General features: G+C 71.1%; 50 protein-coding genes and 1 pseudogene (2 of these 51 only partly in view). 39 read left to right on the forward strand and 12 right to left on the reverse strand.

The window, feature by feature from the left end; translation table 11 throughout:
* The 12 genes from egtB to argG form a co-directional block, all read left to right on the forward strand.
* Positions 1-177, forward strand: the end of a protein-coding gene (gene egtB, locus ACFO0C_RS08600) for an ergothioneine biosynthesis protein EgtB (protein ID WP_378066012.1). 1,116 nt of this gene lie to the left of the window's left edge; 177 of the gene's 1,293 nt are visible here — the last part of the coding sequence; its start codon lies off the left edge, out of view; the stop codon is at positions 175-177.
* Positions 178-918, forward strand: a complete 741-nt coding sequence (gene egtC / locus ACFO0C_RS08605; protein WP_378066013.1) for an ergothioneine biosynthesis protein EgtC — start codon at positions 178-180, stop codon at positions 916-918.
* 15 nt (positions 919-933) lie between these two features.
* Positions 934-1,896, forward strand: a complete 963-nt coding sequence (egtD, locus tag ACFO0C_RS08610; RefSeq protein WP_378066014.1) for an L-histidine N(alpha)-methyltransferase — start codon at positions 934-936, stop codon at positions 1,894-1,896.
* A gap of 456 nt (positions 1,897-2,352) precedes the next feature.
* Positions 2,353-2,763, forward strand: a complete 411-nt coding sequence (locus ACFO0C_RS08615) for a hypothetical protein (protein ID WP_378066015.1) — start codon at positions 2,353-2,355, stop codon at positions 2,761-2,763.
* Between the two features lie 368 nt (positions 2,764-3,131).
* On the forward strand, positions 3,132-4,133 hold the full coding sequence (argC, locus tag ACFO0C_RS08620) for an N-acetyl-gamma-glutamyl-phosphate reductase (protein WP_378066016.1): 1,002 nt from the start codon (positions 3,132-3,134) through the stop codon (positions 4,131-4,133).
* A complete protein-coding gene (argJ, locus tag ACFO0C_RS08625) occupies positions 4,130-5,302 on the forward strand; it encodes a bifunctional glutamate N-acetyltransferase/amino-acid acetyltransferase ArgJ (RefSeq protein ID WP_378066017.1) in 1,173 nt (390 codons plus the stop codon). Before argC ends, argJ begins: the two co-directional genes overlap by 4 nt.
* Positions 5,299-6,165: an acetylglutamate kinase gene (gene argB / locus ACFO0C_RS08630; RefSeq protein ID WP_378066018.1), complete on the forward strand. Its 867-nt coding sequence runs from the start codon at positions 5,299-5,301 to the stop codon at positions 6,163-6,165. The genes argJ and argB overlap by 4 nt, the downstream gene beginning before the upstream one ends.
* Complete coding sequence (locus ACFO0C_RS08635; RefSeq protein ID WP_378066019.1) at positions 6,162-7,313, forward strand: acetylornithine transaminase; 1,152 nt, start codon at positions 6,162-6,164, stop codon at positions 7,311-7,313. The genes argB and ACFO0C_RS08635 overlap by 4 nt, the downstream gene beginning before the upstream one ends.
* Complete coding sequence (argF, locus tag ACFO0C_RS08640; RefSeq protein WP_378066020.1) at positions 7,310-8,242, forward strand: ornithine carbamoyltransferase; 933 nt, start codon at positions 7,310-7,312, stop codon at positions 8,240-8,242. Before ACFO0C_RS08635 ends, argF begins: the two co-directional genes overlap by 4 nt.
* Entirely contained in the window at positions 8,239-8,745 is a 507-nt protein-coding gene (locus ACFO0C_RS08645) for an arginine repressor (protein ID WP_378066021.1), read from the forward strand. Before argF ends, ACFO0C_RS08645 begins: the two co-directional genes overlap by 4 nt.
* Positions 8,742-9,635 (forward strand): hypothetical protein, encoded by an 894-nt coding sequence (locus ACFO0C_RS08650; RefSeq protein WP_378066022.1) that lies wholly within the window; start codon positions 8,742-8,744, stop codon positions 9,633-9,635. The genes ACFO0C_RS08645 and ACFO0C_RS08650 overlap by 4 nt, the downstream gene beginning before the upstream one ends.
* On the forward strand, positions 9,632-10,864 hold the full coding sequence (gene argG, locus ACFO0C_RS08655) for an argininosuccinate synthase (RefSeq protein ID WP_378066023.1): 1,233 nt from the start codon (positions 9,632-9,634) through the stop codon (positions 10,862-10,864). The genes ACFO0C_RS08650 and argG overlap by 4 nt, the downstream gene beginning before the upstream one ends.
* Before the next feature lie 57 nt (positions 10,865-10,921).
* On the opposite strand, the gene dapE is transcribed toward argG, so the two are convergent.
* Positions 10,922-11,983, reverse strand: coding sequence for a succinyl-diaminopimelate desuccinylase (gene dapE, locus ACFO0C_RS08660; RefSeq protein ID WP_378066024.1), 1,062 nt, complete (start codon positions 11,981-11,983; stop codon positions 10,922-10,924).
* A 162-nt stretch (positions 11,984-12,145) separates the two neighbouring features.
* Between dapE and argH the strand changes: the two genes are divergently transcribed.
* From argH to ACFO0C_RS08685, 5 genes are all read left to right on the forward strand, one after another.
* Complete coding sequence (gene argH, locus ACFO0C_RS08665) at positions 12,146-13,597, forward strand: argininosuccinate lyase (protein ID WP_378066025.1); 1,452 nt, start codon at positions 12,146-12,148, stop codon at positions 13,595-13,597.
* A gap of 73 nt (positions 13,598-13,670) precedes the next feature.
* Positions 13,671-18,158, forward strand: a complete 4,488-nt coding sequence (locus ACFO0C_RS08670) for a DUF4132 domain-containing protein (protein WP_378066026.1) — start codon at positions 13,671-13,673, stop codon at positions 18,156-18,158.
* A gap of 620 nt (positions 18,159-18,778) precedes the next feature.
* Entirely contained in the window at positions 18,779-20,083 is a 1,305-nt protein-coding gene (locus ACFO0C_RS08675) for an extracellular solute-binding protein (RefSeq protein ID WP_378066027.1), read from the forward strand.
* Positions 20,084-20,153: 70 nt separating this feature from the next.
* Positions 20,154-21,143: a carbohydrate ABC transporter permease gene (locus tag ACFO0C_RS08680; RefSeq protein ID WP_378066028.1), complete on the forward strand. Its 990-nt coding sequence runs from the start codon at positions 20,154-20,156 to the stop codon at positions 21,141-21,143.
* A gap of 1 nt (position 21,144) precedes the next feature.
* Positions 21,145-22,050: a sugar ABC transporter permease gene (locus ACFO0C_RS08685; RefSeq protein WP_378066029.1), complete on the forward strand. Its 906-nt coding sequence runs from the start codon at positions 21,145-21,147 to the stop codon at positions 22,048-22,050.
* 156 nt (positions 22,051-22,206) lie between these two features.
* Here ACFO0C_RS08685 and ACFO0C_RS08690 read toward each other — a convergent pair whose 3' ends face one another.
* A complete protein-coding gene (locus ACFO0C_RS08690) occupies positions 22,207-23,256 on the reverse strand; it encodes a LacI family DNA-binding transcriptional regulator (RefSeq protein ID WP_378066030.1) in 1,050 nt (349 codons plus the stop codon).
* Positions 23,257-23,532: 276 nt separating this feature from the next.
* Between ACFO0C_RS08690 and pulA the strand changes: the two genes are divergently transcribed.
* Positions 23,533-28,989, forward strand: coding sequence for a pullulanase-type alpha-1,6-glucosidase (gene pulA / locus ACFO0C_RS08695; RefSeq protein WP_378066031.1), 5,457 nt, complete (start codon positions 23,533-23,535; stop codon positions 28,987-28,989).
* Between the two features lie 76 nt (positions 28,990-29,065).
* On the opposite strand, the gene ACFO0C_RS08700 is transcribed toward pulA, so the two are convergent.
* Entirely contained in the window at positions 29,066-29,809 is a 744-nt protein-coding gene (locus ACFO0C_RS08700) for a GntR family transcriptional regulator (protein ID WP_378066032.1), read from the reverse strand.
* Between the two features lie 141 nt (positions 29,810-29,950).
* Here ACFO0C_RS08700 and ACFO0C_RS08705 point away from each other — a divergent pair, with 141 nt between their 5' ends.
* Genes ACFO0C_RS08705 through ACFO0C_RS08730 form a run of 6 tightly spaced genes read left to right on the forward strand, consistent with a single transcriptional unit; the run spans position 29,951 to position 35,953 of the window.
* A complete protein-coding gene (locus ACFO0C_RS08705; RefSeq protein ID WP_378066033.1) occupies positions 29,951-30,958 on the forward strand; it encodes a BMP family protein in 1,008 nt (335 codons plus the stop codon).
* Complete coding sequence (locus ACFO0C_RS08710) at positions 30,955-32,478, forward strand: ABC transporter ATP-binding protein (RefSeq protein ID WP_378066034.1); 1,524 nt, start codon at positions 30,955-30,957, stop codon at positions 32,476-32,478. The genes ACFO0C_RS08705 and ACFO0C_RS08710 overlap by 4 nt, the downstream gene beginning before the upstream one ends.
* A complete protein-coding gene (locus ACFO0C_RS08715; protein ID WP_378066035.1) occupies positions 32,475-33,506 on the forward strand; it encodes an ABC transporter permease in 1,032 nt (343 codons plus the stop codon). Before ACFO0C_RS08710 ends, ACFO0C_RS08715 begins: the two co-directional genes overlap by 4 nt.
* A complete protein-coding gene (locus tag ACFO0C_RS08720; RefSeq protein ID WP_378066036.1) occupies positions 33,503-34,423 on the forward strand; it encodes an ABC transporter permease in 921 nt (306 codons plus the stop codon). Before ACFO0C_RS08715 ends, ACFO0C_RS08720 begins: the two co-directional genes overlap by 4 nt.
* Positions 34,423-35,388: an ornithine cyclodeaminase family protein gene (locus tag ACFO0C_RS08725; RefSeq protein WP_378066037.1), complete on the forward strand. Its 966-nt coding sequence runs from the start codon at positions 34,423-34,425 to the stop codon at positions 35,386-35,388. Before ACFO0C_RS08720 ends, ACFO0C_RS08725 begins: the two co-directional genes overlap by 1 nt.
* Before the next feature lie 4 nt (positions 35,389-35,392).
* Entirely contained in the window at positions 35,393-35,953 is a 561-nt protein-coding gene (locus ACFO0C_RS08730; RefSeq protein ID WP_378066038.1) for a DinB family protein, read from the forward strand.
* 71 nt (positions 35,954-36,024) lie between these two features.
* Here the strand turns inward: ACFO0C_RS08730 and ACFO0C_RS08735 are convergent, their stop codons facing one another.
* Together ACFO0C_RS08735 and ACFO0C_RS08740 are read right to left on the reverse strand one after the other, a co-directional pair.
* Positions 36,025-38,439 (reverse strand): EAL domain-containing protein, encoded by a 2,415-nt coding sequence (locus ACFO0C_RS08735; protein ID WP_378066039.1) that lies wholly within the window; start codon positions 38,437-38,439, stop codon positions 36,025-36,027.
* An 18-nt stretch (positions 38,440-38,457) separates the two neighbouring features.
* On the reverse strand, positions 38,458-40,755 hold the full coding sequence (locus tag ACFO0C_RS08740; RefSeq protein WP_378066040.1) for a putative bifunctional diguanylate cyclase/phosphodiesterase: 2,298 nt from the start codon (positions 40,753-40,755) through the stop codon (positions 38,458-38,460).
* 134 nt (positions 40,756-40,889) lie between these two features.
* Between ACFO0C_RS08740 and ACFO0C_RS08745 the strand changes: the two genes are divergently transcribed.
* Genes ACFO0C_RS08745 through ACFO0C_RS08755 form a run of 3 tightly spaced genes read left to right on the forward strand, consistent with a single transcriptional unit; the run spans position 40,890 to position 42,710 of the window.
* Positions 40,890-41,114, forward strand: a complete 225-nt coding sequence (locus ACFO0C_RS08745) for a hypothetical protein (RefSeq protein ID WP_378066041.1) — start codon at positions 40,890-40,892, stop codon at positions 41,112-41,114.
* Between the two features lie 50 nt (positions 41,115-41,164).
* On the forward strand, positions 41,165-41,881 hold the full coding sequence (locus ACFO0C_RS08750) for a histidine phosphatase family protein (RefSeq protein ID WP_378066042.1): 717 nt from the start codon (positions 41,165-41,167) through the stop codon (positions 41,879-41,881).
* Positions 41,865-42,710, forward strand: a complete 846-nt coding sequence (locus ACFO0C_RS08755) for an NAD(P)H-hydrate dehydratase (RefSeq protein ID WP_378066043.1) — start codon at positions 41,865-41,867, stop codon at positions 42,708-42,710. Before ACFO0C_RS08750 ends, ACFO0C_RS08755 begins: the two co-directional genes overlap by 17 nt.
* A gap of 16 nt (positions 42,711-42,726) precedes the next feature.
* Here the strand turns inward: ACFO0C_RS08755 and ACFO0C_RS08760 are convergent, their stop codons facing one another.
* On the reverse strand, positions 42,727-44,115 hold the full coding sequence (locus tag ACFO0C_RS08760) for a diguanylate cyclase domain-containing protein (RefSeq protein WP_378066044.1): 1,389 nt from the start codon (positions 44,113-44,115) through the stop codon (positions 42,727-42,729).
* 39 nt (positions 44,116-44,154) lie between these two features.
* Positions 44,155-45,180, reverse strand: a complete 1,026-nt coding sequence (locus ACFO0C_RS08765) for a hypothetical protein (RefSeq protein ID WP_378066045.1) — start codon at positions 45,178-45,180, stop codon at positions 44,155-44,157.
* Between the two features lie 204 nt (positions 45,181-45,384).
* On the opposite strand from ACFO0C_RS08765, the gene ACFO0C_RS08770 reads away from it, so the two are divergent.
* Positions 45,385-46,293 (forward strand): extracellular catalytic domain type 1 short-chain-length polyhydroxyalkanoate depolymerase, encoded by a 909-nt coding sequence (locus ACFO0C_RS08770; RefSeq protein WP_378066046.1) that lies wholly within the window; start codon positions 45,385-45,387, stop codon positions 46,291-46,293.
* Between the two features lie 11 nt (positions 46,294-46,304).
* Here the strand turns inward: ACFO0C_RS08770 and ACFO0C_RS08775 are convergent, their stop codons facing one another.
* Positions 46,305-46,826 (reverse strand): hypothetical protein, encoded by a 522-nt coding sequence (locus tag ACFO0C_RS08775; RefSeq protein WP_378066047.1) that lies wholly within the window; start codon positions 46,824-46,826, stop codon positions 46,305-46,307.
* 101 nt (positions 46,827-46,927) lie between these two features.
* Here ACFO0C_RS08775 and ACFO0C_RS08780 point away from each other — a divergent pair, with 101 nt between their 5' ends.
* The 3 genes and pseudogenes from ACFO0C_RS08780 to ACFO0C_RS08790 all read left to right on the forward strand — a co-directional run bounded on the left by ACFO0C_RS08780 (position 46,928) and on the right by ACFO0C_RS08790 (position 50,236).
* Positions 46,928-47,392 carry a ricin-type beta-trefoil lectin domain protein gene (locus ACFO0C_RS08780; RefSeq protein ID WP_378066048.1) on the forward strand — a complete coding sequence of 155 codons (465 nt, stop codon included), beginning with the start codon at positions 46,928-46,930 and terminating at the stop codon, positions 47,390-47,392.
* A 55-nt stretch (positions 47,393-47,447) separates the two neighbouring features.
* The gene (locus ACFO0C_RS08785; protein WP_378066049.1) at positions 47,448-47,885 is read left to right on the forward strand and encodes an HIT family protein; all 438 of its coding nucleotides are present in this window, start codon (positions 47,448-47,450) and stop codon (positions 47,883-47,885) included.
* A 166-nt stretch (positions 47,886-48,051) separates the two neighbouring features.
* A pseudogene (locus ACFO0C_RS08790) lies at positions 48,052-50,236 on the forward strand (HelD family protein).
* A gap of 20 nt (positions 50,237-50,256) precedes the next feature.
* On the opposite strand, the gene ACFO0C_RS08795 reads toward ACFO0C_RS08790, so the two are convergent.
* Genes ACFO0C_RS08795 through ACFO0C_RS08805 form a run of 3 tightly spaced genes read right to left on the reverse strand, consistent with a single transcriptional unit; the run spans position 50,257 to position 51,727 of the window.
* The gene (locus tag ACFO0C_RS08795; RefSeq protein ID WP_378066050.1) at positions 50,257-50,853 is read right to left on the reverse strand and encodes a DNA-3-methyladenine glycosylase; all 597 of its coding nucleotides are present in this window, start codon (positions 50,851-50,853) and stop codon (positions 50,257-50,259) included.
* 2 nt (positions 50,854-50,855) lie between these two features.
* Positions 50,856-51,203 (reverse strand): hypothetical protein, encoded by a 348-nt coding sequence (locus ACFO0C_RS08800; RefSeq protein WP_378066051.1) that lies wholly within the window; start codon positions 51,201-51,203, stop codon positions 50,856-50,858.
* 41 nt (positions 51,204-51,244) lie between these two features.
* Positions 51,245-51,727: a MarR family winged helix-turn-helix transcriptional regulator gene (locus ACFO0C_RS08805; protein ID WP_378066052.1), complete on the reverse strand. Its 483-nt coding sequence runs from the start codon at positions 51,725-51,727 to the stop codon at positions 51,245-51,247.
* Between the two features lie 94 nt (positions 51,728-51,821).
* On the opposite strand from ACFO0C_RS08805, the gene ACFO0C_RS08810 reads away from it, so the two are divergent.
* Positions 51,822-52,196, forward strand: a complete 375-nt coding sequence (locus ACFO0C_RS08810) for a DoxX family protein (protein WP_378066053.1) — start codon at positions 51,822-51,824, stop codon at positions 52,194-52,196.
* Between the two features lie 81 nt (positions 52,197-52,277).
* Positions 52,278-53,117: a hypothetical protein gene (locus ACFO0C_RS08815; RefSeq protein WP_378066054.1), complete on the forward strand. Its 840-nt coding sequence runs from the start codon at positions 52,278-52,280 to the stop codon at positions 53,115-53,117.
* A gap of 4 nt (positions 53,118-53,121) precedes the next feature.
* Here ACFO0C_RS08815 and ACFO0C_RS08820 read toward each other — a convergent pair whose 3' ends face one another.
* Positions 53,122-53,370, reverse strand: coding sequence for a hypothetical protein (locus tag ACFO0C_RS08820; RefSeq protein WP_378066055.1), 249 nt, complete (start codon positions 53,368-53,370; stop codon positions 53,122-53,124).
* A 182-nt stretch (positions 53,371-53,552) separates the two neighbouring features.
* Between ACFO0C_RS08820 and ACFO0C_RS08825 the strand changes: the two genes are divergently transcribed.
* From ACFO0C_RS08825 to ACFO0C_RS08850, 6 genes are all read left to right on the forward strand, one after another.
* Positions 53,553-54,425 carry a helix-turn-helix domain-containing protein gene (locus ACFO0C_RS08825; RefSeq protein WP_378066056.1) on the forward strand — a complete coding sequence of 291 codons (873 nt, stop codon included), beginning with the start codon at positions 53,553-53,555 and terminating at the stop codon, positions 54,423-54,425.
* Positions 54,418-54,621: a DUF397 domain-containing protein gene (locus ACFO0C_RS08830; protein WP_378066057.1), complete on the forward strand. Its 204-nt coding sequence runs from the start codon at positions 54,418-54,420 to the stop codon at positions 54,619-54,621. Before ACFO0C_RS08825 ends, ACFO0C_RS08830 begins: the two co-directional genes overlap by 8 nt.
* A gap of 109 nt (positions 54,622-54,730) precedes the next feature.
* A complete protein-coding gene (locus ACFO0C_RS08835) occupies positions 54,731-55,510 on the forward strand; it encodes a CAP domain-containing protein (RefSeq protein ID WP_378066058.1) in 780 nt (259 codons plus the stop codon).
* A gap of 67 nt (positions 55,511-55,577) precedes the next feature.
* The gene (locus ACFO0C_RS08840; protein WP_378066085.1) at positions 55,578-56,123 is read left to right on the forward strand and encodes a type II toxin-antitoxin system PemK/MazF family toxin; all 546 of its coding nucleotides are present in this window, start codon (positions 55,578-55,580) and stop codon (positions 56,121-56,123) included.
* Between the two features lie 20 nt (positions 56,124-56,143).
* A complete protein-coding gene (locus ACFO0C_RS08845; RefSeq protein ID WP_378066059.1) occupies positions 56,144-56,710 on the forward strand; it encodes a hypothetical protein in 567 nt (188 codons plus the stop codon).
* Between the two features lie 10 nt (positions 56,711-56,720).
* Positions 56,721-57,102, forward strand: partial view of an adenylate kinase family protein gene (locus tag ACFO0C_RS08850; RefSeq protein ID WP_378066060.1) — the 5' portion only. It continues 266 nt past the right edge of the window; the window shows 382 of its 648 coding nt (coding positions 1-382); the start codon lies at positions 56,721-56,723; the stop codon falls past the right edge of the window.

A 57,102-nucleotide genomic window follows, 5' to 3' on the forward strand; every position in this document is an offset into this window, starting at 1 on the left:
TTCGCGGCCTTCCCCTACCGGGAGTATTCGGAAGTCTTCTTCGGCGGTGACTACCGGGTGCTGCGCGGCGGTTCCTTCGGCACCGACGCGGCGGCCTGCCGGGGCACCTTCCGTAACTGGGACCATCCGATCCGGCGGCAGATCTTCAGCGGTTTCCGCTGCGCGCGGGACGCCTGAATGTGTCGTCACCTGGGATATCTCGGGCCACCCGTACCCTTGGCGGGTCTGCTTTTTGATCCACCGCACGCCCTCGCCGTCCAGGCCTGGGCGCCCCGTGACATGCGCGGCGGAGGCACCATCAACGCTGACGGCTTCGGCGTCGGATGGTGGCCGCCCGGCGCCGCGACTCCGGTGCGTCACCGTAGCGCGATGCCCATCTGGACGGACGCGTCACTACCGGCGCTCGCCGCCGCGACGTCGTCCGGCGCGGTCCTCGCCGCGGTCCGCTCGGCCACCGTCGGCCTCCCGGTCGTCGAGACGGCGGCCGCGCCGTTCACTGACGGCGGCCGCCTCTTCAGCCACAACGGCGTCATCCGCGGCTGGCCTTCGGCCATCGCCGCACAAGCGCGTGACCTCCCGGTCGAGGACCTGCTCACCCTCGACGCGCCCACCGACTCGGCAACCCTCTGGGCTCTGGTACGCGCGAAGCTGCGCGCCGGGGAGCCACCGGCCAAGGCGGTCGCCGCCGTGGCCACCGAGGTCGCCGCCGTGGCCCCCGGATCCCGGCTGAACCTGCTGCTCAACGACGGTGAGCAGATGATCGCGACGACGCTGGGTCACGCCCTGTCGGTGCGGGCGCTGCGCGACTCGACGGTGATCAGCTCGGAACCGCTCGACCCGGGGCCGGCCTGGCAACCCGTCCCCGACGGCCGGCTGGTCGTCGCCACCGCCACCCACGTGGAGATCACTCCCCTGTAGAAAGGCGTTCGGCAAATGCTCCTGGACAGGCACATCGACGACGACGATCTGGCTCGTGAGCTGCGTGCCGACGTGCGCGCCGGCCTCACCGCCGACCCTCGGTGGATGCCGCCGAAATGGTTCTACGACGCCCGGGGCAGTGAGCTCTTCGAGGAGATCACCCGGCTTCCGGAGTACTACCCGACCCGTACCGAGCGGGCCCTCCTCGACGAGCATGCCGCCGCGATCGCCCGGATCACCGACGCGAAGACCCTGGTGGAGATCGGTTCCGGATCGTCCGAGAAGACCCGGCTGCTGCTCGACGCCCTGGTCGCCCGGGGCACGCTCGGCGCGTTCGTCCCGCTCGACGTGTCCGGGTCGGCGCTGGCCGCGGCCGTCGAGTCGCTGACCGTCGCCTACCCCGGCCTCAGCATCCGCGGCGTCGTCGGCGACATGACCCGCCACCTGCGGCACCTGCCCGACGGTGACAACCGTCTCGTCGCGTTCCTCGGCGGCACCATCGGCAACCTGGTCCCCGCCGAACGGGCCGCCTTCCTGTCGTCGCTGCGCTCGGTGCTGCACGACGGCGAGTGGCTGCTGCTCGGCGCCGACCTGGTCAAGGACCCGGCCGTGCTGGTGCCCGCCTACGACGACGCGGCCGGCGTGACCGCCGAGTTCAACCGCAACGTCCTGCACGTGATCAACCGTGAGCTGGCCGCCGACTTCGTGCCGTCCGCCTTCGAGCACGTCGCCGTCTGGGACCGTGAGCACGAGTGGATCGAGATGCGCCTGCGGTCCACCCGGGAGCAGACGGTGCACATCGGCGGGCTGGGCCTCGACGTCCCGTTCGCCGCGGGTGAGGAGATGCGTACCGAGATCTCCGCCAAGTTCCGCCGCGACGGTCTCGCCGCCGAACTCGCCGCCGCCGGCTTCACCCCGCGCCACTGGTGGACCGATCCGGACGACTGGTTCGGAATCACGCTCGCCCAGGCGGGGTAAAGGTTGACGCTTCGTGTTTTCCTAGCGGTGTCGTCTCACCGCCAGGAGTCGTCCCGCGAGTCCGCGCGGGACGACAGCACGAGGCGTCGACCTAGGGGGTCCCGCATGGAGTCCGACCACGCGGACGCTGTTCCACCGCCCGGCGAGCAGCCACGCGCCGAGCCGCCACCGGACGGTTCGACGCCGTCCGGTGATGACCTGTCCCCGTCCGACGATGCCGCACCGGAGGTCCCTCCGCCCGCCGATCCCACACCTGCCGGCCCCCGGTCCGCCGATTCTTCGCCGCCTGGGTCCTCGCCGCCTGGGTCCTCGTCCTCCGGGTCCTCGTCCTCCGGGTCCTCGTCCTCCGGGTCCTCGTCCTCCGGGTCCTCGTCCTCCGGGTCGCCGGCCGTCGCTGCCTCCGCCGATGCATCGCCGGCGGTCGCGCGGGAGCCGCATGTCCTGCTGGTCCATGCGGTGATCCGGGCTTCCCGGGAGCATGACGCCTGGTCGGCCCAGGGCGGTCCACGACCTCAGCTTCCGCGGGCCTGGGCCGAGCTCTGGCGCAACGCTGTCCGCCGCCAGACCGACCTCACCGGAGAACCGGAGGAGGAGGCCCGCCGTTCGGTCCAGACGATGCTGGACCAGCTGACCCGGCTCGACCGGGAGGCCGGGTGGTTCCGCGCCGACGCGGGACTGCGCAGCCGGGCGATCTCCGAGACCCTGCTCTACGGGACCAGGCTGGGTACCGAAGTGCCCAGCCGGCCCGCGCAACTGGCCTGGGAGCGCCAGCGACGTCTCCGGCCGGTCGACTACGCCAAGATCACGGCGATCGCCGCCGCCCAGGACGACTGGCTGGCCGCCTGGAACGAGTGGGCCACCCGCTGATCGTCCGTCCCCCTCGCTGTCGTCGGTGCCGTCCCGAGTCGTTCGGGGCGGCACTTTTCTGTGGTGAGGGTCGCCATCGCCCGTGAGGCGCCCGGCGGCCGGGACGGGACGCCGGCGTCGCGTCGTCAGGGTGAGGGTCGCCATCGCCCGTGAGGCGCCTTGGCGGCCGGGACGCGACGCCTTCGTCGCGTCGTAGATCGGGACGGGCTGCATTTTCGCGGGGCGGGCTGGCCGTACCGAATCACGCTTTGAAGGGAAAACCGACCGTGACCGGCCCGCATCGCTCAGCATGCGGGATGGGTGGGTTCTCGGTTGCTGCGGCGGGTGGGAGTTGATACGTTCTTCTGCATAGTCATACGGAGGTAGGCATGGGAATCAGGGTCGCGGTTGCGGGAGCCAGTGGCTACGCGGGCGGTGAGTTGCTGCGCCTGATCGCCGGGCACCCCGAGTTCGAGCTCGTCGCGGCGACCGCGCACAGCCAGGCCGGCTCGCCGGTCAGCGCCGTGCACCCGCAGCTGACCGGGCTCGACCTGACGCTGGGTTCCACCGACGCCGCCACGCTCAGTGGCGCTGACCTGGTGTTCCTCGCCCTTCCCCACGGGCAGTCGGCGGCCGTCGCCGGGCAGCTCGCCGAGGGTGTCAAGGTGGTCGACCTCGGTGCCGACTTCCGGCTGGAGAGCGCCGACCAGTGGACGCGTTATTACGGCGGTGGGCACGCCGGCACCTGGACCTACGGCCTGCCGGAGTTGCCGGGCGCGCGGGCCGCGATCGCCGCCTCCGACCGGGTCGCCAACACGGGGTGTTATGCGGCGACGATCACGCTGGCGCTGGCGCCGCTGATCGCCTCCGGCGTGGCCGACCCGGAGGATGTCGTGGTGGTGGCCAGCTCGGGCACCTCCGGCGCCGGCCGCAACGCCAAGGTGCATCTGCTGGCCAGCGAGATCATGGGTGACCTGTCGCCTTACAAGGTCGGCGCCCACCAGCACGTCGCCGAGATCAAGCAGGCCACCGGGGCGTCCTCGCTGTCGATGACGCCGATCCTGGCCCCGATGCCCCGCGGCATCCTCGCGACGGTGACGGCGCGCCGGCTCAACGGCGGCGACCCGCGGGAGGCGCTGGAGGCGGCCTACGCCGATGCGGCGTTCGTGCACGTCCTGCCCGAGGGGTCCTGGCCGCACACGGCGGCCACCGCGGGTTCCAACGCCTGCCACCTGCAGGCCACTGTCGACATCGACTCGGGCCGGATCATCGTCGTGAGCGCGCTCGACAACCTCGGCAAGGGTGCCGCCGGCCAGGCGGTGCAAAACGCCAACATCATGTTCGGCCTGCCCGAGACCACGGGCTTGAGTGTCTTCGGAGTGGCACCGTGACCGTCACCCATCCCAAGGGCTTCCGCGCCTCCGGCATCGCCGCCGGGCTCAAGGCCAGCGGCAACGCCGACGTCGCCCTGGTCGTCAACGACGGCCCCGACTACACCGCGGCCGCCGTCTTCACCGGCAACCGGGTCAAGGCCGCGCCGGTCCTGTGGAGCCAGCAGGTGCTCAAGGGCGGCATCGTGCGTGCCGTCGTCCTCAACTCCGGCGGCGCCAACGCGTGCACCGGCTCGCAGGGTTTCCGTGACACGCACGCCACCGCCGAGCACACCGCGACGGTGCTGCGCGGCGGAGCCAACCGCATGATGATCGGCCCCGGCGACGTGGCGGTCTGCTCGACCGGCCTGATCGGCGAGCTGCTGCCGATGGACAAGCTGCTTCCCGGCGTCAGCGCCGCGGCCAAGGCGCTCGCTGCCGACGGTGGCTCCCGGGCCGCCGAGGCGATCATGACGACCGACACGGTGGCTAAGAACGCGGTGGCCCAGCGCGACGGCTGGTCCGTCGGCGGGATGGCCAAGGGCGCCGGCATGCTGGCCCCAGCGCTCGCCACCATGCTCGTGGTGATCACCACGGACGCGTCCGCAGACAACGAGGTGCTCGATGCCGCGCTCCGGGCCGCCACCCGGGTCACCTTCGACCGGATCGACGCCGACGGCTGCATGTCGACGAACGACACGGTGATCCTGCTGGCCAGCGGCGCCTCCAACCGGCAGCCGACCCTGGAGGAGCTGACCGCGGCGGTCACCGAGGTCTGCCACGACCTGGCCCAGCAGCTGATCGCCGACGCGGAGGGCGCGACCAAGCACATCGCCATCGAGGTTCAGGGCGCGGCCAGCGAGACCGACGCGGTGCAGGTCGGGCGGACGGTGGCCGGCAACAACCTGGTGAAGACGGCGTTCTTCGGCAACGACCCCAACTGGGGCCGGATCCTCGCGGCGATCGGCACGACGAGTGCGGCGTTCGAGCCGGACCGGATCGATGTGGCGATCAACGGGGTGTGGATCTGCAAGGGCGGGGCCGCCGCGGAGGACCGCAGCAAGGTCGACCTGTCCGGGCGGGACGTGAGCGTGACGATCAACCTGCGCGAGGGCGAGATGAGCGCGACGATCTGGACCACGGATCTGTCCCACGCCTACGTCCACGAGAACTCGGCTTATTCGTCATGAAGGCGCAGAAGAAGGCCGAGATCCTCATCGAGGCGCTGCCGTGGCTGGAGCGGTTCCACGGCACGACGGTCGTGATCAAGTATGGCGGGAACGCCATGATCGACCCGGAGCTGCAGGCCGCGTTCGCCGCCGACATGGTGTTCCTGCGCCTGGTCGGCATCAAGCCGGTCGTCGTGCACGGCGGCGGGCCGCAGATCAACCGGATGCTCAAGCGGGTCGGGATCGAGTCGGAGTTCCGCGGCGGCCTGCGGGTCACCACGCCGGAGACGATGGAGATCGTCCGGATGGTGCTGACCGGCCAGGTCGGCCGCGAGCTGGTCGGCCTGATCAACCAGCACGGGCCGTTCGCGGTGGGCCTGTCCGGTGAGGACGCCGGGCTGTTCACGGCGGTGCGCCGGGGCGCGACGATCGACGGCGAGGAGGTCGACATCGGCCAGGTCGGCGACGTCGATCAGGTCGACACGTCGGCGNTCGACGACCTGATCGCGGCCGGCCGGATCCCGGTGATCGCCACCGTTGCGCCGGACGCCGCCGGCGTGCTGCACAACGTCAACGCCGACACCGCGGCCTCGGCCCTGGCGGTCGCGTTGGGCGCCCGCAAGCTGGTGGTGCTGACCGACGTGCCCGGCCTCTACACCGACTGGCCCGACAGGTCGTCGCTGACCAGCGAGATCGACGCGGACGCCCTGGAGAAACTGCTGCCCGGGCTGGAGTCCGGGATGGTTCCCAAGATGGAGGCCTGCCTGCGCGCGGTCCGCGGCGGAGTTCCGGCCGCGCACGTCGTCGACGGCCGGGTCGCCCACTCGACTCTGCTCGAAGTCTTCACGGAAGAAGGATTCGGAACGATGGTGGTCCCCTCATGACTCTGGTCGAGCGCTGGCAGCAGTCGATGATGAACAACTACGGCACCCCGGCGATCGGCCTGGTCAAGGGCGAGGGCGCGGTGCTGACGGGCGAGGACGGCAAGGAGTATGTCGATTTCCTCGGCGGCATCGCAGTCAACGCCCTCGGTCATGCCCACCCGGCCGTGGTCGCCGCCGTCACCCAGCAGATCCAGCAGCTGGGCCACGTCTCCAACCTGTTCATCTCCGAGCCGCCGGTGGCGCTGGCCGACCTGCTGCTGGCACTCGCCGGCCGGGCCGGGCGGGTGCTGTTCTGCAACTCGGGTGCGGAGGCCAACGAGGCCGCCTTCAAGATCTCCCGGCTGACCGGCCGCACCCATGTCGTCGCCACGAACGGCGCCTTCCACGGGCGGACCATGGGCGCGCTGGCACTGACCGGCCAGCCCGCGAAACAGGACCCGTTCCGGCCTCTCCCGGGTGACGTGACCCACGTCGACTACGGCGACGTCGCGGCGCTCGACGCCGCGGTGACCACCGGGACCGCCATGGTCATCCTGGAGCCCGTCCAGGGGGAGAACGGCGTGGTGGTCCCCCCGGCCGGCTACCTGTCGGCGGCCCGGGAGATCTGCACCCGCAACAACGCCCTGCTCGTGCTCGACGAGGTGCAGACCGGTATCGGCCGCACCGGGCACTGGTTCCACCACCAGAGCGAGGGTGTCGAGCCGGACATCGTCACCCTGGCCAAGGGCCTCGGCGGTGGCCTGCCGCTGGGCGCCTGCCTGGCCTTCGGCCGAACTGCCGACCTGCTGACCCCCGGCTCGCACGGCACCACGTTCGGCGGTAACCCGGTCTCCTGCGCGGCCGGTCTCGCGGTGATCCGCACGATCGCCAACGAGGGCCTGCTCGACCATGTCAAGCGGGTCGGCGAGCAGATCCGGCGTGGCATCGAGGGGCTGAACCATCCGCTGGTGGAGCAGGTGCGCGGCGCCGGCCTGCTGCTCGGCATCGTCTTCAACGAGCCGGTCGCCGTCGACGTGGCCGGCCGCCTCCGGGACGCCGGTTTCCTGGTCAACCCGGCGAAGCCCGATGTGATCCGGCTCGCCCCGCCCCTGATCATCTCCTCCGATCAGGCCGATGCCCTGATCGCTGCCCTGGACGGTATCCGGTGACCACCCGCCACTTCCTCCGTGACGACGACCTGACCCCGCAGGAGCAGGCCGAGGTTCTGGACCTGGCAGCCGAGATGAAGGCGAACAGGTTCGGTTACACCCCGCTGAGCGGCCCGCGCAGCGTCGCGGTCTTCTTCGACAAGGCGAGTCTGCGGACCCGGCTGTCGTTCGAGGCCGGCATCGCCGAGCTGGGCGGCCAGCCGATCATCGTGGACACCCAGAACACCCACTTCGGCCGCGGTGAGACGCTCGCCGACGCGGGCCGGGTGGTGGCCCGCTACGTCGCGGCGATGGTCTACCGCACCCACGGTGACGAGCGGCTCGCCGAGCTGGCGTCCGGCGTCCACGTCCCGGTGATCAACGCGCTGAGCGACGGCTATCACCCGTGCCAGCTGCTCGCCGACCTGCTGACGATCCGGGAGCGGTTCGGCTCGACGGCTGGTCGGACGCTGGCGTATGTGGGGGATGCCGCCAACAACATGGCCCACTCCTACCTGATCGCCGGCGCGATGGCGGGGATGAACGTGCGGGTGGCCGGCCCGTCCGGCTTCGACCCGGCGGCGTCGGTGGTCAGCCGGGCCGCCGAGATCGCGGCGTGGACCGGCGGCTCGGCCGAGGTGCTGCGGGACCCGCGCGAGGCGGCCGACGGCGCGCACGTGATCGCCACCGACACGTGGACGTCGATGGGCCAGGAGGGTGACGGCAAGGACCGGCTCACCCCGTTCTGGCCCTATCAGGTGAACAAGGAACTGCTCGCCGCCGCCGACCCGGAGGCGATCGTGCTGCACTGCCTGCCGGCGCACCGCAACGAGGAGATCACCGACGAGGTGATCGACGGGCCGCAGAGCGCCGTCTTCGACCAGGCCGAGAACCGCCTGCACGCCCAGAAGGCGCTGTTGGCGTGGCTGCTGGCGGTAAACCAGCGATGAGCAGCGGAAACCCAGGGACCCGGGCCGGGCGGCACGCCCGGCTCGTCGACCTGATCAGGTCCCGCCGCGTGAAGTCGCAGACCGAGCTGACCGTGATCCTCGCGCGCGAGGGCGTCCACGTCACCCAGGCCACTCTCTCCCGTGACCTGGAGGAGCTCAACGCCGTCAAGGTCAGCGGCGTCTACTACATTCCGGAGGACGGGCACAAACCGCTGCGGGAGAGCACCGAGCACGGCCCGGCCCGGCTGATCCGTCTGCTGCGCGAGCTGCTCACCGGTGTCGACTCCAGCGGCAACATCGCGGTGCTGCGTACCCCTCCGGGGGCGGCGCAGTTCCTGGCCAGCGCTCTGGACCGGTCCGGGCTGGCCGACGTGGTCGGCACGATCGCCGGTGACGACACCATCTTCGTCGTGGCCCGCGACAGCGGCCCCACGTCGGGCGCGGCGCTGGCCGAGAAACTCAGCAGCTGGAGCAGGGCGGACTTCGAGGAGAGCCGGTCATGACGTTCACACCCGCGGTGGAGGCCCGCTTCCCCGACTTCGCGGACCATACCGACACGCTCGTCGGGCACGGCGTGGAGTTCTTCCTGGCGTCCAACGAGACCTTGCGGCCGCATCTCAACGAGACGCCGTACGGTCACAAGCTGACCTGGCTCGACTTCACCGACACGGCGGAGAAGGACTGGTCGATCCGCGACTTCCTGAACTTCTTCAACATCATCAACGGCATCGCGTTCGGTGACCGGGGCATCCCGATGCCGCAGTGGGTGATGGTCGACCTGATCCTGATGCCGGCTGCCGCCCTGATCGCGGGTCTGCCGCAGGCCGAGTTCGCGGACATGGTGGAGCGTTCCACGTTCCGCTTCGACACCGATGTGAAGCAACTGCTGCGCAAGGTCCAGCAGGACATGCGTGACAGCGGCTACCGCGGCCCGGTCCCCGTCGGTGGTTACTGCGCCGCCCCGTCCGCCGAGCCGGGCCGCTGGGTGGGCTGGTCACTGTGGTCGCTGATGCCGGCGGTCGGCCTGGGTAAGGCGGCCAAGGCGCTGGCACTGTCGGCGTACCGGGCACAGAAGCTGGACGGCGTCACGCAGTACGACAACAGCGCGCTCAAGGTGCACACCGAGTTCGGCGCCCTGAAGGTCCTGGTCGCGACCGTCCCGTTCCACACCTCGCCGGGCTCGTTCGTCTACCAGAGCGACCTGACGCTCCCGGCCGGGGGAGAGCTGCCCGAGCCGACCTTCCTGCTCGATCCGTTCGACTACAGCCGCCAGCGGGCGATGCAGAAGGACATCGAAGCGGGCCGCTGTGAGTTCTACGTCCTGCCGCCGGGTCACGTCCGCCGGGACGGTAAGACGTATGTGCCGATTCTTGAGAAGGAACTGTCCCGATGACCAAGCGCAAGATCGTCCTCGCATTCTCCGGTGGACTCGACACCTCGTACGCCCTCGTGGACTTCCGCGAGAAGGGCTGGGACGTGGTGACCGCCAACGTCGACACCGGCGGCCTGCACAGCGGCGAGGCCGATGTCGTCCGGGCGCGCGCCGAGGAACTGGGCGCCGTCGAGCACCACGTCGTCGACGCCCGTGCCGAGCTCTACGACCGCGTCATCACCTACGCGATCAAGGCCAACTACCTGCGCAACGGCGCCTACCCGTCGTGCGTCGGCGCGGAGCGGCTGATCCAGGCGGAGAAGGTCGTCCAGGTGGCGCTCGCGGTCGGGGCGGACGCGGTGGCGCACGGCTCGACCGGCGCCGGCGCCGACCACGTGCGGTACGACGCGGTGATCCGGGCGCTGGCCCCACACCTGGAGATCGTCACCCCGATCCGCGACGAGCGGCTCACCCGGGAGGGTGAGACCGATTTCCTCCGGTCGCGTGGTTACGAGGTCAGCGAGAAGGTCAAGCTCTACTCGATCAACGAGGGCCTGATCGGCACGTCGATCGGTGGCGAGGAGACCTACGGCTCCTGGGAGTACCTCCCGGAGTCGGCCTGGACGTACACGAAGTCGATCGACGCGGCCCCGGAGAAGGGCGTCGAGCTGCTGATCAGCTTCGAGAAGGGCGAGGTCGTCTCGGCGGCGACCGCCGCCGGCGACGCGCTGCCCAGCGAGAACAATTTCGACATCCTGTCGGCGCTCAACGTGCTCGGCGGCGAGCACGGCGTCGGCCGGGGCATCCACATGGGCTCCACCATGGTCGGCAACCTGGCCCGTGTCGGTTTCGAGGCGCCGGGCATGCTGATCCTCATCGCCGCCCACCGCGAGCTGGAGAAACTGGTGCTGTCGAACAGGCAGCAGGCCACCAAGGCGACGCTGGGCAACACCTACGGCGACCTGCTGCACGAGGCCGTCTACTTCGACCCGATCATGGATGACTTCCGCGCCTTCCTCGACTCCAGCCAGACGCGGGTCACCGGCACCGTGCGGGTCCTGCTGCACAAGGGCAACATCGTGCTGCTCGGCAGCAGGAGCCCGCACAGTCTGCTCGACGCGGCGACCCGCTCGGGTGTCGTCTACGGCCACGGGTCGTCGCTGTGGACCGGTGAGCAGGCCCGAGCCTTCGCCCACATGTACTCGGTGCCGGGCGCCATCCAGCGCGCCGCGGCCCACCCCGCCGAATGACGAGCGTGGTGACCCACGGCGCGTTTCGCGCCCCAGGTCACCACGCTCGCCCCGGTGCTATGCGGTCAGCCAGGTGGTGAGCACGTGCAGGGCCTGCCGGATCTCCGGCACCAGCACGTGCTCACCGTCGGTGTGGGCTTGGAGCGGGTCGCCGGGACCGAAGTTGACCGCAGGCACGCCCAGCGCGGCGAAGCGCGACACGTCGGTCCAGCCCAGCTTTGCCTGCGGGGTGCGGCCGACGAGCTCGACGAACTCCTTGGCGGCCGGCCGGTCCAGCCCCGGCCGCGAACCCGGCGCCGCATCGGTCACCTCCAGCTCGAACCCGGCGAACACCTCACGCAGATGCGCCTCGGCCTCGGCCACGTCACGGTCCGGAGCGAACCGGTGGTTGATGTGGACCGTGCACAGGTCGGGGATCACGTTGCCGGCGATGCCACCCTCGATCTTCACCGCGTTGAGCCCCTCGTGATACCGCAATCCGTCGACGATCGGCTGCCGCGGCACGTAGGCGCGCAGCACGTCGAGCACCGCGCCCGCGCTGTGGATGGCGTTGCTGCCCGTCCACGAGCGCGCCGAGTGTGCCGCCACGCCCGGCACGGTGATCTTCACCCGCATGGTGCCCTGACAGCCGCCCTCGACGGTGCCGTCGGACGGCTCGCCGAGGATCGCGAAGTCGCCGGCCAGCCAATCCGGGTGGTTGCGGACCAGTCGGCCGAGCCCGTTGAGCCGGGCCGCGACCTCCTCGTGGTCGTAGAAGACGTAGGTCACGTCATATCGCGGCGCCGTCAGCGTCGCGGCCAGGTGCAGGGCCATCGCGACACCGGCCTTCATGTCGACGGTGCCGCGCCCGCGCAGCACGTCGCCGTCGACGACGACCGGCAGGTTGTCGGCGATCGGCACCGTGTCGAGATGCCCGGCGATCACCACGCGCGTCGGCCGGCCCAGCGACGTCCGCGCGACCACCGCGTCACCGTCACGCAGCACCTCGAGATGCCCGAACGCGCGCAGCGCGCTCTCCACGGCATCGGCCAGGGCCTTCTCGTCGCCACTGACGGACGGAATGTCACAGATGGTCCGAGTGAGATCGACAACATCACCGGTCAGATCGAGGCTGGTCATGTTGCAAACTTATCAGATCAACGACATTTTTATGCGTACGGCCAAAGGGCGCACGGTGAGCGGGGTGCGAGTGAGGCGGCCACGTGTCCCACTCAGCGCGATGGCGCCGGGCCGGGGCCGGTCACGCACGGCTCAGCGATAGGGTCAGGAAGGTAACGAAACGTGAGCGGACGAGGAGTGGGTGTGTCGGAGAGCGACGAGCCGACGAGGCTGTGGGGTGGCCGTTTCGCCGGTGGTCCGGCGGAGGCGCTCGCCCGGCTGAGCGTCAGCGTCCAGTTCGACTGGCGGCTCGCGCCGTACGATCTGCTGGCCTCCCGCGCGCACGCCCGGGTGCTGGCCAACGCGGGCCTGCTCGACGCCGACGAGCTGGGCCGGATCCTCGCGGCGCTGGACGATCTGGCGTCGGCCTGTGCGGCCGGCGAGTTCCGTCCCACGATCGAGGACGAGGACGTGCACACCGCCCTGGAGCGAGGCCTGCTGGAGCGTCTCGGAGCGCTCGGCGGCAAGCTGCGGGCCGGCCGTTCCCGCAACGACCAGGTCGCCACCGACCTGCGGCTCTACCTGCGCGACCACGCCCGCGGTGTGGCTGTGGCACTGATCGAGCTGGCCGACGCGCTGACCGAGCAGGCGGCCCGCAACGTGAGCACCCCGGCACCCGGCATGACCCACGTGCAGCATGCGCAGCCGGTCAGCTTCGGCCACTGGCTGCTCGCGCACGTGCAGCCGCTGCTGCGTGACCTGGAGCGCCTGAGGGACTGGGATTCGCGCACCGCGATCAGCCCGCTCGGTTCCGGCGCCCTGGCCGGTTCGTCGCTCCCGCTGGACCCGGCGGCGGTCGCCAAGGAGCTGGGCTTCACCGCTCCCGCGGCGAACTCGATGGACGCCGTCGCCGACCGTGACTTCGTGGCCGAGTTCCTGTTCGTGACCGCGCTGGTCGGCGTGCACCTGTCCCGCCTCGGCGAGGAGGTCGTCCTCTGGACGTCCACGGAGTTCGGCTGGGTCGAGCTGGACGACGCGTTCGCCACCGGTTCGTCGATCATGCCGCAGAAGAAGAACGCGGACATCGCCGAGCTGGCCCGCGGCAAGAGCGGCAGGCTGGTCGGCGGCCTGGTCGCGGTGCTGACCATGCTCAAGGGCCTGCCGCTGACCTATGACCGCGACATGCAGGAGGACAAGGAGCCGGCCTTCGACGCGGTCGACACCCTGGAGCTGCTGCTGCCAGCGCTGGCCGGGATGATCTCAACGATGACGGTCCGCGTGGACCGCCTGGCCGCGGCCGCCCCGGTCGGCTTCTCACTGGCCACCGAGGTCGCCGACTGGCTGGTCCGCAAGGGCGTGCCGTTCCGCGACGCGCACGAGATCACCGGCAAGCTGGTGGCGCTCTGCTCGGCCCGCGAGTGCGAGCTGGAGGACGTGACCGACGACGACCTGAAGACGATCAGCGAGCACCTGGACCCGTCGGTCCGCGAGGTGCTGTCGGTGTCGTCGGCGCTCGCCGCACGGACCACTCCGGGCTCGACCGGCCCCGGCCCGGTCGCCGACCAGCTCGCCACCGTTCAGCACAAGCTGGACACCTGGCGCCAGTGGGCGGTCGAGAAGGTCGTTCCCCGGTAATCCGGGTCACAGCGGATCGGGAGCGGCTGCGGCCGCTCCCGTTTCTGTCAGGGGTGGCCGATAGCGTGCGGTCATGTCGTTCGCGTTGCCCGAGCCCTGGCTGTCCCAGTCGCATCCGCGCCGCGGGGGTGCCGGTGTCCGTCCGGTCGTTCCCGACCCGGCAGCCCGCGAGGTCGTCGACGCGCAGTGGCGTGAGCTGCCCGGCTTCGTGCACGGTGTGATCACCAGCGGATTCACCGAGCCTGACCTGCGCGAGGCCGCCATCGCCTGGAGCACCGCCGGCTCGGTGGCGACCTCCGTCGGCGGCCCCGGCGGCTCGGTGGCGACCTCCGTCGGGGCCGGCTCCGGCGGCTCGGTGGTGGCCTCCGCAGGTGGCGCCCGGGGCTCGGTGGGGGCTTCCGCAGGTGGCGCCGGCGGCTCGGTGGGGGCCTCGGTCGGTGACCCGGCGGCCACTCCTGCCGGCGCGGCCGTCGTCGCTCTGGCGACGAAGATGTTGGATTGGCAGGAGCACGTGCGGCGTCCCTGGTTCGCCGATCTGTGGCTCGGCGAGCGTGGCCTGCGGTTCGCGGCCGAGGCGGCGGTCGAGCTGTTCTCGCTGATCCTGGTGGCCGAGGGCGACCATCCACCGCGTCGCGGGATCCGGCGGGACGGCACCGAGATCATGGGTGTGCGCCGCCGCCGGCCGGGCGACGAGCACCGGACGGTGTCACCCCACTTCGACCCCGACCTCCAGGTGCTCCTGCGGGTCCGCGCCGCGCTGGCGGCCGCGCCCGACGACCTCTACGCGGAGGTCGTCGAGGCCGTCGCCGGCTATCGGGAGCACGGCCCGCACACCCGTTGCGCCACCTCGGTGCTGGTCCCGTCGCGGGCCGACTGGGTGGCGCAGGACTGGGCCGAGGCTCTCGACGGCCGCGAGTTCCACCACGCCGCGATGCTGCTGGCCGCGATCAGCACACCTGAGCAGGCGTCCGCCGCCGTCGCCGCCGCCGGGGCGATGACCACCGGGTGGCCAGGCCTGAACGCGACGGTCGTCGACGGTGTCGGCCCGGCCGCCGCCACCGGCCTGTTGCTGGACTGGTTCGACCGTCTCCCCGCCACCCGCACCGACGCCCGGCGTGACCTGCTGGGCCTGCTCGCCATTCTGCCGGTGGACGAGGCGATGCGCGGTTTGATCGAGCGCCTGAGTCAGCGGCACGTCCGCGAGGCCCTGACCGAGGCGGCCGCCCGGTTCCCCGAGCGGGCACTGCGGCTGCTGTCCGTCTCCGCGGGAAAGCCCACGGTGAGTGACCTGCTGGCCGCCCGGGTGCGGACCGATCCGGCGCTCGCCGAGCGGGTCGCGGCCGAGCTGACCGGCGCTCCGGCGGCCCGCATCCGGGAGCATCTGTCCGGCGCGGCCACCATGGTGCCGGCCCCACCGGAGGCCCTCCCGTCACTGCTGGCCGACCCGCCCTGGCGCCGGAGGTCGGGCCCACCGGTCATCCTCGACCTGAAGGCGCCGGAGCCATCCTCCACCGCGGAGTGGGCGCCCGGCGAGCGCGAGGAGTGGTTGTCGACTCCGTTCGAGCTGCTGACCGTCGGGAAGAGGGCCGCCGCGAACGCGGCGAGCGCAGTTTCGCCGCCCGGGGTGGCGACCGTGGATTCGCCGACTGGGGCCGTGGGCGCCGTTTCGCCGGTTGGGGCCGTGGGCGCAGATTGGTCGGTTGGGGCCGTGGGCGCCGTTTCGCCGGTTGGGGCCGTGGGCGCAGACTGGCCGGACGGGGCGGCGGCGATTGGCGAGCTGGCCGGGGTGACTGGTGCCCGCGAGCTGACTGCGTCCACCGCCGCGGCCGAGCGAGCTGTCGTCGGCGGTTCCGAGGAGTGGGCCGTCATCGCTGGCCGACTTGAGCGCGGTGAGGCGGTTGCCTGGCCGGACGCGGTCGAGTTCTTCGTTGCCGGGCCGGAGGAAATGGCCCGTCCGTTGCTCGCCGAGTTGCGTCCCGAGCCAGCGCCGGACTGTGAGTCGTGGATGCGGCGGATCGTCGCGCGGTTCGAGGCGGACGCGCTGCTCCCGCTGCGGCGTCTGGCCTTCCACGACGCGGCGGTGGCCTGGCCGCTGATGCTGCCCTTCACCTCCGGGGACATCCCGTGGCGGATGCAGGTTCGCTTGCACGATCCGGGCAAGGCCGGTGTGGCGGCACGAGCCTGGATGGAGCGGCATCCCGAGGCCGCCGCGCGATATCTGGTGCCGCGTGCGTTCGGCACCAGCGATCCGGTCCGGTGGTCGGCGCAGCACACGCTGATCTACATGGCGACCACCGGCAGCATCGAGATCCTTCGCTCGGTTGCCGAGTCCTACGGTCCGGAGGCCGCGGCAGCCGTCGAGACGGTGATCGCCGCCGGTCCGCTCGGGATCCTGCCCATGAAGCGGCCCGCCATTCCGAAGTGGTTCGACCCCGCACTGCTTCCCCCGGTCCGTCTCCGGCGACCGTCCACCACGCACCCGCCCGCGGACGGCGATCCGGCGCCAGCCGGGCGCGCCGCCGAGGCTCCGGTAGGTGCGGTAGCTGGTGAGGCTGGCACCGAGGCGCCGGTGGCTGCGGTGGCTGGCGAGGTCGGTATCGAGGCGCTGGTAGGTGCGGTGGCTGGTGAGGCTGGCACCGAGGCGCCGCTGGTAGGTGCGGTGGCTGGTGAGGCTGGCACCGAGGCGCTGGTGGGTGCGGTGGCTGGTGAGGTGTCTACCGGAGCGGGCGGAGAAGGCGCGGAGGTAGGCCGCGAGCTACCGGGCGGCGACGGCGAGGGGGCGGTGGCTCTCGATGCTGAGCCGATGGGCGCGAGCGCGCCGGCTATCGATGCCGTGCCGGTGGGTGTGAATGGTCCTGCTCTCGGTGCTGCGCCGGTGGGTGTGAATGGCCCGGCTCTCGGTGCTGAGCCGATGGGTGGGATGGGGCCGGCTCTCGATTCCGGGCCGATGGGTGGGAGCGGGCCGGCTCTCGTTCTGCCTGTCGGGGTGCTGCGGGATCTGGCGATGGTGTTCGCGCTGCACAAGCCACTCGAGCCCTATGCGGGGGTGGAGATCGTCCGGGAGGTGTGTGAGCCGGGGGATCTCGCCCGGTTCGCGTGGGGGGTGTTCGAAGCCTGGCTCGCCTCCGGTGCCAGCGGCCGGCAGGGCTGGGCTCTGGACGCGCTGGGCGTCGTCGGCGACGACGAGACCGTGCGGCGGCTAACGCCGTTGATCATGGAGTGGCCGGGGCAGAGTGGGCACGCTCGTGCTGTCACCGGGGTGGGTGTGCTCGCCGAGATCGGTACCGATATCGCACTCGTGCACCTCAACCGCATCGCCGAGCGATCACGGTATGCGGGCCTCCGCACCGCTGCTCAACGCCAGATCGGGCAGGTCGCGAAAAAACTGGGGCTCACCACCGAGCAACTCGCCGACCGGCTGGTGCCGGATTTCGGGCTCGATTCTGCGGGGAGCCTGACGCTCGACTACGGGACTCGGCAGTTCGTCGTTGGTTTCGACGAGGAGCTGAAACCGTTCGTGTCGGATGGGGCCGGCAGGCTACTCAAGAACCTGCCCAAGCCGGGTGTCCGCGACGACGCCGAGCGGGCCACCGCTGCCTACCAGCGTTTCGCCACGTTGAAGAAGGATGTGCGGACCGTCGCTGCCGACCGTGTCCACAGCCTGGAGCGTGCCATGCTGACCGGCCGCCGCTGGCCGGAGGACGAGTTCCGTCGCTTCCTGGCCGATCATCCTCTCGTCGGCCATCTGGCCCGCCGCCTGCTCTGGGGCCGCTACCCGAAGGCTCGACCGGCCGGAGGGGAGACGACCGGCGCGCGGGAGGCCGAATCAGGGGAGGCGACCGAGTCGCGAGGGGCGACCGAGTCCCGAGGGGCGGCCGAATCGCGAGGGGCGACCGAGTCCCGAGGGGCGGCCGAATCGCGAGGGGCCGCCGAGTCCCGAGGGGCGGCCGAATCGCGAGGGGCGGCCGAATCGCGGCAGGCCACCAGCGCCGTGAGCGTCCCGGATGCAGCGTCGGGTGACGGCGTGGGCGGGTTTGCCGGCGCGTTCCGCATTGCTGAGGACGGAAGCTTCGCCGATGTGCACGACGAGGCGATCACGGTCGGGGCGGATGAGGTGATCGGCGTGGTCCATCCGGTTCAGCTCGGAGCGGATCTGCCGATGTGGTCGGAGATCTTCGCCGACTACGGGATCGTGCAGCCGTTCGCTCAGCTCGGGCGGGAGACCGCTGCCCTGACCGAGGGGGAGACGGCGAGTGCTGTGCTCACCCGGTTCGAGGGGAAGCGAGTGTCGTCCAGAGCGGTGCTGGGGCTGGAAGGCCGCGGCTGGCGGCGCGGGACCATGCTGGACGGTGGCGTGCAGGTCAGCATCACACCGTCACTGGCCGACCGGCTGGAGCTGGAGCTGGACCCGGGCATCGCGGTCGGCAGCCCGGACCTGTTTCCGGAGCAGACCCTGGGGGTCGTCCGGCTGCACGACAGGGGGTCCACCTTCGGCGACCTGGATCCCGTGGTGGTCTCCGAGGTGATCCGCGACCTGGAGTTGCTGACCGGAGGACGCTGACGGGGACCGCGAGTGGGCATCGACCGGCGGCGACCGAGCACAGGCCGCCCGGTCGGGGGAAGGTCGGCGGGCGGCGTCTGAGTGCAGGCCGCCGTGCGGGAAAGGTCGGCGTGCGGGGAAGGCCAGCCAGTCGGGGATGGTCGGCGGGCGGGGAAGGCCAGCCGGTCGGGGAAGGCTGGCGTGCGGGGAAGGCCGGCGGCGTCTGAAGGCTGGCCGCCGTGCGGTGGAGGTCGTGGGCTGCGGTGACGGGCGAAGGTGCCTGTCACCGCCTTTTTACATGCCTGACGTGTTTCCGGGCCGGAATGACGGCCGCCGACTGCAAACCGGCATGAGCTTTCAGCGCCCCGTGCAAGAAGTTGCATCGAGGGCAGCTCCAAGATCTCCCACTCGGAGCCCTGAGCCGGTAAGTTGCTGTAACTCGCTTACATGTCGATCATGTTCCGCGGCCGGGCTCGCTAGGTAACAGAACAGCAGCTAGAGACCGCTTTCCCGCCCGCGATGCCGGAATCGTGCGGGTTCTCGCGACCGCCGTGTTGCAAGTTGGTTCGCAAGGGGTTTCTAAGCCCGAAACTTCTTGCTACCGTCCGGTCGTCACCAAGCAGGTCTTCAAGGAGCGCAACATGCGTCGCATAACCAAGGGACTGGCCGCTCTCTCCTCCGTGGCCCTCGCCTTCACCCTCGTCGCGTGCAGCGGCGACAAGGAGCCGGCCGCTAGCGACAACAAGGCCGCCGACCCGGCGTCGCTGTCCGCCGAGCTCACGTGGTGGGACACGTCGGACGCGAAGAACGAGGGTCCGGTCTTCCAGGACTTGATCAAGCAGTTCAACGCGAAGTACCCGAACATCAAGATCAACTACCAGTCGGTGCCGTTCGCCGACGCGCAGAACAAGTTCAAGACGGCCGCCGCCGCCAAGACCGGCGCCCCGGACATCCTGCGTGCCGAGGTCGCCTGGGTGCCCGAGTTCGCGTCGCTGGGCTACCTCTACTCCCTGGACGGCTCCGAGCTGCTGGCCGACGAGTCGGACTACAACGCGACCGCCCTGGCCTCGAACAAGTTCGACGGCAAGACCTACGGCGTCCCGCAGGTGACCGACAGCCTCGCCCTGCTCTACAACAAGGAGCTGGTCGAGAAGGCCGGCGTCTCCGTGCCGAAGACCTGGGCCGAGCTGAAGACCGCCGCTCAGACCATCAAGAAGAGCACCGGCGTGGACGGCCTCTACGTCAACCCGGCCGGCTACTTCACCCTCCCCTTCCTGTACGGCGAGGGCGGTGACCTGGTCGACACCGCGAACAAGAAGATCGTGGTCAACTCCGAGCAGAACGTGGCCGGCCTGAACGTCGCGAAGGACCTGATCGACAGCGGCGCCTCGGTCAAGCCGTCGGCGACCGACTCGTACGGCACGATGATGACCCTCTTCAAGGAGAAGAAGGTCGCCTTCATCATCAACGGCCCGTGGGAGGTCGCGAACGTGAAGGCCGCCCCGGCCTTCGGTGGCCTGGAGAACCTCGGCGTCGCGCCGGTTCCGGCCGGTTCCGCCCGCGCCGGTGCCCCGATCGGTGGCCACAACTACGTCGTCTACTCGGGTGTCCCGCAGGAGAAGGCCGCCGCCGCCGTCGAGTTCATCAAGTTCATGAACTCCGCCGAGTCGCAGGCGACCCTCGCCGACAAGCTGGGCCTGCTGCCGACCCGTAAGTCCGCCTACGACATCGACGCGGTCAAGAACAACCCGACCGTCTCGGCGTTCAAGCCGGTCAGCGAGTCCGCCGTGAACCGCCCGTGGATCCCGGAGGGTGGCCAGTTCTTCGGCCCGCTCGACACCCTCGCCACCGAGGTCCTGGTCCAGAACAAGGACGCCAAGGCTTCGCTCGACGCCGTGGCCCAGAAGTACAAGGCCGAGGTCGTTCCCTCGTACGCCACCAACTGACGGTATTGAACGCAGGCGCCGGCTCGCGACGAGCCGGCGCCCGCTTCGCTTCCTCTCTGGAGCACAGCTGATGAGCACTGTGACTGCCGACGCGGCGCCGAGGAGCACCACGTTGCGTCAGAACTGGGACAAGCACTGGGCGGCCTGGGCGATGGTCGTACCGGTCGTGGCAGTCTTGGCGGTTCTGATCTTCTATCCCCTGGTCAACGGCATCTGGCTGACCTTCACCAACCAGACCGAGGCGAATCAGCTCGCCGAGATCTGCACCAAGTCGATCACCGGTGGCGAGGTCTGCAAGGAGAACCCGAACGCCTGGTCGTTCGTGGGCCTCGACAACTACGTCAACATTCTCACCGGGAAGATCGGCGAGTTCTGGCAGTGGACCGGGACCACCCTGATCTGGACCGCGGCGGGCGTGGCCTTCCACTACGGTCTCGGCCTCGGTCTGGCCGTCATGATCCACCGGGAGATGCGGTTCCGGGGTTTCTACCGCGTGCTGCTGGTCCTGCCGTGGGCAGTGCCGGCCTTCATCAGCGCCTTCGCCTGGAAGTTCCTCTTCAATGAGCGGCTGGGCCTGGTCAACTCGCTGCTCAACGCGGTCGGGATCGATTCGGTCGCCTGGTTCGCCGACAGGTGGACGTCGCTGTTCGTCGCGGTGATCACCAACATCTGGCTGGGTGTGCCGTTCATGATGGTGGCGCTGCTCGGTGGCTTGCAGAGTATCCCCGAGGAGCTCTACGAGTCGGCCGAGATCGACGGCGCGACGGCGTGGCAGCGTTTCCGCAACATCACGCTGCCGGGTCTGCGGCCGGTCAGCATGACGGTGATCCTGCTCGGCACGATCTGGACCTTCAACATGTTCCCGATCATCTTCCTGGTGACCGAGGGACAGCCGGCCGGATCGACCGAGATCCTGGTGACCGGCGCGTTCCGGGCGGCCTTCGAGGGCATCCGGAACTACTCGCTCGCCTCCACGTACGGCGTGCTGATCCTCTCGATCCTGCTCATCTTCTCGGTGTTCTACCGGCGGGTGCTGCGCAAGCAAGGCGAGGTTTGGTGACATGGCCCAGATGACCACGACTCCGCCGATCGCGGCTCCGAAGAGTGACGCGCCGGCTCGCGTCAACAAGCCCCGGCGCGGCCGTCGCAGCCTCGGTGCGTCGATCGGACTGCACGGCACCCTGATCCTGGCCTCGCTCATCGCGGTCGGTCCGATCGCCTGGGTGGTGCTCTCCTCGTTCAAGCCCGGGTACGCCGTACAGAGCACCGAGATCACCCTGATAAAGGACCCGACGTTCGCGAACTACGAGTACGTGCTGTTCGAGACGAACTTCCCGACCTGGTTCCTGAACTCGGTCATCGTGGCGAGCCTGACCATGCTGATCGGCATCTTCTTCTCGGCGACCACCGGTTACGCGCTGTCCCGGTTCAACTTCCCGGGCCGCCGGTCGCTGATGATGGTCTTCCTGGTCACCCAGATGTTCCCGGTGTCGATCCTGATCGTCCCGATCTACGCGATCATGGCCGGTCTCGGACTGATCAACACGCTTCCGTCGCTGGTCATCGCGTACCTGACGATCGCCGTGCCGTTCTGTGCCTGGATGCTCAAGGGCTACTTCGACTCGATCCCGACCTCGCTGGACGAGGCGGCGTCGCTGGACGGCTGCGGCCCGTTCCGGATCTTCTGGCGGGTCATCCTGCCGCTGGCCCGGCCGGCCATCGCGGTCACCGGTTTCTACGCCTTCCTCACCGCATGGGGCGAGGTCGCGTACGCGTCGGCGTTCATCCAGACCGACGACAAATACACCCTGGCGTACGGCCTGCAGCAGTTCGTGCCGCAGTTCAATCCGCAGTGGGAATATCTCACCGCGGCCGCCGTCCTGGTGACGATCCCGGCCGGAATCGTATTCCTCTTCGCCCAGAAGCATCTCGTGTCCGGTCTTACCGCCGGCGGCACGAAGGGCTGATTCAAACGCGGCGTGGTGATTTCTGGTGCGATTCGCACCAGAAATCACCACGTGAGTTCATGGCGGCGCCGATGGGCGCCGCCACGCTTTCCGGAACGTTGAGAACGCTCTCTCGGGGTACGGACGGCGGCCGCGCCGCCATCCGTACGTTTTCGGTCAGGCAGCGGGAGTGGCGACCGGAATCTCCGAACGCATCGGAGCGATCGCCGTCGAGTTACGGACCACCAGCTCGGGGTGGAAGAGGTATTCCGAGTGCGGTGCACCGTGCCCGTTGATCTCGTCGACCAGCGAGCGGACCGCGGCCACCGCCATCGAGGCCACCGGCTGGCGCAGCGTGGTCAGGGGCGGGTCGGTGAACGGGATCAGCGCCGAGTCGTCGAAGCCGATCACCGACACCTCCTCGGGAACCCGCAGGCCACGGCGCCGGGCGGCCCGGATCGCGCCGAGCGCCATCATGTCGGAGGCGCAGATGATGCCGGTGACGCCCTTGGCCAGCAGCCGGTCGGCGGCCACCTCGCCGCCCTCGACGCCGAACAGGGTCAGCGAGACCAGGTCGTCCACCTCGGCGTCGGAGAGGCCCACCTCGCGTTTCATCGCGGCGCGGTAACCCTCCAGCTTGCGCTGGGTGTTGATGAACCGGTTGGGGCCGGAGATCATGCCGATCCGCCGGTGCCCGAGGGCGACCAGATGGGTGACTCCGAGGTCGCCGGCGACCCGGTCGTCACACGAGACGAACGGCGCCTCCAGCTCCTTGGCGTAGCCGTTGACCAGCACGATCGGCAGCGGCCGGTCGAGCAGCCGCTGGTAGCGGGAGCGGTCGGAGGTGGTGTCGGCGGACAGTGAGGAGATGAAGACGATGCCCGAGACCTGCCGGTCGAGGAGCATCTCCACATACTCGTCCTCGGTGACGCCGCCGGGCGACTGGGTGCACAGCACCGGCGTGTAGCCGTGCTGCGCCAGCGTCGACTCGATCACCTGGGCGAAAGCGGGGAAGATCGGGTTGTCCAGTTCGGGGACGACCAGGCCGACCAGGCCGGCACTGCGCTTGCGCAATCTTTCCGGTCGTTCGTAACCGAGGACGTCAAGTGCCGTCAGGACCGCTTGTCGGGTTTCAGCGGAGACTCCGGGGCGGTCGTTAATGACACGCGACACCGTCGCCTCACTGACCTGAGCCTGTTTGGCGATATCGGCCATTCGCGCACGCATGGGCTCACTCTAGTCGTCTGTTGTCTGCTCGGCATGGTCCTGAAAGGTCTTCCATTCCATGCAAGACCTTGCTAACGTCCCGGCAACAGGAGCGATACAGGCCGATCGGTCGATGGAACGCGTCCTGAACGGCTTTTCGGGTTTGTCGCCGCGGCGCGTCGTCGAGCCTGTCCTGGAGCACTCTACTCCGAGGGCGCCCAGCAGGCTTCCGCGCCGGGCGGACGTCACGAAATATATAACTGTCAATCCGATACCACTGAATCGGAAGGGTGCGCAGTGGCACTCAACAGACCTTTACACCGCCGCCTGAGGCTGGGCGCCGCTCTGCTCAGCCTCTTCCTCCCACTTCTCGCCGTGCCGGCCTCCGCTGCCGTCGCGGCCACCAGTGTTCCCAGCGACTCCGTGATCGCCAAGTGGGGCTCCGACAACCCCACGAGCGGGGAGCAGTTCTACTTCGTGCTGCCCGACCGGTTCGCCAACGGGGACACGAAGAACGACAAGGGCGGGCTCTCCGGTGACCGTCTCTCCACCGGGTACGACCCCACCGACAAGGGCTTCTACCACGGTGGCGACCTCAAGGGCGTGATCGACCGGCTGGACTACATCCAGGGGCTCGGCACCACCGCGATCTGGCTCGCCCCGGTCTTCAAGAACCGTCCCGTGCAGGGCACCGGCACCGACGTCTCCGCCGGTTACCACGGGTACTGGATCACCGACTTCACCCAGGTGGACCCGCACTTCGGCACCAACGCCGACCTGAAGAAGCTGGTGAAGCTCGCCCACCAGCGCGGTCTCAAGATCTACCTGGACATCATCGTCAACCACACCGCCGACGTCATCAAGTACGCGGAGAACACCTACACGTACGTCGACAAGGCGGACTCCCCGTACACCGACACCGACGGCCAGCCGTTCGAGGACCGCAACTACGCGACATCGGACGAGTTCCCGGCGACGGACGCGACGTCGTACCCGTACACCCCGGTCTTCGGTTCGAAAGCGGACGCGACCGTCAAGAAGCCGTCGTGGCTGAACGACGTGAACATGTACCACAACCGCGGTGACTCCACCTTCGCCGGCGAGAACAGCGAGTACGGCGACTTCTTCGGCCTCGACGACCTCTTCACCGAGCGTCCCGAGGTGGTCGAGGGCATGTCGAAGATCTACGGCGACTGGGTCAAGGACACCGGCATCGACGGCTACCGCCTCGACACCGTCAAGCACTCCAACCTGGAGTTCTGGCAGCAGTGGCAGCCGGCCGTCGAGAAGGCCGCCAAGCAGGCCGGCAAGAAGGACTTCTTCACGTTCGGTGAGGTCTACAGCGCCGACCAGGAGATCGAGTCGACCTACGTGCGCGAAGGTGGGCTGCCCGCCACCCTGGACTTCTCGTTCCAGGAGGCGGCGCGCGGCTTCGCCACCGGCAACAGCGGCGCCGACGCGCTGTCCGCGCTGTACGCCAAGGACGACCTCTACACCGCCCGCAACACCGGCGCGGACCGGTTGCCGACCTTCCTCGGCAACCACGACATGGGCCGGATCGGCTCGTTCATCGCCGCCGCGGCGACCGCCGACACTCAGCTCAAGCGCGACCAGCTCGCGCACGAGCTGATGTTCCTGACCCGGGGCCAGCCGGTCGTCTACTCCGGTGACGAGCAGGGCTTCACCGGGCCGGGCGGCGACAAGGACGCCCGCCAGGACCTGTTCGCCAGCAGGAGCGCGGACTACCTGGACGACGACCTGATCGGCACCGACCGCACCCACGCGGTCGACAACTACAACACCGCGCACCCGGTCTACCGGACGATCGCCGAGCTGGCGAAACTGCGCAAGGCCAACCCGGCGCTGGTCACCGGCATCCAGCAGACCCGCTACGCGGCCGAGGGCGCCGGCGTCTTCGCGGCCTCCCGGATCGCCCGGGACAACACCCGCAAGGAGTACGTGGTCGCGGTCAACAACGCCACCACGGCGCAGACCGTCTCGTTCGTCACGGCCACGCCGAACAGCGTGTTCACCGGGATCTACGGTGGCGCGGCTCCGGCGAACTCGGACGCCGACGGGCGGATCACCATCACCGTTCCGGCGCTGTCCTCCGTGGTCCTGCGAGCCGGGGGAGCGGTGGCCGTACCGAAAAACGGTCCGACCGTGACCCTCAGCAGCCCGAAGGCGGACGCCTCGGTCGCCAACCGCACCGAGATCGTCGCCGACGTCGTCGGTGACCCGCTGTCCACGGTGACCTTCGCGGCCCAGGCCGGCAACGGCGAATGGAAGCTTCTCGGTACGGCCGACCGCGCGCCCTACCGCATCTACCACGACCTGACCGGCCTGGCCGGGAAGACGCCGGTGCGGTACAAGGCGGTGGTGCGGGACAGCAAGGGCCGGCTCGCGTCGGCGACCACGAACATCACCGTCGGTACCCCGGCGGCCGAGTCGACCGCCGGTTACGCGGTCGTGCACTACAACCGGCCGGACGGGCAGTACGACGACCAGAACCTCTACGTGTGGGGCGACATCGACCCGTCGATGTCCACCACCTGGCCGAACGGGCAGCAGTTCACCGGCGCCGACTCCTACGGCCGGTTCGCCTATGTGAAGCTCAAGCCGGGCGCGAAGAGCGTCGGTTTCATCGTGGTCGACGACAACGGCAACAAGGACGTCGACGCCGACCGGACCATCAACATCGGCGCGAACCCGGAGATCTGGATCAAGCAGGGCGACGCCGCGACGTACCCGACCCGGCAGGCGGCCACCGGCCAGCCCGATCCGGCGCAGGACGAGTCCAAGGCGATCATCCACTGGAAGCGGGCCGACGGGAACTACGACGGCTGGGGCCTGCACGTCTGGTCCGGCGCGGCCAGCCCGACCGACTGGTCGAGCCCGCTGCTCCCGGCCCGGATCGACAGTTACGGCGCGGTCTTCGAGGTGCCGCTCGCGGCCGGTGCGACCTCGCTGAGCTACATCATCCACCGAGGTGACGAGAAGGACCTGCCCGCCGACCAGTCCCTCGACTTCGCCAAGGCGAGCCACGAGGTCTGGCTGCTGGCCGGTCAGGAGACCCGTCTGCTGCCGCTGGTCAAGACCAGCGCGGGCGGTGGCGTCGTGGACGTCACCAAGGCCGCCGCGGTGTGGCTGGACCGGGGCACGATCGCCTGGAAGACCGGGACCGGGACCACCCTGGAGCCGGTCGGTGCGGGGACCGACGGCAAGGTGTACGACCTGGTGTACTCGCCGACGGGTGGGATCGGGGTCGCGGATGGCGAGCTGACCGGGACATATCAAACAACCAGTCTCGCGTCGGTGAGAAGTGGCCTCAGCGAGGCGCAGCGCGAGAAGTTCCCGCATCTGTGGCAGTACGGCGCCTTTAAACTAACAAGTCGTGAAATAACGGACATTCTGCGTGGTCAGGTCGTCGTCACCGAACGCGACGCCGCCGGCAAGCTCCTCTCGGCCACCGGTGTCCAACTCGCGGGCGTTCTCGATGACATCTACAACAAGGCGACCGACGCCACCCTCGGCCCGGTCATCAGTGGAAGGAAGGCGAGCGTCGCCGTCTGGGCGCCCACCGCCCGCAGCGTCGAACTCGAGGTCTACGACACGGCCGACCAGGTCTCCCCGGCGCTGGTCGAGCTGACCCGCGACAACCGCACCGGTGTCTGGTCGGGTAAGGGCGACTGGGCCGGCAAGTTCTACAAGTTCCGGGTGACCGCCTGGCAGCCGGCCACGCAGAAGGTCGTCACGGCGTCGGTGACCGACCCGTATTCGGTCGCGCTCACCGCCGACTCCACCCGCAGCCGCTTCGTCAGCCTGTCCGACCCGGCGCTCGCGCCGGCCGGCTGGACCAACCTGAAGAAGCCGGCCGCCGTCGCTCCCGCGAAGATCCAGATCTCGGAGCTGTCGGTGCGGGACTTCTCCATCGCCGACTCCACGGTGGCGGCGGAGAAGCGGGGTACGTTCAGCGCGTTCACCGTGGACTCGAAGGGCACGCGGCATCTCAGGGAACTCGCCAAGGCCGGCGTCACCCACCTGCACCTGCTTCCGGCGTTCGACTTCGCCACCATCCCGGAGAAGCGCGCCGACCAGCAGCAGCCCGCCTGCGACCTGGCCTCGCTGCCGGCCGACTCGGAGGAGCAGCAGGCCTGCATCGAGAAGGTGGCCGCGACCGACGGTTACAACTGGGGTTACGACCCGCTGCACTACACGGTTCCCGAGGGTGGCTACGCGGCCGACCCCGACAAGCGGACGAGTGAGTTCCGCAGCATGGTCGCCGGGGTCAACCAGGCGGGCCTGCGGGTGGTCATGGACGTCGTCTACAACCACACCTCGGCCGCCGGGACCGACGCCAAGTCGGTGCTCGACCAGGTCGTGCCCGGCTACTACCACCGCCTCCTGGAGGACGGCACCATCGCCAACTCCACCTGCTGCGCCAACACCGCGCCGGAGAACGCGATGATGGGCAAGCTGGTGGTCGACTCGGTCGTCACGTGGGCCAGGCAGTACAAGGTCGACGGCTTCCGCTTCGACCTGATGGGCCATCACCCGAAGGAGAACATCCTGGCGGTGCGCAAGGCCCTCGACAAGCTCACGGTCGCGAGGGACGGCGTCGACGGCAAGAGCATCTATGTGTACGGCGAGGGCTGGAACTTCGGTGAGGTGGCGAACAACGCGCGCTTCATCCAGGCATCCCAGACCGAGCTCGGCGGCACCGGGATCGGCACGTTCAACGACCGGCTCCGGGACGCGGTCCGCGGTGGCGGCCCGTTCGACGGCAACCCGCGCATCCAGGGCTTCGCGTCCGGCCTGGCCGGCGCCCCCAACGGTGACCCGGTCAACGGCACCGCGGCCGAGCAGCAGGCCCGCCTGCTGCACTACCAGGACCTGATCAAGGTCGGTCTGACCGGCAACCTGGCGGACTACACGTTCACCTCGTCGGCCGGTACGACGGTCAAGGGCTCGCAGGTCGACTACAACGGGGCGCAGGCCGGGTACACGAAGAACCCGGGCGAGTCGATCACCTACGTCGACGCGCACGACAACGAGATCCTGTACGACGCCTTCGCCTACAAGCTGCCGCAGTCGACCACCGCCGCGCAGCGGGCCCGGGCCCAGTCGGTGGCGCTCGCGACCACCGTCCTCGGCCAGGGCGCGGGCTTCGTCACCGCCGGCAGCGAGCTGCTCCGCTCGAAGTCGCTGGACCGGAACTCGTTCAACTCCGGTGACTGGTTCAACCAGATCATCTGGGACTGCTCACAGGGCAACGGCTTCGGCCGCGGCCTGCCGCCCAAGGCGGACAACGAGGCGAAGTACGTGTACGCCAAGCCGTTGCTCGCCGACCCGGCGCTGGTCCCGGACTGTGCCGCGATCAACCAGGCGAACAGCGCCTACCAGGAGCTGCTGCGGATCCGGAAGTCCACGCCGGCGTTCGGCCTGGCCACCGGCTCGCAGGTGCAGCGGCGTGTCGCGTTCCCGCTCTCCGGCGTGAACGAGACGCCGGGCGTCATCACGATGACCATCGACGCCCGTGGCATCGACGCGAAGTGGAAGAGCATCACCGTCGTCTTCAACGCCGGCACGACCACGGCCACCCAGAAGGTGCCGGGGCTCGCCGGTAGGAAGGTGTCGCTCCACCCGGTCCAGCAGGCCTCCGCCGACCCGGTGACGCGCTCCGCGTCGTACGCCGCGTCGACCGGAACGCTGACCGTCCCCGCACGAACCGTCTCGGTCTTCGTGCAGAGCTGAGTCTCCCGGGCCGGCGTGGGGCCCCTTCCACCTCTCACGCCGGCCCGGGCCCAGCTCCCTCTGTCGCGGCCACCGCTCATCCACCAGCCTGAGGTGGGCGGTGGCCGTTTCCATGTCCCGGTGGGCGGCGGCGCCGGCGTGAGGCGATGGTCTCCGGATCGTCGGCCGGCAGTGACCATGTCGCGGCCAGCGTGAGGCTCTGCCCGCGGCCGCTCGCCACGTGGGCGTGGGCCAGGGCGGCCGCCTCGTCGGCGGCGCCCGCCTCGATCGCCGCGAACAGTTGCTCGTGCTCCGCGCACTGCTGGGCCGCGTCCCGCTGGGCGGTCAGGCGGAACAGCCAGTGGGTGCGCGCAGCCAGGGGGCGCATCAGGGAGCTGAGCAGCGGGTTCGCCGACAACTCGATGAGGTCGGCGTGGAAGCCCGCGTTGGCGGCGGCGACACCGTTCTCGTCGCCGGCGGCGGTGGCGTCCCGGGCCGCGGCCAGGCGGTCCTTCAAGCGGGCCAGGCCGGTCTCGTCGCGGCGCTCGGCGGTCAGGCGGGCGGCCAGTGCCTCCAGGGACTCCCGGACGTCGAAGAGGTCGCGCACGTCGGCCGGAGTGAACGGCGCCACCAGCGCACCCTTCCCCGGGATCAGCAGGACCAGGCCGTCGGCCTCCAGCAGGCGCAGAGCCTCACGCAGCGGGATCCGGCTCACCCGCAGATCGGCGGCCAGGTCACGCTCGACCAGACGCTGACCGGGGGCCAGCTCCGTGTTGACGATGCGCCGGCGCAACTCCTCGTAGGCGTGGTCGCGTAACGAGCCGGGCGCCCTGTCGACCACCGGAAGTGCCCCCTCGTGAGTGTGTCCGCGCACCTACCTTAGCGGCGGTGGTATTGCTAACCACCGCGTGACAAGCGTGAAACAGAGCCACCCGAAACTGGCTCGCGTAACGGTATACCACTAACTCTCGGAGGCGTTCTGATGGCGCGTACCGTTCCTCTTCTCTCCCTGGCCGTCACCGCTCTGCTTGCCGGCGGGCTGCTCACCGGATGCAGCGACGACGGCGAGCCGGCCACCGGCGGTACGGCCACGGCCGGCGCGATCAGGGTCGGCGTGCTCTTCCCCGGCTCGCTCTCCGACGACGGGTTCATGGAGTCGGCGTATCTCGGGTACCAGCGGGCCGAGCAGGCGCAGGCCGGCAAGGCCACGTTCAGCAAGGTGGAGCAGGTCGCGACCGCCGACTTCGAGGCGGCTCTGGTCCGCTTCGCCGGGCAGTCCGACGTGGTGATCGCGCTCGGCGGGCAGACCGACGCCGCGGTCCGTCTGGTCGCACCCCGGTTCCCGAAGGTCAGGTTCGTCGAGATCGGCGGGCCGGCCGACGGGAAGCCGCTGACCAACCTGGCCCTCTACGACCCGCAGCAGGCGCAGGCCGCGTTCCTGTCCGGCGCCGCGTCCGCGCTGCTCACCACCACGAACAAGGTGGGCTTCGTGGGCGGGGCCGAGCTGCCGGCGATCGTCAACGCCGCCAAGGAGTACGCGAACGGCGCCGCCCTGGCCAAGCCCGGTGTGCAGGTGCTCGCCCCGCAGTACGTCGGCGACTTCAACGACGTCGCCAAAGCCAAGCAGTCCGCCCTCGCCGACTACAGCGCCGGGGCCGGTGTGCTCGGGCAGATCCTGAACCTCGGCAAGAAGGGCCTGGCCCAGGGCGCCACCCAGGCCAAGGCCAAGCTGATCGGCGGCCCGATCCCGCACGACTGCGCCACCGACACCGCCTACGCCGGGTTCGTGAAGACCGATGTCGGTGCCGGGGTCGAGTACGCCGTCGAGCAGGTCGTCGCCGGAACCTGGAAGGCGGAGAACGTCAAGTTCGGCCTCACCGCCGCGGAGCCGCAGAACGACATCCTCCTCTGCGACGCGCCCGCCGGGGTGCAGGAGAAGCTCGACGCGATCAAGGCCGACATCGCGTCCGGGAAGATCAGCACCCTGTGATCGCCCTGGAGATCGCCGGCCTGGCCAAGGCGTACGGCACGACCCGCGCCCTGGACGGCGTGGACCTGACGGTCGAGGCCGGCACGGTGCACTGCGTCCTCGGTGAGAACGGGGCCGGCAAGTCGACGCTGTGTCACGCCGTCGGCGGATCGCTGCGTCCCGACGCCGGGACGATGCGCCTGCACGGCATGCCCTACGCGCCCCGCCGCCCCAAGGACGCCCTGAACGCCGGTGTGGCCATGGTGCACCAGCACTTCAGTCTCGTCCCGACGCTCACCGCCGGGGAGAACCTGCGGCTGCTGCGGGTCCGTGACCTGGCCGGACGGCTGGCCCGGCTGCGCGACCGCTACGGGCTGAGCGTGCCGGAGGCCGAGACGGTCGGCGATCTCCCCCTCGGCGTGCGCCAGCGCGTCGAGATCGTGAAAGCGCTGCTGCGTGAGCCGCGCCTGCTCGTCCTGGACGAGCCCACCGGAGTGCTCGGCCCCGACGAGGTCGACGCGCTGCTGGCCACCTGCCGCCGGATCGCCGACGACGGCGGGGCCGTGGTGCTGGTGACGCACAAGCTCGGCGAGGTAGCCCGGGTCGCCGACGCGGCCACCGTGCTGCGCGGCGGCCGGGTCGCCGGCGCCGGCCTCACCGACCTGACCCCGGACCGGCTGGTCCCGCTGATGATCGGCCGCCCGGCCGCCGACCTGGCCCCGGCCCTGGCCGGAACCCTCGGCATGGACGCGGGAGTACGCGGCCCACGATCCGCACCGGACGCACGGCGGGTGGTGCTGCGGGTCCGGGAGGTGAGCGTCGGGCGGAGCGGGGGCGGCTTCCTGCTGGACCGGGCCGGTCTGGAGATCGCGGCCGGCGAGATCGTCGGGGTGGCAGGGGTCGAGGGGAACGGGCAGACCGAGCTGGTGCACGTGCTCAGCGGGGCCCGGATCCCGGACAGCGGCACGGTCGAGCTGAACGGGACCGACCTGACCCGGGCCACCCCGGCCCGGCGGACCGCGGCCGGGCTCGGTGTGGTTCCGGAGGACCGGCACCACGAGGGCTGCGTCCCGGAGCTGGACGTGGCGACCAACCTCCACCTGGGACGGCTCGGCGAGTTCCGGCGGTGGCGGGTGCTGCTCGACCGGCGGGCGATGCGGACCGCCGCGACCGCGGTGATAGGGAAACACGGGATCAGCGCGCCCGGCCCGGCCGCACCGATGTCCGCGCTGTCCGGCGGCAACCAGCAGAAGGTGGTACTGGCCCGCGAACTGGCCCTGGACCCGCTGGTCTGCCTGGCCGCCGCCCAGCCGACCCGGGGACTCGACGTCGGCGCCGTCGACGCGGTGCTCACCCGGATCCGGGAGGCGGCCGCGAACGGCGCCGCGGTGCTCGTCGTCTCCAGCGAGCTGGGGGAGCTGCTGGCACTCTGCGACCGGATCGTCGTCGCCTACCGGGGGACGCTGTCCGCGCCCGTCGACACCGCCGCCCCGGACGCCCACGACCGGATCGCCCATCTGATGCTGGGAACCGGCGCGTGATCGCCGTCGCCCGTCATCCGGTCGTCGTCAGCGGGCTCGCCGCCGTCGTTGCGGCACTGGCCGGGCTGCTGCTCGCGGCCGGGGCCGGCACCGCGCCCGGTGACGCCGTCGACGCCCTCGTGGAGGGGATGGCCGGCAGCCCGTACGCCTGGGGAAGCTCGCTCAACTCCGCGGCCGTCCTCGCGCTGATCGCCGTCGGTTTCACCGTGGCGCACCGCGCCGGTCTGGTGAACGTCGGGGGTGAGGGCCAGCTCGCCGTCGGTGGTGTCACCGGTGCCGCCGTGGGTCTCGCGCTGCCCGCGCCGGTGTCGGCCTGGATCGGTGTGCCGCTGCTGCTCGCCGGTGGTTTCGCCGGCGGCGCGGCCTGGGCGTCGATCGCCGGCCTGCTCAAGGCCCGCCGCGGCACCAGCGAGGTGATCACCACCCTGCTGCTGAACTTCGTCGGCCTGGGCGTCCTCGCGCTGGCCGTGCACGAGGAGGCGTTCCTGCGGCAGCCGGTCACCTCGGCCGAGACGCTGCCGCAGTCGCCGCCGCTGCCGGAGGGCGCGCGGCTGCCGCTGATCGGCTCGGTGGAGTCACCGGTGACCCTGATCGTGCTGCTCGCGGTCGCCGCCGCGATCATCACCGCGATCGTGCTGCGGCACACGCCGACCGGGCTGCGGCTGACCGCGGTGGGGCATTCGCCGTCCGCGTCGGCACGGCTCGGGCTGCTGACCGGCCGCCTCGAGGTGGGCGGTCTCGCGGTCGCCGGTGGACTCGCCGGCGTGGCCGGGGCGTCCCTGGTGGCCACCGCACCGTACGTGCTGGCCGAGCACTTCTCGTCCGGCTACGGCTTCGCCGGGCTGGTCGTCGGCCTGCTCGCCCGCGGGTCGCTGACCGCCGTCCTCGGGGTGGCGCTGCTGTTCGGTCTGCTCACCAACGGCGGCATCAACCTGCAGCTGGCCGTCGGTGTGCCGGCCGCGACCGTCCAGATCGTGCAGAGCCTGCTGGTGATCCTGATCGCCGCCGGCCTGGGGAGGTCCAAGTGAGTGCGGTTCTGGAGGAGGTCCTCTCCGGCGGGGTGCGGCTGGCCGCGCCGTTGCTGCTGGCGTCGGCCGGGGAACTGGTCAGCGAACGTGCCGGCGTCCTCAACCTGAGTGTCGAGGCGATGATGCTGACCGGCGCGTTCGCCGGGGCGGCCGGTGCGCTGGCCACCGGCAGCGCGGTCGCCGGCGTGGGGTGCGCGCTGGTCGCCGGCCTGCTGGTGGCGGCGTTGCAGGCACTGCTCAGCGTCACGGTGCGGGCCGACCAGATCGTCACCGGCATCACCGCGAACGCGCTCGCGCTGGGTGCCACCACCTACGGCGCCCGGCTTCTGTTCGCCGACTCGGGGCAGACGCCGGCCGGGTTCGAGCCGCTGCCGGTGCCGGTGCTGTCGGAGATCCCGCTGCTCGGGCCGGCGTTGTTCGAGCAGTCGGTGCTCGGCTATCTGGCGTTCGCGGTCGCGGCGGTCCTCGCCGTCGGGCTGAGCCGGCGGACCGGCTGGGGGCTGGCCGTCGACGCGGTCGGCGAGGACGCGGTCACCGCCGACCGGTGCGGCCTGCCGGTCCGGGCCATCCGCTACGCGGCCGTGCTGCTCACCGGGGTGACGTCCGGGCTGGCCGGTGCCCAGCTGGCGCTGGCCGAGGTGCACGCGTTCAGCGACAACATCACCGGTGGTGTCGGCTACCTGGCCGTGGTGGCCGTGATCGCGGGCCGCTGGCGGGCCTGGCCGACCGTCCTGGCCTGCCTGTTCTTCGGGGTCGCGCAGGCCCTGCAGTTCGCCGCGCCGGCGGTCGGGCTGCACCTTCCGGCGCCGCTGCTCGTCACCGTCCCGTACGTGATCGCCCTGCTCGCGGTGAGCGGCCTGGTCGGCCGCAGCCGGGCACCGTCCGCCCTGACCACGCCGTTCCTGAGGACCGCCTGATGACGCTCATCCTGACCCGCTCCGACGTGCTCGCGCTGCTCCGCTTCGAGGACGTGATCGCCGCGGTCGAACAGGCGCACCTCGACCTGGCCCACGCGCGGGCCGCGCTGCCGCCACCGGCCGCCGCCGTCCTGGGGGACGCCACCTTCCTGGCGATGACCGCAGCCTCCGCCCCGGCCGGGCTGGCCGCTGTCAAACTCCTCGCCGACCTGCCCGGCAACCGCCAGCGGTCCACCGTGCTGGCGGTGTCGGCGGAGACCGGCGCGTGCGCGGCGCTGATCGACGGCGCGGCGCTGACCCGGTTCCGGACCGCCGCCGCCACCGCTGTCGCCACCCGAGCGCTGGCCCGGCCGGACGCGCGGGTGCTGGGGCTGGTCGGCACCGGGCCACTGGCCGAGGCGCATGTCCACGCACTGAGCGCGGTGCGTTCCTTCACGGAGGTGGCGCTCTGGGGGCGTACCCCCGGGAAGGCTTTTGATCTCGCCGCCCGAATCACCGCGGACCTGGGCCTGCCCGCCACCGTCCTGGCCGGACCTCGTGAGGTGACGCTCGCGTCCGATGTGCTCTGCACGCTCACCCCGTCGCGGGAGCCGGTGGTGCGGGGCGCGTGGTTCCTGCCGGGCCTGCACGTCAACGCGGTCGGCGCGCCACCGCGCCCGGACCACCGGGAGATCGACACCGAGGGCGTCGCCCGGGCGCGGGTGGTGGTCGACGCGTCGGCGACGGCCCTGCACGAGTCGGGGGAAGCGCTGCTGCCGATCGCCGAGGGCGCGGTCACCGAGGATCATTTCCGGCTGGAACTCGGTGACGTGCTGGCCGGTCTGGCGCCCGGCCGGCAGTCGGCGGAGCAGATCACCCTGTTCAATTCGGTCGGTGTGGGTCTCCAGGACCTGGCCACCGCCCGGCTGCTGATCGACGAGGCGGCGCGACGGGGTCTCGGCACGAGGGTCGACCTGGCAGCCTGAGGGCATGGACTTCGACTGGAACGGTCATCTGCGCGAACAGCTCGACTGGCACTGGCGTGTGCATTTCCGGCCACGCCTGGACGGGCTCTCCGACGACGAGTACCTCTGGGAGCCCGTCCCCGGCGCGTGGAACGTGCGCCCGCGCAGCACCGGCAGCACCGGGATGGCGGCCGGAGGCGGCGAGTTCACCATCGACTGGGAGACGCCGGAGCCGTCACCGCCGCCGGTGACCACGATCGCCTGGCGGCTCGGCCACATGATCGTCGGTGTCCTCGGCATGCGTAACGCCGCCCATTTCGGCACCGGGTCCACCCACTATCTGTCGCACCATTACGCAGGCACCGCCGCCGGCGCTCTGGAACAACTCGACGAGGCCTATCATGCCTGGTCGGGAGGGGTGGCGTCGCTGGGCGCCGAAGGGCTCGAGCGGCCGTGCGGGCCGGCCGAGGGCGGCTTCGCCGCCGAGCCGATGGCCACACTGGTCCTGCACATCAACCGCGAGATGATCCATCACGGCGCCGAGATCCTGCTGCTGAGGGACCTTTTTCTTCGTACGGCCAGATAGGGTCCCGTCCGTCCCGCGCGAGGCCCGCGACACGAACGGCCGAAACGCGACCGCCGGGCTGAATGCGGTGGTCACCGTGGAGCGGTCACGGGCACTGTCAGACCGGCCCGCAGTTCCCCGGCGGGCTGCGGCCGGCCCAGGTGGTACCCCTGCGCGTACCGGCAGCCCATCACCGTGATCAGCGCGAGCTGCTCGGCGTCCTCGACGCCCTCGGCCACGACCCGCAGGCCCAGCGTGTGCCCGAGCTGCATGATCGCGCTGACCAGCTCCTGCTGGCGCCCGTTGCCGACCAGCCCGGTGATGAACGAGCGGTCGATCTTGAGTACGTCGACCGGGATGTCCCGCAGATAACCGAGCGACGAGTACCCGGTCCCGAAGTCGTCGATGGCGATCTTCACACCGAGTTCCCGCAGCTCTTCGAGACGGGCCGAGGTCACCGCCAGGTCCCGCATCATGACCGTCTCGGTCAGTTCCAGCACCAGGCAGTGCGGCGACAGCCCGGTGGTGGCCAGCGCGTAGGCGACGTGGTCGGTGAGGTCGGGCAGGTCCAGGTGCACGGCGGACAGGTTGACGCTGACCCAGGCGGGGGCGGTCGCCGGGCTCTCCTCCTGCCACTGGCGGATGGTCCGGCACGCCTCCATCAGGATCCACCGGTCGATCTCGATGATCATCCCGGTCTCCTCGGCGAGCGGGATGAACGAGCCGGGCTGCTGGAGCCCGCGCTGCGGATCCTGCCAGCGGACCAGCGCCTCGGCCCCGGACACCTCGCCCTCCGGCAGCGCGACCACCGGCTGCAGGTGCAGGCGCAGCTCGCCGCGGTGCACCGCCTCCCGCAGGCGGTTCTCCTGGTCGAGGCGGCTCAGCAACTGCTCGTGCATCCGGGTCTCGAACACCATGAACCGGTTCTTGCCGAGGTCCTTGGCCGCGTACATGGCCACGTCGGCGTTGCGGACCACCTCGTCGGCGTCGGTGAACCGGGCCGCGTCCGGGACCACGCCGATGCTGACCGTGACGCCCGCCTGCCGGCCGTGCACGACGAACGGACGGCTGAGCACCTCCAGGCAGCGCTGGGCCAGCGCTTCGACGTCGGCGGCGCCGGCCGCCTCCAGGAGCACGGCGAACTCGTCGCCACCGAGCCGGGCCACCGTGTCCTGCGGGCGCAGCGCCCCGGTGAGACGTTCCGCGGCGGTCCGCAGCAGCAGGTCGCCGGCGTTGTGCCCGAGGCTGTCGTTGACCCGTTTGAACCCGTCGAGGTCCAGGTAGAGCAGGGCGATCCGTTCGCCGGAGACCCGGGACCGGGTGAGTGCGTGGTCGAGCCGGTCGAGCAGCAGCTTGCGGTTGGGCAGGCCGGTCAACCCGTCGTGCAGCGCCTGGTGGCGCAGGTCGTGCTCCAGGTCGCGCTGCCGGGTGACGTCGCGCAGCAGGATGACCGCCCCGATCGGGCGGCCCTCCTTCTCCAGGGCGCTGACCGTGTACTCGACGCGGACCGCGGTGCCGTCCGGGCGCTGCAGGCGGCCCTCGCGGGTGCCGCCGGTCAGGTCGTCGCCAGCGTCCGGCAGCAGCACGCCGGCCTCCCGTTGGAGCAGGCCGGCGACGCCGAGCCCGGTGATCCGGCCGGCGGCCTCGTTGGCGAACGCGATCCGCCCGGTCGCGTCGACGCCGCAGATGCCCTCGCCGGCGCCGGCCAGGATGCTGTCGGTGTACTCCTTGGCGAGGATCTCCCGGGCCGAGCGGTCCAGCTGTTCGGCCATCGAGTTGAAGGCCCGCGCCAGCCGACCGATCTCGTCGCGCCCGTCGTGCGGCACCCGGTGCGAGTAGTCGCCGGTGCGGATGGTGCGGACCGCGGTGGTCAGCGAGGTGATCCGCCGGACCAGTGAGCCGGAGAACCCGAAGCCGAGCACCAGGACCAGCAGGATCACCGCGGCCGAGCTGATCAGGGTGATCCGCTGGGCCTGTGCGGTGGCGGTCATCAGCTGGTCGTAGATCGGGGTGTACTCGACGATGACGGCGCCGATCGTGGCGTTGCCGGAGTTGCGCATCGGCACCACGACCTGCTTGATGCCGGCCGGATAGTCGACGCTGGTCTCGACGAAGACCCGGGACCGGCCGTCGGCGATGGTCCGGCCCACCTCGTCGCCGAGATCGTGGTCGAAGACGGTGCCGACGTTCTCCGGGACGACGTCGCCCAGGACGTACTGACCGATGTCCACCACCACGGCGTCGCGGCTCTGGATCTCGTGCAGCCGCCGGAGATAGTTGTCGAGCGACTTCGGGCTGTAGTAGAGCGGGGAGACGATCTCGTTCTCGGTGTCGACCGGGAGCCCGAGGCTGACGTCCAGCGCGATGCCCTGGGCGATCCGGACGGCCTCGTCGGTGGCGGCCCGCTCGGCCGACCGGGTCGAGGAGAACCATGCGATGCCGGCGGTCACCGCGACGAGCAGGGCCACCAGCAGATATCCGCCCAGCAGCTTCTGGCGTACGTTCATCCTCACCCCCTGGAGCCATTACATCCTGAGATAAGGCGAAAAATCCTCCTGAGCGGCGATCAGCAGCTCGACGTCGTCGGCATGCATCGGCTTCGCGAAGTGGTATCCCTGCGCGAACCGGTACCCGGCCCGGTGCAGCCGCTCGGCCTGCTCCGCCGTCTCCACCCCCTCGGCGACCGCCTGCATCCGCAGCCCCTCGGTGATCCCGATCAGGCTGTCCACGATCACCGCCTGGGGGCTGTCGGAGGTCACCCCGTCGACGAACGACTTGTCCACCTTCAGCCAGCCCACCGGGCAGTCCACCAGCAGGCTCAGCGACGACTGCCCGGTGCCGAAGTCGTCCAGCGCGATGGTCAGCCCCTGCGCGGCCAGCTCCCGTACCGCCTGCAGGGCCGTTCCGGTGCCGAGCACCGCGGTTTCGGTGACCTCCACGGTGATCCGGGAGGGCGCGACGCCGGCCCCCGACAGCAGCGCCGCCGTCTCCGCCGGGAAGCCGGGTTCCCCCAGTTGCCGGGCCGACACGTTGACGCTCACCTTGTCCGGCGCGGCCGGGCCGAGCTCGCGCTCCCACCGGGCGGCCTGCGCGACGGCGTTCTCCAGGACCCAGCGGCCCAGCTCGACGATGTGACCGTTGCGCTCGGCCAGCGGGACGAACACCCCCGGCGGGACCAGCCCGTGCTCCGGGTGCCGCCAGCGGACCAGCGCCTCCACCCCGGTCAGCCGGCCGTGCGGCAGCTCCACGATCGGCTGGTAGACCAGGAACAGCTGGTCCCGCACGAGAGCCTGGCGCAGGTCGGCGGCGAGGCGCGCGTCGTCGTCGGCGAGCCGGTCCATGATCGGATCGAACCAGGTCCACCGGCCGCCGCCGGCCGCCTTGGCCGCGTACATCGCCACGTCGGCGCGGCGCAGCAGCTCCCCGGCGGTGTCGTCGGGCCGGCTCGCGGTGACCCCGACGCTGATCCGTGGCGCCATCTCGCGCCCGTCGGCCAGCACCGGCGCCTGCACCTCGGCGAGCAGTCCGTGCAGCAGCAGGTCGGTGTCGGCCTCGGTCGTCCCGGGCAGCAGCAGGGTGAACTCGTCGCCACCCAGCCGGGCCACGGTGTCCTCCGGGCGCAGCCGGTCCCGCAGGCGGCCGCTGATCGCCTGCAGCAGCGCGTCGCCGGTGTTGTGGCCGTACCTGTCGTTGACCACCTTGAAGTCGTCGAGGTCGAGCAGCGCCACCACGAACGGCTCGCCGCTCTCCAGCCGGGCGGCCAGCTCCCCGGTGTACGCCGACCGGCTGCGGATGCCGGTGAGCGAGTCGTGCGTCACCTGATGGTCGAGCTGCTTCAGGCTGGCGTCGACGGTGTCCAGCAGCTGGGCGTTCTCCCGGAGCATGGTGAGCTGCCGCAGCACCACGAGCACGGTGACCGCGGTGGCGGCGATCGCCATCCAGGCCTCCTGCCCGCTCTGCGGGATCTCCACCTGGAGCACCGCGACATAGAGCAGAGCGATCGCGAGGTACGGCACCAGGCTGTACCGCCGCGACCCGGAGCGGACCACCGGTCGCACCCCGGCCCGACGCCGCTGCCGACGGGCCGCCAGGAACGCCGTGAGCTGCGACATCGGGAACGCCACGAGACCGGTCGCCAGGTAGGGCCGGTCGACGATGAACGGCGCGACCACCCCGGTGGCCGCCGACAGCGCGACCCCGGCCGACAGGATGTGCAGGGCACCCCGGTCCAGACGCCCGGCCCCGGCGAACGCCACCTTCACGAAGGTGATCAACGAGACCACCGAGACCACGATGATCGCGACGACCGAGCGCGGGGTGGCGTTCGGCGAGGCGGAGAAGTCGATACGGCTCAGCGACCAGTGCCAGACCAGCACCCCGGCGGTGAGCACGACGATGCCGGTGTCCAGGCCGAAGCGGATCCAGTCGCCACGACTGCGCTGCCAGGTGGGCAGCCGCAGCAACGCCCACAGGACGGTCAGCACCCCACCACCGAAGAGCAGCTGGGTGCGGATGCTGATCAGCTGGGACAGGACCGGGCCGCCGAGAGCGTCGTACATGGCGCTGAACGTGGACGGGGCGAGGATGGCGCATGCGATGCCGAGCCGGCCCCAGAACCGGCGAGTGGGCAGGTCGAGGTCCGTGCAGCGGGCGGTCCGGAAACACTCGTAGGTGGCCAGGAGCGACAGCACCGGCAGAGTGAGCCAGGCGACCACCGGGTGGCTCCACGCGTGCCAGAGCCCGATGACGAACCACGCCTGGACGAAGGTGAACAGGACCAGGACGGCGGCGAGCGGCGTATCGAGTCGGCGGAGCACGTGCATGGTCGATTCATCGGACCGAAAGGGCCGGGGTGTAGGAATTACCGCCGGTCCCCTCAGGGTCATCGACTTGCGGCCGATCAGGACCGTTCGAACGGTGGCCTCTTCCGGCCACCCCTGCCCGGAGGTGACCGCTGGTGGATCCACTGCTGCTGCTCCTGCGTGAAGAGATGTCCCGCAAGCTGTCGGAGGCGGCCGGAACCATGGCCGCGACCATGGAGGTGCTGACCGCGACCCGTGCCATCGCCGGCGACGTGCGCGGCACCGAGTCGCTGCGCGCCGCCATCGAGCAGCTCGGCGACACCCGCGACCACCTGCTGAACCAGGCACGCACCCTGGAGGCGTTCGCACCCCGCCGCTGACCCGCTGCCTGGCCGGGATTGCGGTGGCCCGGCCGGGGTAAGGGCCGGGGATGGAGCATCTGCACTGGCTCGCGGTCGTGCGGCACGGCCTCAGCACCGGCAACGTCACCGCGCAGGACGCCGAGACCTCCGGCGCGGAGCTGATCGACATCCCGGAGCGGGACGCCGATGTGCCACTCGCGCCGGCCGGCCGGGAGCAGGCCGAGGCCGTCGGCCGCTTCCTGGCCGGGAACCCGCCGGACCTGGCGGTGGTGTCGCCCTATCTGCGGACCCGGCAGACCGCGGAGATCGCTCTCGGCGCGAGCGGTGTCCCGGTCGTCGTCGACGAGCGTCTGCGCGACCGTGAACTCGGCGTACTCGATCTGCTGACCGCCCGCGGGGTGCGGTCCCGGCTGCCGGACGAGGCCCGGCGACGGGAGCGGCTCGGAAAGTTCTACTACCGGCCGCCGGGCGGTGAGTCCTGGGCAGACGTGCTGTTGCGGCTGCGTGCCCTGCTGCGGGAGATTCGGGAGGACCACCCCGGCGGCCGGGTCGTCCTGTTCGCCCACGAGGCGACCGTGCTGATGGTCCGCTACCTGGCCGAGGGCCTGAGCGAGGCCGAGCTGATGGATCTGGCCCGCGGCACCGCGATCGCGAACTGCTCGATCAGCACCTGGTGCGGCGACGGCGGCCGCCTGGAACCGGACCGGTTCAACGCCGTCGATCACCTGCACCGGCACGACGCGCCGCCGACCCGGCAGGAGGACGTCAATGCCGAGCCGGTCTGACGAGAGGGTCATCACGCCGCGCCTGTTGCGTGACTGGGCGCTGCCGAACCCGGCCGGGGACAAGACGTCCCGCGGCACCGTCCTGGTGGTCGGTGGCGCCCGCTGCACTCCGGGGGCCGTTCTGCTGGCCGGTGTCGCGGCGATGCGGGCGGGTGCCGGCCGGCTCCAGCTGGCGGTCGCCGAGGAGTCGGCCGTACCGCTGAGCATCAGCGTCCCGGAGGCCAAGGTCGTCGGTCTGACGCCGGACGGCATCCCCTCCGACGAGGTGCTGGAGCTCGCCGCCGAGGCTGACGTGATCGCCCTCGGGCCCGGCCTCGACGACGTCGACCGGACCATCCGGCTGATGAAGGCGGTCCTCGGCGTGGCGGGGGCGCACGCCGCACTGGTCCTCGACGCGTACGCCCTCGGCGCCCTCAGCAAGGACCCCGGCCTGCTCAGCCGGCCCCGCGCGGTGCTCACCCCCAACCTGGTCGAGGCGGGCCATCTGCTGGGCCGCGAGCCGGATGACGATCTCGCCTCGGCCGCCCACGAGCTGGCCGCCCGACATGACGCGGTGGTCTCCCTCTACGGGCACATCGCCGCGCCGGACGGGTCGTGCTGGCGGGAGGAGAGCGGCGACGCCGGCCTCGGTACCTCGGGAAGCGGCGACGTCCGCGCGGGCATCGTGGCCGGATTGCTGGCCCGGGGCGCCGAGCCGGCTCAGGCCGCCTGCTGGGCGGCGTTCGCCCACGCGGTCAGCGGACAGCGGCTGGCGCCCCGATACGGCCGGATCGGCTTCCTGGCCAGGGAACTCGTCGACGAGGTGGCACACACGATCGCCTCGGTCTGAGCCGGGCCGGGGCGGATCAGGCGAAGACCGAGACGCAGCTCTTGCCGGCGGTCTTGGCCGCGTACATGGCGGTGTCCGCGTCCTGCATCAGCGCGTCGATGTCCGCCTGGTCGCGCCACACCGCCACCCCGACGCTGCCGCGTGGTGCCAGCTCCACCCCGGAGACCATCAGCGGCTCCTGAAGGGCGACGAGCAGCCGCTCCGCGACCACCACCGCGTCGTCCGGCGAGTCCATGCCGTCGAGCAGCACCGCGAACTCGTCGCCACCGAGCCGGGCCGCCGTGTCCGCGCCCCGGATGCCGTCGCGCAGCCGCTGTGCGACGGCTACCAGCAGCTGGTCGCCGGCGGCGTGGCCGTAGGTGTCGTTGACCGCCTTGAACCCGTCCAGGTCGATCAGCAGCAACGCCACCGGGCTGCCCCGGCGGGCCCGCGCGAGTGCCTGTTCCAGGTGGTCACGCAGCAGCGTCCGGTTGGCCAGCCCGGTCAGGTTGTCGTGGAACGCCTGGTGACGCAGGTCGGCGGCGTGCTCGGCGTTGCGCAGGCCGAGGACCGTCTGCGCGGCCAGCGTCTCCAGGCTCGGCATCACGTCCGCGGGGACGGGCAGGTCGCCGCCGACCATCAGGGTGCCGTAGAGCTGCTTGTCGCTGCGCAGCGTCAGGGACACCCGTACCGATGAGATGTCACCGGCCAGAAGCGCCGCCGGCACCGGGCCGGCGACCGTGCTCACCGCCTCGCCCTCCGGGGTGTTACGGGTGACCGCCGCCCAGCCGCCCGCCAGACCGCCGAGCAGTTCCTCCGCGGCCTCGGCCGCGTGCCGGCCGATCGCCTCCGCGTCGGAGGTGGTGACCAGCGTCGACCCGAGCCGGGCGAAGACCCGCTCCCGGGCCGCGGCCTGTTCCTGCCGCCGGGTGCTCTCGGCGACCGCCGCGGTGAACAGCGCCAGCGGCGGCACCCCGGCCGTCTGCTGGAGGAAGACGCCGAGCTGGTGCGGCTCGGACAGCGCGATCGCGCCCGCCGCCGCGGCGAACAGCGACACCGTCATCAGCAGCGCGTGCCGCCAGGTGCCGTAGAGGCCGCGGAACGAGACGGCGGAGAACAGAAGTCCGAGAGTGATCAGCCAGTTGTGCGAGCCGAAGCCGAACAGGCCGAGCGCGAGACCCTCGACCGGCGCCGCCCACATCGGGAACGCGTTGCGCCGGTAGCCGCGCAGCCACCACCAGCCCAGCCCGAGCACCGCGACGACCGCGGCGAACCGCCACGGCAGCGGGGCCGCGTCGCCCTCCAGGGTGCGCGGCACCGCGGTGACCACGTTGAACAGGATGAAGATCAGGAAGAGCCAGCGGATGCGAGCGCCGAGTTGCCGCGGCGGTGCCATCCGGCGAAGCCAAGCCGGTGCCCGTGTCATGGCCGCATGATCGGTCGGATCGACGGTCACCTTACCGGTTCAGCTCTCGAACGACGCCCAGTCCAGACCGAGCTTGCGCAGCCGCCGCAGGGCGGCCGGGTCACGGGCCCCGACATAGACCTCGAACCAGTCGGCGTCGTCCTCACCGACCAGCGCCACCGTGTCCGGACCGGCGTAGATCCGCGACCGCGCGCACGGCCAGCGCAACGGCCGCAACGGCACCCGTTTCAGCGGCGCGACGATCCGCCGGGCCTGCGCCCGGTCGGCGAAGGCCATGCCACCCGGTGCGAGACCCTCCGGCGGCCGGTCCATCGCCACCCGGGTCAGGGCGAGGAGCAGGAGGTACGCCGAGAGCCGCTCCCGCTCCCGCAGAGGCTGGTCACTCAGCCCCCGGTAGAAGACGTGCGGATCGTCCGCCCCCGGCTCCAGCAGCAGCTCGAACGTGCCGTCCCCGGACTCGCCGAACACCGGCGGATCCCCGGCCGGCCGCTCGTGGACCTGCAGTGACCCGCCGTACAGCCCGGCATGCCCGCCGGCCAGCCGGTGGAACGCGCGCAACGGCTCCGGCTGCCCGTCCACCGGCACCGGCACCTCGGCCGGGTCGTCGCCGTACCAGTCGGCGACGAACCCCTCCAGGGCCTTGACCGGGTCCTCGGGCAGCAGGTCCAGCCACTCGGCACCGGCCGCCGTGTCCGACGCCCCGGCGACCGCCAGCAGATGCTCCGGCATCGGCGTGTCCAGCCGCAGGTCCAGCCGTTTCAGCACGCCCCGCCGGCGGGCCGCCTCGGTGAGCCGGGCCGTGCCGAGCGCCAGGCACCCCTTCGGCAGCCGGGCGAACGCGTGCAGCGCCGGCCCGTCGCCGCCGGTCAGGCGGCCCTCGACCAGGCGCGGGAACGGACCGTCGACCCGTAGGTCCTCGGCGTTGCGCAGGCCGGTGGCGATCACGACGGTGCCGTCCGGCCCGGCCGCGAAGACGGCGTCCGCCGTCTCGTGCACCCGGGCGCCCCGGCCGGCCACGGCCAGCGCGGCGTCCTCGGCGACGACGGACCAGAGGCGGATCTCCACCGGCCCACCGTAGATCCCGGTCGCCAGCAGTGGGCCGGGCATCACAGGCCGGGTCCGCCGGCCGGGATCGTGCGCGCGGGTGGCATCCCCCTCGGCGGCCACCCGCGCGCGCGAGACTCCGACGGTATCCGGTGCCGACGGGTTCTGCCCTGCGTCGAACCCCGCCCTTACCGGATCCGTACACGGCCGGGCGACGATGCGGTCATGCCCCGGCTGCTGCCTCTCGTGCTCACCCTGTTGTTCCTGCTGCCCGCGGGATGCACCCGCGACGACACCGCCATCGAGCCCGGGAGCACCGCGCACAGCCTGGGTGAACGGACCTTCCGCACCTACCGCCCGGCGGATCTGCCGGACAGGCCGGTGCCGCTGGTGCTGGTGCTGCACGGCGGGGCCGGCTCCGGGGCCCAGGCCGAGCGGGCGTACGGCTGGAACGCCGCCGCCGACCGCGACGGATTCGTGGTCGCCTACCCCGACGGGGTGAACCGCTCGTGGAACGCCGGGCCCGGCTGCTGCGGCCCGGCCACCCGGGACGGTGTCGACGACGTCGCCTTCCTGACCGGCGTGGTGGCGGCCGTGTCCCGGGGAGCGTCGATCGACGGGTCCCGCGTCCGGGTCACCGGCATGTCCAACGGGGCGATGATGGCGTACCGGCTGGCCTGCGACAGCACGCTCTTCGACGCGATCGCCCCGGTCGCCGGGACCGTGATCGGTGACTGCCCGCACCCCGCGCCGGTCTCGGTCCTGCACGTGCACGGCACCGCCGACGAGAGCGTCCCCTGGGCCGGTGGTCCCGGCAAACGGGACAACGGTGGCACCGGGCGGGTCCCGATCCGCATCGACGGCCCGCCGATCATCGACGTGGTCGCCTCGTGGCGGGCCGCGGCCAACTGCGCGGAACCGGCCGAGACCGTCGACGGCACGGTGACGACGTCGATCGCCGGCTGCCCCGGCGGGCGTACGGTCGAACTGATCAGCGTCGACGGCGCCGGTCACCAGTGGCCCGGCGCCACCCCGGCGAACGCGGCCGTCACCGAAAGGCTCGGCCTCGACGCGCCGTCCACCGCCCTCGACGCGACAGCGGTGATCGCGACGTTCTTCACCGCGGTGCCCTGACCGCCCGAGGCTCAGACCGGATGTTCCTCGTGGTCGGTGGCCCGCGCCGCGCACAGGAAGGCGCCGCCCACCGCGAACGCCCCCAGCACACCGAGCGAGATCTGCGTCTCGTGGTCGATCTGCCGGTCGTAGGCGGCCTTGTCGACGACGACCTCCCGATCGTGGTCGACGAGCAGGTATTCGGCGCCGCGCCGCTGCGGGGTGCCCTCCAGCGCGGTGAACGCGAGCACCAGCGACAGCCAGAACCCGAAGAACACCAGCGCCGCCACGACCGCGGCCCACACCGGCACGTGCGGCGGCACCCACGACGCGAGACTCCACAGTCGCCGCGGCCGGCGGGTCTGATAGCCGCGCCGGTTGGCGAGGATCCCCGCCGCGAACCCGGGCACGGTCAGGATCGCCGCGAACCCCACGGCGATCGGCGTGATCACCGGCCGCACCGCGAACGCGTACGCGACGATGAGCGCGGCGGCCCACACCACACCGGCCCCGCACACCAGACTCAACCCCAACAGGCCCCGACGTGTGAACATCACCGTCGACGCTAATGTCCTTCTTGCCCCTCCGGGGTGGTTTTGCAACTATTCTCCGGGAACCGTCTGCGCGGCGGCTGCCCACTCCCTAGCATCGGGAGATGCTGACCAGCCGAGTTCTGCTCGTCGCGGCGGCCCTTCTGCTCGCCGCCCCCACCGTCCCCGCGGTCGCGGTGCCCGTCCCGCCGCCGCTGCACCAGGGGTGGATCGTCACCGAGCAGTCGCCGTACCGCTGCCTGACCGGTGGCGCCGCCGGAGCCCTGCTGCACACGCAGACCTGCGACCGGGCCAACAAGGACCAGGACTTCTACCAGACCAGTGAGGGTCATTTCACCCAGGGCGAGAACTGCGTCCAGCCGAACAGCACCGGCTCCCGGGTCGTCGTGTCGCGCTGCACCTACCAGGCGAACCAGAACTGGTGGTACACCACCACCCTCCAGGCCGGCGACCAGCAGGGGCGTTGCCTCACGGAGCTGTCGGTCGACGCGTCCGGTGTGGGCAAGGTCCGCCTGCGCGCCTGCAACGGCACCGCCGCCCAGCGGTGGCGGTCAGTGAACCCCTGGTAGCCGGCCGCACAAGTGAGGGGCGCCAAGGGGATCGAGGATCGTTTATGGTTCTGGGGTGGCGGCGGAGGGTGCGGACGACGACGGTTGCCGCTGGTGCGGTGATCGCCGGGACGAGACCGAGCTGGGTCTGCGGGTCTGGTCGGGGCGGGTCACCGACACCTACTTCGCGCGGCGGGCGTTCGTCCGTGGGTACGCGGTGGTCGTCTGGCGTGGCCGGCATGTGGTCGAGCCGATCGAGCTGAGCCCCGTCGAGTCCGATCTCTATCACCGCGAGGTCCTGACCGTGGCCCGGGCGATCCGTGACTGCTTCCGCCCGCCGAAGATCGACTACCTGACCCTGGGTGACCGCGGGTCGCACCTGCACACCCATGTGACGGCCCGCTATCCCGACGATGCCGGCGCCGACGGGCCCCTACCCGTGCACGAGCCGCCGCTGCTGATCGAGGAGGACTGGCGCACCGACGCGGCGGCCCTGAGAGTCCTGCTGACCTGAAGGGTTGCTCCGCGTGTACGCTGGAGCCTTCGCACGTCCAAATTTTGACGTGCGGCAGAAGGTTCCAGGATCAGATTACGGGTTGGGGGCGCGTGTGTCAAGTCTGTCAAGCGTTTCGGGGACGGATTCCTCCGCGGCGTTCGCCGAGGAACAGGACTACGTCACGATGCTCTACGCCCGGCTCGACGAGATGCGGGAACGGGCCCGCGACCAGCTGACCGGCACGTGGCGGCAGTCCGGCGGCACACCGGAGGCCCGGTCACGGCGGGACGCGGCCGCGCAGGGGTACGCCGACCGCCTGGCCCGCTACGACGCGGTCGAGCCGGGACTGTGCTTCGGCCGGCTGGACCCCCGCGACGGCGGCCCGCTGCACATCGGCCGGATCGGCATCCACGACGTCGAGGAGCCGCTGCTCGTCGACTGGCGGGCGCCGGCGGCCCGCCCGTTCTACGTGGCGACGGCCGTCACCTCGTACGGGATCGCCCGCCGCCGTCACATCCGTACCCGTGACCGCACCGTCGTCGATCTCGACGACGAGGTCCTGGCCGCCGACGTCGCCGCGGCCGCCGGGGACGGGCCGCTGGTCGGTGAGGCCGCGCTGCTCGCCGCCCTGGACGCGCAGCGCACCGGCCGGATGCGGGACATCGTGGCGACGATCCAGTCCGAGCAGGACCGGGTGATCCGGTCGGCGGACGGCGGGGTGCTCGTGGTGCAGGGCGGCCCGGGCACCGGCAAGACGGCAGTGGCCCTGCACCGGGCGGCCTACCTGCTCTACACCCATCGGGAGCGGCTCGGTTCCCGGGGTGTGCTGATCGTCGGCCCGAACCCGACGTTCCTGCGCTACATCTCGCAGGTGCTGCCGTCGCTGGCGGAGACCGGGGTGCTGCTGGCGACACCGGGCGACCTGTTCCCGGGAGTGACCGCGACCGCTCCGGAGCCGCCGGTGACCGCCGAGATCAAGGGGCGGTCCGAGATGGTGGAGTTCCTGATCGCCGGGGTGGCCGCCCGGCAGCGTGTACCGGAGTCGCCGATCGGGATCGAGGTGGACCGGCACTCGCTGCGGCTGGACCGGTACGACTGCGAGCCGGTGCGCCGCCGGGCCCGGGAGTCGGGGCTGCCGCACAACCTGGCCCGCCCGATCTTCGTGGCCGGGGTGCTGGACGTGCTGGCCCGGCAGCTGGCCGAGCGGATCGGCGCCGACCCGTTCTGGGACGACCCGCTCGGGGCGGACGACGCGCTGGCGACCCCGAACGTGCTGGACGACGCCGACGTCGCCGACATCCGCGCCGACCTGGCGGTGCTGCCGCGGGTGCGGGCGGTGCTGGACGAACTGTGGCCGGTGCTCACGCCGGAACGGTTCCTCGACGACCTGTGGGCGACGACGGAACGGACCGGGCTGCGCCGGGCGCCGGGATCGGCCTGGACGGCGTCGGACGTGCCGCTGCTGGACGAGGCGGCCGAGCTGCTCGGTGCGGACGACACGGAGCGGCGCGCCCGTACGGCCCGGGACCTGCGGCGACGGCTCGACTACGCGCAGGGTGTCCTGGACATCTCGGCCGGGTCCCGGTCGTACGAGGCGGAGGACGACGTAGAGGCGGAGATCCCGAACGCCGCGGACGTGATGGAGGCGGCCGTGCTCGCCGAACGCTACGCCGACCGGGACTCACGGTCGGGCGCCNNNGCCGCCCGCCGAGCGTGCGGCGGTGGACCGGAAGTGGGCGTTCGGGCACGTGATCGTGGACGAGGCGCAGGAGTTGAGCCCGATGGCGTGGCGGATGCTGATGCGGCGGTGCCCGAGCCGGTCCATGACGATCGTCGGTGACCTGGCACAGACCGGGGCGCGGGGCGGTGCCGACACGTGGGCGGAGGTGCTCTCGCCGTACGTCGCCGATCGCTGGCGTCTCGCGGCGCTGACCGTGAGTTATCGGACCCCGGCCGAGATCATGGCGTATGCCGGACGTCTGCTCGCCGACGCCGACCCGCCGATCGACCTGCCGCATCCGGTCCGCTCCGTGGGCGCCGAGCCTCGCGAGGTGACCGGCGACGCGAACGCCCTGGCCACAGTGGTGGCGGAGACTCCGGGGAGTCTCGCGGTGATCGTCCCGGAGAGCCGCCTGGCCGAGGTGGCCGCCGCCCTGCCCGATCTCGGTCCGGACCTCGACGAGCCGGCCGTGCTGCTGACCGTCACCCAGAGCAAGGGTCTCGAGTTCGACGCCGTGCTCCTGGTCGACCCGGAGCTGATCCGGTCGGAGTCCCCGCGCGGCGTCAACGACCTCTACGTCGCCCTGACCCGCGCGACCCAGCGGCTCACGGTCTTCCGGCTGGCTCCACCGGTGTCTCGGCGTCCGTGAGTCAGCGGTGACGGCCGGGCTCAGCGGGCCCGGGGCGTGTGCCGGCGGTAGGCGCTGACCGTCGGGTCGCCGGTGGTCCAGAAGCGCCACGGCACGTCGTGCGCCGAGGTCACGCCGACGCGCGGCCCCGCCGACACCGGTCCCGCCGGCCCGTCCGGCGGGATCAGCGTGGCCGGTCCGCCGCCGAGCACCGGGGTGTCGTTGGCCTCCCGGTTCAGGGCGAGGACCTGCATGAGTTTGGCCGGCCCGGCCGCGAGGTCGGTGTCGCGGCGGGCGGCGGGCCGGCGTTCCCGGGCGAGGGCGATCCCGTCGACGACGGCGCCGGCGCGCAGCAGCACCGCCGCGGCCCGGCCGGTCTCACCGCAGACGACGTTGGCGCAGAAGTGCATGCCGTAGATCTGGTAGACGTACAGCCGGCCGGCCGGGCCGAACATGACCCGGTTGCGGTCGGTGACGCCGCGGTGCGCGTGGCTGGCCGGGTCCTCGCCGAGCCCGCTGTACGCCTCCACCTCGGTCAGCCGCACGGTCACCCCGTTGGCGGTCAGGCGCCAGCCGAGCAGCATGCGCGCCGCCTCGTCGACACGCGACGCCGGCAGGTCCAGCCAGGGGATCGGCACGGTCAGCCGTGCACCCGCTGGTTCCACCGGTCGGCCTGGCGCTGGGCCTCGGCGCGGCTCGGCCAGAGCGCCGGTGACCGGTTGGCGGCGGGCCGCTCGATGGCGCGCAGCACGGCGCGGTTGTAGACCATCCGCACCCGGAAACGGGCGAGGTGCCGGCGGGGGATCGCGATCCGGATGAGACGCCGGTCCCGGCCGTGATGGTGCCCCACGGCGAGCAACCGGTCGCCGTCGCCGGCCGGACGGGGCGGGAGCACCCACAGCCGGGCACGAGGGTTGAAGTGTTTGATGCCGGCGACGTCTGCCACGACGCACCAGCCCAGCGCTTCGGCTTCGGTCTCCGTCGACATGGGCTAGATGATCTCCGCAGGTCAGCGGGGTGGCAATAGGTCTATCGGGTGGGACAGGAACCGCCCGGGTCGGTGGCGCCGAGGATGCGGCGGCCGATCTCCTGGAGCTGGCGGACCTGGGCCTTGGTGAGCGTATCGAAGACGAGGGCCCGCACGTTGCCGACGTGGCCGGGCGCGCTGGCGACGATCTTGCTCCAGCCCTCCTCGGTGAGGGTGGCGAGGGTGTAGCGGCCGTCGGTCGGGTCGGGGGAGCGGGCCACCCAGCCGCGTTTCTCCAGCCGGCCGACGGCCTGGGAGAGCCGGGCCAGGGAACCCTCGGCCAGGATCGCGAGGGAGCTCATCCGCAGGGTCCGGCCGGGTGCCTCGGAGAGGCCGGCGAGGATCCCGTACTCGAAGTGGCTGATGCCCTCGTCCCGCATCAACTGCGCGTCGAGGGCGGTGGGCAGGCGCATCAGGACGCCCATCAGGGTCATCCAGGCGGCGCGCTCTTCACTGGTCAGCCAGCGTGGCTCAGGTGTCTCCACGACCGCATCCTACCCGCCCCGATCACTTGCATGTTTAACTCAACCGGCCTACCGTTCGCTCAAGCGTTTAACTGAACCAGTGATTTGAGGGATAATGAACATCGTCCTGTGGGTCATCGCGGGTCTGCTCGCCGCCGCTTTCCTGGGTGCCGGCGTGATGAAGCTGAGCCAGTCGAAGGAGAAGCTGGCGGCCTCCGGCATGGCCTGGACCGAGGACTTCAGCGCGGGTGCGGTCAAGGCGATCGGCGCGGCCGAGCTGCTGGGTGCGATCGGGCTGATCCTCCCGGCCCTCCTCGACATCGCCCCGGTTCTGGTCCCGCTCGCCGCCACCGGCCTGGCGGTGACCATGATCGGCGCGGTCGTGGTGCACGTCCGGCGCGGCGAGACGCAGGCGATCGCCCCGAGTGCGGTGCTGTTCGTGCTCTCCGCCGTCGTCGCCTGGGGGCGATTCGGCCCCTACGCCTTCTGAAGAGGCCTATCGCATCGATATAGTTCGTCGCCTTGGGGCGCAGGCGCGTGGGAGCGCGGGGCGTGGGGCGGGGAGTGGATCATGCGGCAGGCAGGGGAGACACCGGATCCGCCGGGCGAGGCGGGGCTCGGCGCGCGGCTGGTCGCGCTCGGCGGGCTGGAGCTGGGGGAGTTCGACGCCGTCCCGTCCGGCCCCGTCGCCGCCTCCGCTCCGGCTGACGCGCCCGTCGTCCGTACCGCGCGGGACGAGCGAGTGGCGCGGCGCCGGACCCTCCTGATCTCGGTGGGGGTCGCGGTGGCGGTGCTGGGTTTCTTCGGCACCGCCGCCTACCTGTTCGTCAACGTCGGCGGCACGTCGCCGGCGGCCCTGCCGCCGCCTCCCCGCAAGCCCTACCCGAGCGTCCCGGTCCCGGTCGCGGTCGGTCCGCAGGCCATCAACCAGGGGGTACGCGCGGACGACGACCTGCACCTGGTGTGCCAGGACTGGTACTACCCGTCGGCCCCAAGGTTCCGTGGCGGCTCCCCGCATCCGATTCTGATCAGTGAGGACGGCGGCACCGACGTCGACTACCGGACGACCCGCACGCTGAACCAGGCGGCTTTCGCGGGCTCCGCCACCCAGCGCCGGGCGTGGGCGCCGGAGCCGTCGCGGGCGCAGTTGGTCGCCTGCCTGGACCTGACCGGCCCGGGCCGGTCGATCCGGGACTGCAAATCGGGCCCGAAGGTGCTGCCGCTGGTCGAGGGCAGGTACCGGGTGACCGTCTACGAGGTGGCCACCCACCGCAAGATCGCCGAGAAGGCGCTGACCGGTGCCGACCGGGCATGTCCGTTCGTGATCCTGAACAGCGCCGGCGACACGCTCTACAGCAGCGTCAAGGACCAGCAGCTGTACGACGTGTTGCACCGGCACGTCGAGGACTGAGGTCTCAGCGGGTGCGGTCGGCCCAGCCGAGGAACCGTTCGTAGAGGTCGGCCGGTGGGCCCCCGCTGCCGGCGGCGAGATCGTCGATCGCCTCGAGCATGCAGGAGCCGAGGAAGACCGAGAGGCCGTGCGGGAAGTTCTGGTACTGCTCGGCCAGCTCGACCTTGGCGGTGGCGCACGGCCACGGCTGACCGCAGACCCGGCAGTCCCAGGACGGGCGCTCGCCGACGTGTTCGGTCCGCGGAACAAGCATGTAACCCTCACCATGTGCGATTCGACGACTACACATCGGAGCCTCGCGTGCCTTAGGCTCGGTCTCAAGCCGGTACGGCGAGAATCTCAGAAATGGATTCCCGCTGTCTCACGCGAGGCGTTCCGATCGTCTCGTTCGAGACAACCGGACACCAGGCACTGGCCCCAGGGGGACGACCGAAGATGAACGAGACGGGCTCGACCGTGCCGCGCCGGCAGGTCGGCCGGCTGCTGCGCCAGCTGCGCGAGCAGGCCGGCATCTCCCTGATGGCCGCCGCCGGTGAGCTGGAGTTCTCCCGCGCCCGGATGTACCGGATCGAGAACGGTGAGGTCCCGGTCCGCAAGCACGACGTGATCGCCATGTGCGGCGTCTACCAGGCTCCCGGCCACATGACCGAGGTGCTCATCGGACTGGCCGCCGAGTCCAAGGCGAAAGGCTGGTGGCATGCGTACGGCGACGTCGTCCCCGCCTGGTTCGAGCTCTACGTCGGCATGGAGCAGGCCGCCTCCCACCTGCGTTCCTACGCGCCCGGCGTGATCCCCGGACTGCTGCAGACCAGGGAGTACGCGGAGGCCGTGTTCCGCAGCTGGCACGCCGACGAGGAGTCGGTGGGCAGCGCCGTGGCCGTCCGGCTGGAACGCCAGTCGCTGCTCAGCCGCCGGCTGCCGGAGGCGCCCCGCCTCGACGTGATCGTCGACGAGGGTGTGCTGCGCCGCGCCATCCCGGACACCCTCGGCATGCAGAAACAGCTGGCCCACCTGGTCAACATGTCGACCCGGCACAACATCGGGGTCAGGGTGATCCCGTTCGCCGCCGGCCCGCACAAGGCGGCCAGCTCCGGGCAGTTCACCGTGCTCGACTTCCCGGCCGTCGGCACGGCGTCACCCGAACCCACGACCATCTACTGCGAGAACCTCACCGGCGCTCTCTACCTGGATAAGCTCGCGGAGGTGGAGACGTATGAGTCGATCTGGGGCGAGCTCGGAGCGGTCGCGCTCGGCCAGGCCGACTCCGACGACCTGATCCGCACGATCATCGAGGAGAGCGATGGCTGACCTGACGGGTGCCGTCTGGCACAAGAGCACTCGCAGCGGTGGCAACGGCGGCGACTGCGTCGAGGTGGCCGCCAACCTTCCGGGCATCGTGGCGATCCGTGACACCAAGGACCCCGGCGGCGCCACCCTCGTCTTCCGCCGCGCCGAGTGGGACGCGTTCCTGACCGGCGTCCGTGCCGGTGAGTTCGACCTTTAGAAGTCGGTGAGCCGTTCCTTAAGGAATCCTTTCCGGAGCTGCCGGCAGCCGGACCCTCGCTCATAGTGATGGGGCGTCGTCCTGCCCCTGCTCACCGAGGTGAATATCCGTGTCGCTCTCCGCCGCTGCCCGTTTCCGTTACACCCTGGCAGCGGGGTCGACAGCCGTCGTCATCGGCGCCGGATTCATGATGGTGGGCCTCAACCGGGGCGGCTCCGAGACCCCCGCGCCCACCTCGGTCAACGCCCCGCTCGCCGCCGCAGCGTCCCCCGGCGGCGAGACCGCGGAGGACCTGCTGGCCGACCCCGCGGCCACGGGTACGACCGGATCCCCCGCTGCGAGCGCGTCGCCGTCGCCGTCGAAGCCGGCCAGTCCCAAGCCCACGGCCAAGAAGACGACGAAGCCCCCGGCCACCAAGGAGGCGACGGCCGGCACCGCCGCCAACAAGACGACAGCGCCGGTCACCTCCGGCACGGTCGCCGAGCAGGTGCTCGCCCACATCAACGCGGCGCGGGTCGACGAAGGGCTCAAGGAGCTCACCCTCGACACGAACCTGTCCAAGGCCGCGGCCCTGCACACCCAGCTGATGATCGACGGGTGCGGGCTGTCCCACAAGTGCTCTGGTGAGGCCGAGCTCGGCGACCGGTTCAGCGCGCAGGACGTGTCCTGGCGCGCCGCGGGCGAGAACATCGGCTACGGCTCGAGCGGCAGCAGCGACGCGGCGAAGGTGCAGGCGGCCAACGGCCTGACCGACTCGATGCTGGCCGAGGTGCCGCCGAACGACGGGCACCGCAAGAACCTGCTGAGCCCGAACTTCACCAAGATCGGGTTGAGCATCGTCCGGGACTCCAAGGGCATCACCTGGATGACCCAGGACTTCGTCGGCTGAACCGGCTAGGGGATCTTGGCCCTGTCGGGGCGGGCGGATCGGCCCGTAGGGTGGCCCGGTGCTCGAAATGTTGAAAGCCTTCCTCCGGCGTCTTCTCGGACAACCGGAACGGCCCGCCCCGCCCGCGCCGCGGCCGAGCGCTCCGGCCGTACCGCCGGCGAAGACCGCTCCTCCCCGCAAGCCGGCGCCGGCTCCGAAACCCGCGGCTCCGAAGCCGGCCGCGGTCAAGCGGGCCGTTCCCGAACAGGGCCGTCACCTCGCGTATGCGCCCAACCTGGACGGTGACGCCGACCCCGGCGAGATCGTCTGGACCTGGGTGCCCTACGAGGACGATCCGGCACAGGGCAAGGACCGGCCGGTGCTGGTGGTGGGCCGGGACGCCCGGACACTGCTCGGCCTGATGCTCTCCAGCCAGAGCGAGCGCGACGGCCAGCGGCACTGGCTGGCGCTGGGCCCCGGCGAGTGGGACCGGGACTCGCGTCCGAGCTGGATCCGCCTGGACCGGGTCATCGAGGTCGACGAGGACGGCATCCGCCGGGAGGGCGCGATCCTGGACCGTCCCCGGTTCGACCGGGTCGCGGCGATCCTGCGCCGCACCTACGGCTGGCCGTAGGGGCCGGATAGCGTTGGGTCATGGATGACGTCATGACCGGTTTCGGTGGCAAGCAGGCGTGGCTGGCGGTGTCCGGTGACGACCCGGGCGCGGTGCTCAAGGCGCTCGGGCTGCGTGACCTGGGGACCGCGCCGTGGCGCGACGGGGTGGACCTGGCCCACCTCACCGACGACCGGATCGCGGTCACGCCGCCGCTGCCCGGCGTCCGGGGGCCGTGGGTGCTGGCCGTCGGCCGCGCGCTGATGACCCCCGGGCCCGATGTGGTGTCGCTCTCCGCGGAGCTCGGCACCGAGGTGCAGTTCTTCGCCACCCACCGCGTCACCGAGCTGCACCGGTGGCAGCGCGCCGACTCCGGTGACCTGCTGCGAACGTTCGGTTATGTGGGTCAGACCGGTGAGGTCACGTCCTGGTTCGGTGAGCCGGACGCGGCCGAGCGTGACGCGGGCCTGCCCGCCGTGTTCGACGAGGAGACGTCGGTGCTGGTCGCCGAGCGTGATGTGTTCCGGGTGGCCGGCGCCTGGAGCATCGATCCGACCATGTTGTCCGGGCTCGCGCCCGGCCCGCTGCGCATCGGCGCGACGGACTGAGGAGAGGCACATGCGCAAGTACGTGATCATGGGCGTGCAGGGCAGCGGCAAGGGCACCCAGGCCAAGATGCTTCGGGGTGATCTCGACCTGGTGCACATCAGCGTCGGTGACATCTTCCGCTGGCACGTGCGCCAGCACACCAAGATGGGCGCCCAGGTCAAGCGGATCATGGCGGCCGGTGAGCTGGTCAGCGACGAGCTGGTCGAGGAGGTGGTGCGCCGCCGGATGGGCATCCACGACTGGAACTACGGCTTCATCATCGACGGGTTCCCACGCAACGGGCGGCAGGCCGAGTTCTTCATGGAGAGCTACGACATCGACGCCGTCATCCACCTGGAGCTGCCCGACGACGAGGTGCGCCGCCGGGTGCTCAGCCGCCGGCTCTGCCCGA

This window comes from Actinoplanes subglobosus (assembly GCF_042650585.1).
Classification (GTDB): domain Bacteria; phylum Actinomycetota; class Actinomycetes; order Mycobacteriales; family Micromonosporaceae; genus Actinoplanes; species Actinoplanes subglobosus.

Excerpts from the sequence above, each read along its gene's own strand:
- argG (WP_378066023.1), top strand. The coding sequence starts at position 9,632 with ATGACCAAGCGCAAGATCGTCCTCGCATTCTCCGGTGGACTCGACACC.
- dapE (WP_378066024.1), bottom strand. The coding sequence starts at position 11,983 with ATGACCAGCCTCGATCTGACCGGTGATGTTGTCGATCTCACTCGGACC.
- ACFO0C_RS08635 (WP_378066019.1), top strand. The coding sequence starts at position 6,162 with ATGACTCTGGTCGAGCGCTGGCAGCAGTCGATGATGAACAACTACGGC.
- ACFO0C_RS08825 (WP_378066056.1), top strand. The coding sequence starts at position 53,553 with ATGAACGAGACGGGCTCGACCGTGCCGCGCCGGCAGGTCGGCCGGCTG.
- ACFO0C_RS08840 (WP_378066085.1), top strand. The coding sequence starts at position 55,578 with ATGTTGAAAGCCTTCCTCCGGCGTCTTCTCGGACAACCGGAACGGCCC.
- ACFO0C_RS08845 (WP_378066059.1), top strand. The coding sequence starts at position 56,144 with ATGGATGACGTCATGACCGGTTTCGGTGGCAAGCAGGCGTGGCTGGCG.
- ACFO0C_RS08650 (WP_378066022.1), top strand. The coding sequence starts at position 8,742 with ATGACGTTCACACCCGCGGTGGAGGCCCGCTTCCCCGACTTCGCGGAC.
- ACFO0C_RS08820 (WP_378066055.1), bottom strand. The coding sequence starts at position 53,370 with ATGCTTGTTCCGCGGACCGAACACGTCGGCGAGCGCCCGTCCTGGGAC.
- ACFO0C_RS08810 (WP_378066053.1), top strand. The coding sequence starts at position 51,822 with ATGAACATCGTCCTGTGGGTCATCGCGGGTCTGCTCGCCGCCGCTTTC.
- ACFO0C_RS08705 (WP_378066033.1), top strand. The coding sequence starts at position 29,951 with ATGGCGCGTACCGTTCCTCTTCTCTCCCTGGCCGTCACCGCTCTGCTT.
- ACFO0C_RS08680 (WP_378066028.1), top strand. The coding sequence starts at position 20,154 with ATGAGCACTGTGACTGCCGACGCGGCGCCGAGGAGCACCACGTTGCGT.
- ACFO0C_RS08740 (WP_378066040.1), bottom strand. The coding sequence starts at position 40,755 with ATGCACGTGCTCCGCCGACTCGATACGCCGCTCGCCGCCGTCCTGGTC.
- ACFO0C_RS08755 (WP_378066043.1), top strand. The coding sequence starts at position 41,865 with ATGCCGAGCCGGTCTGACGAGAGGGTCATCACGCCGCGCCTGTTGCGT.
- ACFO0C_RS08780 (WP_378066048.1), top strand. The coding sequence starts at position 46,928 with ATGCTGACCAGCCGAGTTCTGCTCGTCGCGGCGGCCCTTCTGCTCGCC.
- egtC (WP_378066013.1), top strand. The coding sequence starts at position 178 with ATGTGTCGTCACCTGGGATATCTCGGGCCACCCGTACCCTTGGCGGGT.
- ACFO0C_RS08815 (WP_378066054.1), top strand. The coding sequence starts at position 52,278 with ATGCGGCAGGCAGGGGAGACACCGGATCCGCCGGGCGAGGCGGGGCTC.
- ACFO0C_RS08675 (WP_378066027.1), top strand. The coding sequence starts at position 18,779 with ATGCGTCGCATAACCAAGGGACTGGCCGCTCTCTCCTCCGTGGCCCTC.
- ACFO0C_RS08750 (WP_378066042.1), top strand. The coding sequence starts at position 41,165 with ATGGAGCATCTGCACTGGCTCGCGGTCGTGCGGCACGGCCTCAGCACC.
- ACFO0C_RS08725 (WP_378066037.1), top strand. The coding sequence starts at position 34,423 with ATGACGCTCATCCTGACCCGCTCCGACGTGCTCGCGCTGCTCCGCTTC.
- argC (WP_378066016.1), top strand. The coding sequence starts at position 3,132 with ATGGGAATCAGGGTCGCGGTTGCGGGAGCCAGTGGCTACGCGGGCGGT.
- ACFO0C_RS08645 (WP_378066021.1), top strand. The coding sequence starts at position 8,239 with ATGAGCAGCGGAAACCCAGGGACCCGGGCCGGGCGGCACGCCCGGCTC.
- ACFO0C_RS08830 (WP_378066057.1), top strand. The coding sequence starts at position 54,418 with ATGGCTGACCTGACGGGTGCCGTCTGGCACAAGAGCACTCGCAGCGGT.
- ACFO0C_RS08800 (WP_378066051.1), bottom strand. The coding sequence starts at position 51,203 with ATGTCGACGGAGACCGAAGCCGAAGCGCTGGGCTGGTGCGTCGTGGCA.
- ACFO0C_RS08735 (WP_378066039.1), bottom strand. The coding sequence starts at position 38,439 with ATGAACGTACGCCAGAAGCTGCTGGGCGGATATCTGCTGGTGGCCCTG.
- ACFO0C_RS08690 (WP_378066030.1), bottom strand. The coding sequence starts at position 23,256 with ATGCGTGCGCGAATGGCCGATATCGCCAAACAGGCTCAGGTCAGTGAG.
- egtD (WP_378066014.1), top strand. The coding sequence starts at position 934 with ATGCTCCTGGACAGGCACATCGACGACGACGATCTGGCTCGTGAGCTG.
- ACFO0C_RS08760 (WP_378066044.1), bottom strand. The coding sequence starts at position 44,115 with ATGACACGGGCACCGGCTTGGCTTCGCCGGATGGCACCGCCGCGGCAA.
- ACFO0C_RS08775 (WP_378066047.1), bottom strand. The coding sequence starts at position 46,826 with ATGTTCACACGTCGGGGCCTGTTGGGGTTGAGTCTGGTGTGCGGGGCC.
- ACFO0C_RS08670 (WP_378066026.1), top strand. The coding sequence starts at position 13,671 with ATGTCGTTCGCGTTGCCCGAGCCCTGGCTGTCCCAGTCGCATCCGCGC.
- ACFO0C_RS08685 (WP_378066029.1), top strand. The coding sequence starts at position 21,145 with ATGGCCCAGATGACCACGACTCCGCCGATCGCGGCTCCGAAGAGTGAC.
- ACFO0C_RS08770 (WP_378066046.1), top strand. The coding sequence starts at position 45,385 with ATGCCCCGGCTGCTGCCTCTCGTGCTCACCCTGTTGTTCCTGCTGCCC.
- ACFO0C_RS08730 (WP_378066038.1), top strand. The coding sequence starts at position 35,393 with ATGGACTTCGACTGGAACGGTCATCTGCGCGAACAGCTCGACTGGCAC.